Source organism: Sphingobium sp. TomMM7A (genome assembly GCF_055397305.1).
This window is the reverse complement of the sequence record NZ_AP027311.1, coordinates 110,313-163,771: the sequence shown is the minus strand read 5'-3', so window position 1 is coordinate 163,771 and position 53,459 is coordinate 110,313. Positions and strand designations below refer to the sequence as shown.

Sequence of the window (53,459 nt, the reverse complement as noted above, 5' to 3'; positions counted from 1 at the left end):
ATTGCCTCCTCGCCAGTGAAACAGCCCGCCGTATTGGGCAGATAAGTGATCTTCTTAGGATCGATGAAGTCGGTCAGCATCGGCGCCTTGGGGTCCGACACATTGACGCGCCGCACCGCCACGGTGACGATCTCCGCCCCCGAAGCCGCAACCGCCGCCGCATTCTGCTCAAAATTCTTGTATTTGCCGGTGCCGACAATCAGCCGCGACCGGAAAGTCTTGCCCGCGACGGTCCAGCTGTCGTCATCCACCGCCGACACATCGCCACCGCCCACAAAGTGCACAATCTCCAGATCGTCGCCATCCTCGACGCACACCTGCGCCAGCGTCGAGCGCGGCACGACCTCCAGGTTGCGCTCCACCGCGACCTTTTCCGGCACGAAGCCGAGTTCGCTCGCCAGTTCCGCCAGCGTCATGCCCGCGCGCACGCGGCGATGCTCGCCATTGATGGAGATCGATACTGTTCCGTCAACGTGCAATGCTCTGTCCTGTCTCTTACGAAAGAACGTGTCTCGACTTGGCGCGACACGAAAGGCTAAAGATCACCGCGCATATAGGGGCCGCGACGCCCCTGCCGCAACATGCTAAGGGGGAATGCCATGGCCGACGCGCGGAAAATCTTTGTGTTGAACGGCCCCAACCTCAACATGCTGGGCACGCGGGAGCCGGAAATCTACGGCTATGACACGCTGGATGACATTGCCGAGCGGATGGAGGATGCCGCCACCCGCGCCCATGTCGAAATCGATTTCCGCCAGTCCAATCATGAAGGCCATCTGATCGACTGGCTTCAGGAAGCGCATGAGGAAGGCGCGCATGCCGTCATCCTCAATCCCGGCGGCCTCACCCATACCTCCATCGCGCTGCACGACGCGATCAAGGGCATCAGCGTGCCCGTCATAGAGGTGCACCTATCCAACCCGCACAAGCGCGAGCCCTTCCGCCATAAAAGCTATGTGGGCATGGCGGCGAAGGGCACGATCGCCGGTTTCGGCCCGCTCTCCTATATGCTTGCACTGGAAGCCGCGCTCGAGCTGTAACTCGTCGCTCAAAAGTTGCGCTTTGCCCCAAATGCGCATAGGCGCGGGCATCGCATAAGAGATTTTACGGTCCAGGGACTTCAAATGAACGATAAGGCTGAAAAGGGCGCAATGCAGGTCGACGTGCAGCTGGTGCGGGATCTCGCCGCCCTGCTCGACGACACCAACCTGACGGAAATCGAGGTAGAGGACGGCGATCGGAAAATCCGCGTCGCCCGCAAGGCCGCCAATGCCGTCGCCTATGCGCCCGCTCCTGTGGCAGCCCCGGCCGCTGCCGCGCCGGTGGCCGCGCCCGTCGCAGCCCCTGCCGAAGCCGCAGCTGCTGTTGCCGCCAACGCCGTTCGCTCGCCGATCGTGGGCACCGCCTATCTGTCGGCTGAACCGGGTGCCGCGCCCTATGCCGCCGTCGGCTCGACCGTAAAGGCGGGCGACACCGTGCTGATCGTCGAAGCGATGAAAGTCATGAACGCCATCACCGCGCCCAATGCTGGCACGGTCAAGGCTGTCCTGGTCGATAACGGCCAGCCGGTCGAATATGACCAGCCGCTGATCGTCATCGAATAAGGCGCGCCCATGGCCATCGAAAAGCTGCTGATCGCGAACCGGGGCGAAATCGCGCTCCGCATCCACCGCGCCTGCCATGAAATGGGCATCCAGACGGTGGCGGTCCACTCCACCGCCGACGCTGACGCCATGCATGTGCGCCTTGCCGACGAAGCGATCTGCATCGGGCCGCCCGCCGCCAAGGACAGCTATCTGAACGTCGCAGCGATCATCTCGGCCGCTGAAATCTCCGGCGCGGACGCCATCCATCCGGGCTATGGCTTCCTGTCGGAAAACGCCCAGTTCGCGGAAATCGTGGAAGCGCATGGATTGGCCTTCGTCGGCCCCAAGCCCGAACATATCCGCATCATGGGCGACAAGGTCGAAGCGAAGCGCACCGCTGGCGCGCTCGGCCTGCCGCTGGTCCCCGGCTCCGACGGCGCGCTCTCCAGCGTTGAGGAAGCAAAAGCGGTCGCCGCGAAGATCGGCTACCCCGTCCTCATCAAGGCGGCATCAGGCGGCGGCGGTCGCGGCATGAAGGTCGTGCCATCCGAAGACCTGCTCGAAACCTCGATGAAGCAGGCGGGCAGCGAAGCCAAGGCGGCGTTCGGCGACGACACCGTCTATATGGAAAAATATCTGGGCAACCCCCGGCATATCGAATTTCAGGTGTTCGGCGACGGCAACGGCAACGCCATCCACTTGGGCGAGCGCGACTGCTCGCTCCAGCGCCGCCACCAGAAGGTACTGGAGGAAGCCCCCTCCCCCGTTCTCTCCGCCGCCGAGCGCGACCGGATGGGCGAAGTGGTGCGCAAGGCGATGGCCGACATGGGCTATCGCGGCGCGGGCACGATCGAATTCCTGTGGGAAGACGGCGAATTCTACTTCATCGAGATGAACACCCGGCTGCAGGTGGAACATCCGGTGACGGAGATGATCACCGGCCTGGACCTCGTCCGCGAACAGATCCGCGTCGCCGAAGGCAAGCCGCTTTCGGTCGAGCAGGCGGATATCGAGTTCAAAGGCCACGCCATCGAATGCCGCATCAATGCGGAGGACCCCAAGACCTTCGCGCCATCGCCAGGCACCGTCACCAGCTATCATGTTCCGGGCGGCATGCATGTCCGCGTCGATAGCGGCCTCTATCAAGGCTACCGCGTGCCGCCTTACTACGACAGCATGATAGGCAAGCTGATCGTCTACGGCCGCACCCGCGAAGGCTGCATCATGCGCCTGAAGCGCGCGCTGGAGGAATATGTAATCGAGGGCATGAAGACCACGATCCCGCTCCACCAGAAGCTGCTCAAGGACCCCGAATTCCTGAACGGCGACTACACGATCAAGTGGCTGGAAGAGTGGTTGGCCCGAGAGGAATGATATATGTGCGCGGAAGGGGGGGGCTTTCCGCGCCATCTACAGACGGTTCATAAAAAGGGGGAATGGACATGCAAAAGGGAAAGATCGTTTTTACCGGGCATTTCATGGAATATTTTATCATGTCGCTCGGGCTTCTTCTTCTCTGCGTGGTCACCTTCGGCCTTGCCCTCCCCTATTATGCTTATTGGAACTTCAAATACTTCTTTTCCAATATGGAAGTTGAACTCTACCAGTCGGGCAATCCGATCGAGCAAGGGCGATAAAGGAAGTCGAAGCGATGATAGCGACCATCTGGCACAACCCCCGCTGTTCCAAATCGCGCGCCGCGCTCGCGATCCTGGAGGGGACGTCGGGGGTTGAGGTCGAGATAGTAGAGTATCTAAAAACCCCGCCCAGCCGCTCCGAAATCGAAGCGGTTCTGGCCAAGGCGGGCGTCCGCCCTTCCGAGGCGCTCCGCAAGGGCGAGCGGATCGTCAAGGAAATCGGCCTCGACGTGACGGACGACAAGGCCGTCCTCGACGCCATGGCGCAACACCCGATCCTGATCGAACGCGCCATCGTCATCACGGAAAAAGACGCCGTCATCGCCCGCCCACCCGAACGCGCAACCGAAGTCCTCTAACCCCACCCAATCCTCATCGTCACCCCGGGCTTGACCCGGGGTCCCGCTTCTTCTTCAAGAGCGCACCGCATGGATCGCGAAAGAAAAGGCGGCTGGGTCTACATCATGTCCAACCGCTATCGCGGCACACTCTATGTCGGCGTGACTTCGGACCTCCCTTCCCGCATCCACCAGCGCCGCTCGGGCACCGGCTCCGACTTCTGCGCCCGCTATGGCCTCACCCGCCTCATCTGGGCCGAACGCAGCGATGACATCGCCGCCTGCATCGAACATGAAAAGCGCCTCAAACGCTGGCGGCGAGAATGGAAATACGACCTGATCGAGCGCGCCAATCCTGACTGGCGGGACCTATTCAACCTGCTGGCATGAAAAGGCAGCGGGACCCCGGGTCAAGCCCGGGGTGACGAGATGGGTGGATTGCGGACTGGCCGGTTTAGGTCATAAAGGTCACGTTACCGACCGCCGGAGAGAGCGTGGAATGATCGAATGGATTAAGCCAACGTTCGGCGCGCTCTGCTTCGGTATTCTAATGTATATTTCGATGCTGCCTTCGATGGGGAAGCAATCACCTTGGCTCGTTGGCGGATTTTTCGTGGCCTTAGCGTTAGCTACGGCTGTTGTGACTTTTCGAGCAATCAAGCCCTACGGCATGGCCGCATTCGCGGCTTACATATTCTGCGTAGCTTCTTTCGTTTACGGCGTGGCCTTCGCCATGAGGTGAAAATGTCGGCTTTTTTGCTGTCGGCGGCAATGTCACTGTCTGGATATGGTCGTTTGACGACGTTCGCTCCAGTCGTCACCCCGGACGTGACCCTGGGTCCCGCTTCCTCCTCCCGATCGGCACCAGAGAAAAAAAGAGACCTGGGTCAGGGCCGGGGTGACGAATAACGACGCGAAAATATCGACCGTTACCCAACGACCACAGTAATCTCAAAAACCATCCTATTTCTCCAACACCGCGCGATTTCACCCTGTCCTATCCCGCATCGGCGCGCTTATCCTCGATCCCTCTTTGAAACGTCCGGCACATGCGCCCTCGCGCACACGCGCGCTCAGGCTCGCGCGCGCATATGGTGTGAACTTCGACGGAAAACCGCCATTTTTTGCCGCTGCGTTCGCCAGTCCGCAAAAGCAGCTCCTATTTTCATCTGTCCCTCCGGACAGCGTGTCCAATCACGGGGACGGCCATCTCAACCAACCCCACTGGAGCCACCCAGCATTACCCGCTATCCCCTGCGCCCATGGCCCAGAATCATCTCTACCTCGTCGACGGCAGCGGCTACATCTTCCGCGCCTATCACCAGCTTCCGCCGCTCACCAACAAGCATGGTCAGCCCGTCGGCGCGGTCTATGGCTACACCACGATGCTCTGGAAGCTGGCCGAGGAACTGGGCAAGGCGGAAGGCCCTACCCATCTCGCGGTAGTGCTGGACAAGGGCAGCCACACCTTCCGCAACGACATGTACGATCAGTATAAGGCGAACCGCCCGCCCGCGCCGGAGGATCTGGTCCCGCAATTCCCGATGATCCGCGACGCGACCCGCGCTTTCACCCTCCCCTGCATCGAGGAAGCGGGCTTCGAGGCCGACGACATCATCGCCAGCTATACCAAAGCCGCCGTCGCGGCGGGCTGGCACGTCACCATCGTCAGCTCCGACAAGGACCTGATGCAGCTCATCCAGCCCGGCGTCGACATGTACGACACGATGAAGAATGAGCGGCGCGGCGCGGATTATGTGATGACGAAGTTCGGCGTCCAGCCGGAGCAGCTGGGCGATGTCCTCGCGTTGATGGGCGACAGCGTCGACAATGTCCCCGGCATCCCCGGCATCGGCCCCAAGACCGCCGCCAAGCTGATCAGCGAATATGGCGGGTTGGAAGCCGCGCTTGAGGCCGCGCCTTCGATGAAGAAGTCGAAGATGCAGGAAAACCTCATCGCCCATGCCGACATGGCGCGCCTGTCGCGCAGGCTGGTGGCGCTGCACGACGGCATGGACCTGCCCGAACCGCTGGAGGACCTGACGTTAAAGGGCATTCCGCCTGAACCGCTCCAGACCTTCCTGGAACATCACGGCTTCAAGTCGCTCCTGACCCGCCTCGGCGCGCCCGCCGCCGCCGTCGCGGTCGCGACCGCCGCGCTCGCCGTTACGGAAAGCACGCCCCCGTCCGCCCCGGTCCTCGAAGAAGAGCCGCCGATCGACCGCAGCCTCTATGAAACGGTGGTGACGGAAGACGCGCTCGATCGCTGGATCGCCGCCGCCCATGCCGAGGGTTTCGTCGCCGTCGATACCGAAACGGACATGCTCGACTGCGTATCCTGCGCGCTCGTCGGCGTGAGCCTGGCCGTGGGGCCAAACGCGGCCTGCTACATTCCGGTGGGTCATGGCGGGAAGGACATGTTCGCGGAGAAGCCCGAACAGCTTGCCAAGGACCTCGTCCTTGCGAAGCTCAAGCCGCTGCTCGAAGACGACAGCGTCCTCAAGATCGGTCAGAACCTCAAATATGACCTGACCGTCATGCGCCGCCACGGCATCGAAATCGCGCCCTATGACGACACCATCGTCATGAGCTTCGACCTCGACGCCGGACAAAGTCTCGCAGGCCACGGCATGGACGAGGCGGCCAAGGTCCACCTCAATCACACATGCATCAGCTTCAAGGACGTGTGCGGCACCGGCAAGAGCCAGATCAGCTTCGCCGAAGTCCCGCTCGACAAGGCGACCGAATATGCCGCCGAGGACGCCGACGTCACGCTGCGCCTGTGGAAAATCTACAAGAACCGCATCGCCAACGAAGGCGCGACCCGCGTCTATGAACTGGTGGACCGCCCGCTTGTCTCCGTCATCGCGAAGATGGAGCATGAAGGCATCAAGGTCGATCGCGAAGCCCTCTCCCGCCTCTCCGCCGAATTCACCGCCGAAATCGCCAAGCTGGAAGGCGAAATCCACGCCATTGCGGGCCAGCCTTTCGCCATCGGATCGACCCAGCAACTGGGCGCGATCCTGTTCGACAAGATGGGCTACAAGGGTGGCAAGAAGGGCAAGTCGGGCGCCTATTCCACCGACGTCACCATCCTTGAGCAATTGAAGGCCCAAGGCGCGGAAATCGCCGGAAAGATTTTGGACTGGCGCCAACTGTCCAAGCTCAAATCGACCTACACCGACGCGCTCCAGGCCCAGATCAACAGGGACAGCGCCCGCGTCCACACCAGCTATTCACTGTCCGGCGCGCAGACAGGCCGCCTGTCCTCGACCGATCCCAACCTGCAAAACATCCCGATCCGCACCGAAGTGGGCCGCCAGATCCGCCACGCCTTCGTCGCCGAACCGGGCAACGTCATCCTCGCGGCAGACTACAGCCAGATCGAACTGCGCCTCGCCGCCCATATCGCCGATGTCCCGGCGCTCCGAGAAGCCTTCCTTGCAGGCGAAGACATTCACGCCGCCACGGCCCAGCAGCTGTTCGGTGAAGTGAACCGCGACACGCGCGGTCGAGCCAAGACGATCAACTTCGCCATCCTCTACGGCATTTCCCGCTGGGGCCTCGCCGGACGGCTGGAGATCAGCGCCGACGAAGCGCAGGACATGATCAGCCGCTATTATGAGCGCTTCCCCGGGATCAGCCTCTACATTACCGAAACCCTCGAAAAGGCGCGCGCGCGCGGCTACACTGAAACGCTCTTTGGCCGAAAAACATGGTTCCCGCGCATCAAAGCGCCCATCCAGCACGAGCGCCAAGGCGCCGAGCGCGCCGCCATCAACGCGCCCATTCAGGGCACCAGCGCCGACATCATCAAACGCGCCATGGCCCGCATGGGACCGGCGCTAGCGGCCGAAGGGCTGCACAATGTGAAGATGCTGCTCCAGGTCCATGACGAACTGGTTTTCGAACTGCCCGAAGCGGATGTGGAGCCAGCCAGCGCCGTCATCCGCCAAGTCATGGAAACTGCCGCCGAACCGATCGTGAAGCTCAGCGTGCCGCTAGGCGTGGAAATCGGTCACGGCCCAAGCTGGGGAGCGGCGCACTGAAGTTTCACCTCAACCCAAAACCGTCATCCCAGCGGAGGCTGGGATCTCAGGCGATAGGGCACAACCGAGCCTCACGCGATCCCAGCTTCCGCTTGGGATGACGGCCTAGGTGTTTGGGCCTATCAATTCCGCGCGTATCGGTCCTCATACCGCACGATGTCATCTTCGCCCACATAGGACCCGGTCTGCACCTCGATAAACACCATCGGGATGCGGCCCGGATTTTCGATCCGGTGAACGGCGCCTACCGGCACATATACGGACTGGTTCTCCGACAGCAGCTGAACGTCTTCGCCCACCGTCACCTTGGCCGTCCCCTCGACGACGATCCAATGTTCCGATCGATGGAAATGGCTTTGCAGGCTGAGCGAGGCGCCAGGCAGAACTGTGATGCGCTTCACTTGGAAGCGCGAGCCGACGACCAGGCTCTCATACCAGCCCCACGGCCTATGATCCTTCGGGAAAGCCTCCGCCTGCGGCGCGCCCTTGCCCTGCAGCGCCTCCACGACCAGCTTCACATCCTGCGTGCGCGATTTGTCGGCGATCAGCACCGCATCGTTCATAGCCACCGCCACGATATTGTTGAGACCGAGCCCGACCAGTTCCAACCCCTCGCTCTCCGACCGCAGCAATGTGTCGCGGCAATCCAACGCCGTCGCAGCACCCGATAGCGCCACGCCATTCTCATCCGGCTGCGAATGGCTCCACACCGCATCCCAGCCGCCAAGGTCGGACCATTCCGCATCGAACGGCACGACCGAGAGATTGTCGGCCCGCTCCATGATCGCATAGTCGATGGCGACGCTTTCCGCCTGCCCCCAAGGCTCTGCAGCCAATCGAAGGAAGCCGAGATCGCTCTCCGCCTGCTCAACGGCAGCTCGCACAGCCGACAGGATCGCAGGCGCATGTTGCTCGAAAGCGGCGATCAGGTCCTTTGCAGCAAAAAGGAAAATACCCGCATTCCACAGATAATCGCCCGTCGCCAGCATCTCCTCCGCCCGCGCCGCATTGGGCTTTTCAACGAAGCTGGCGAGCTTGATCGGCGCACCCGAACCATCCGGCTTGTTCTGTGCCTGAAGATAGCCATAGCCCGTCTCGGGCCGCGTCGGGCTGATCCCGAAGGTGACAAGGTCGCCACCCTGCGCTGCGCCCAGCCCCTTGCCCACGGCTGCATGAAACGCCGCAACATCGGGCACGACATGGTCGGACGGCGCAACCAGCATGATCGCGTCCGGCTTGCGCGCCACCAGATGCAGCGCGGCAGCCAGGATAGCGGGCGCGGTGTTGCGCCCTTCCGGCTCGATCAGGATCGCCTGCGGGTCAATATTTTCCTTCGCCAGCTGCTCGGCGATGATGAAGCGGAACAGCGAATTGGTGAGGACCAGCGGCCGGTCAAAGGAAAATCCCTGAGCCTGCCCTGAAAGACGTCGCGCGACCGATTGGAACAATGTCGTATCGCTCAATAGCGGCACGAACTGCTTGGGATAGGATTTGCGCGACAGTGGCCAGAGCCGAGTACCCGATCCTCCCGCAAGAATGACGGGCGTAACCTCGACATGAGGTGCATTGCTTGTCGACATGAAATCCTGGCCGTTAAGGTGAAGTTGGGCCAAGCTCTAATGGATCAGCCGCCAGAGGCAAGCGCTTCAAAAAAAGGACGGCACGATGGCCGTCCTAATCGAATAGTTCTTCCAGGAAGCTCTTCTTGCGCTTCTTATGATTGCGGCCGTCGTCACGATAGTCGCGGTCGGGCCGGTAATGCGCCTGCTGCGGCGCCGGAGTTGCGGCAGAGCCTGACCGCTCGATGATCTTGTCGAGTTCGCCCCGGTCCAGCCACACGCCGCGGCATTGTGGGCAATAATCAATCTCTACCCCCTGCCGATCCGTCATCGAAAGTCCGACATGACAGACCGGGCAGAGCATGGCCGACACGGCTTCGGGAGTGCGCATCATTATTCCCGTTCGCCGGTCAGGCTGAGCAGCATCTGGAACAGGTTCACGAAGTTCAGGTACAGCGACAGCGCACCCATGACCTGCATCTTCTGCGCCACTTCATGGCCAGCATAGGCGAAATATTCGGACTTGATCCGCTGCACGTCCCACGCCGTCAGACCGGTGAAGACAACTACGCCGATGATCGAGATCACCATCTGCATGGCCGATGAGTCAATGAAGATGTTGATGAGGCTCGCGCCCAATATGCCGATCAGGCCCATGATCAGGAATGAGCCCATTTTCGACAAGTCACGCCCGGTGGTATAACCCCACAACGCCATGGCAAGGAACATCACCGCCGCCGAGAAGAAGGCCTGTGCGATGCTCGCCCCAGTGAAGACCAGGAAGATGCTGGCCAGCGACACGCCCATGACGGCGGAAAAGGCCCAGAAGGCCATCCGCGCGCCAGCCGTCGTCATCTTTTCAATGCGGAAGCTGAAAAAGAACACGAACGCCAGCGGCGCGAAGATAGCCACCCATTTGAGCGGCGTGTTGAAAATCGCGGCGGCCAGCGCGGGCGTATTGCCGATGAAGGCAGCGACCAGGCCAGTGATGACCAAGCCGATCCCCATGTTACGGAAAACGCCCAGCATGTGACTACGCAGCCCGGCGTCATGTTGCGCCGCCTGTGTCGTCCCATAATTGGGTGTACGAACGGGATTGTTCACGGCGTTAAAACTCCATCCTTCAACAACAAACATCATGTGGATCGAGTGGCCCGGCGCCGTCTTCGCGAGGCTAGAGGGGGGACAGCCCCACGAACCTGCACCGAGCGCACTCGATGCGGTCCGACATCACAGCTGGATCAACTCCAACCGCCAGAGGGGCCCGGCCCGCACAGGCAATATCGGAAGTAGAACGCAGGAACGCAACCCACCGGCCCGCCAGCAACAATTTGTTACAAGTCCACGCGAGAGTTGACGGGTCAGTTGAACCGCCGCATGGCTTCGCTCCATGAGCGACCAGTTCACCCCTGCCGAGCAGCATGCCGACGCGCCCTTGCGCCTCTTCAACAGCCTGACCCGTACGGTCGAACCTTTCGCTCCGATCGACGCGAACCACGCGCGCGTCTACAGCTGCGGCCCTACCGTCTATAACTATGCCCATCTCGGCAATCTGCGCGCCTATGTCTTCACGGACACGCTGCGCCGCACGCTGCTGTGGAAGGGCTTGGACGTCACTCACATCATCAACATCACCGACGTCGGCCACCTTACCAGCGACGCCGACGCGGGTGATGACAAGATGGAGGCCGCCGCCCGTGCCCAGGCGAAGAGCATCTGGGACATAGCTGCCCACTATACCGACGCCTTCAAGCGCAACATCGCCGACCTCAACATCATGGCCCCCAGCGAATGGACCGTCGCGACCGACTATGTCCCGCAGATGATCGAGTTCGCGCAGAAGATCGCGCCGGCGCACTGCTATGAGCTGGAAAGCGGCCTTTATTTCGACAGCAGCACCGTTCCCGACTATGGCGCACTGGCGGGCGGGCGGGACGATGCTGCCCACGCCCGCATCGATCCGGTAGCGGGCAAGCGCAACCCGTCGGACTTCGCCATCTGGCGTAAGTCCCCACCGGGCGACCAGCGCCAGATGGAATGGGATTCCCCTTGGGGCAAGGGCGCGCCAGGATGGCATCTCGAATGCTCGGTCATGAGCGAGGCGCGCCTTGGTCATCCGTTCGACATTCACACCGGCGGCATTGACCATCGGGAAATTCACCATCCCAACGAGATCGCGCAGAATCAGGCTTATTGCGGCTGCAGCGATGCGCAACCCGGCTTCACCGGTGCGCGCTGGTGGATGCACAACAATTTTCTCGTCGATCGCCAAGGCAAGATGAGCAAGTCGAAGGGCGGCTTCACCACCCTCTTCTCGCTGATCGACGCGGGCGTGCATCCGCTCGCCTACAGGCTGCTGTGCCTGGGCGCCCATTATCGCAGCGAACTGGAGTTCAGCGCGGAGAGCGTCGGCGCGGCCCTCACTCGCCTCAAGCGTCTGATCATGGCGGTTGAGGGGCTGAAAAGCCGCGCCGAAGGCGTAACCTGGCAGTCGCCCCGCCTGGATTACCTCCGCGCCAACCTTCATCCCAAGCTCGCGCCGCTGCTCGAACAGTTCGACGCCGCGATCAGCGACGATCTGATGACCCCGCGCGCTCTACCACTGCTGGAAGAGGCGATTGCCATCAAGAAGGTGCCGGTCGATGAGAAGCTGTGCCTGATCGCCGCGTTCGATCAGGCGTTGGGGCTCAACCTCCTCCAGCTGAGCCGCGCGGACCTTCGGATCACGCCCAAGGACGCGCAAACGACGCCCGCCGAGGTGGAGGCGGAACTCGATCGCCGCCAGAATGCTCGCGCGGAAAAGGATTTCGCCCTGTCGGACCAAATCAGGGATGCTCTCATCGAACGTGGCATCGACGTCATGGACGGTGACCCGCAGCGCTGGGAATGGCGGCCAAGGCTAGGGTAAATCCTTTATTTACCCTATGTTACGGTTTCGTAATAATGCGCCAGTCCGTGTCGCGCGCGCGCCTGCCCGGCTGGACAGACCAGTGCAGGAAGCGCACCATCCGCTCATGAAATGGCACATTCTGACAGCTCTGCTCCTGTTCGGGAGCCCGTTGGCCACTCCGCCGGCCGTCGCCCAGCATTTCATGTTCGAAACCGGCACCACGCTGCGCGCAAAGTGCCGCAACAAGGCGCCGGAATATGCGCTGGCCTGCACCGCGTACATCGTCGGCGCGGTGGACGGCATCAAGAAGGACGTGTTCATTGGTCGCGCCCAGCCTAATTGCTGGCCTGACCGGATGCTGGCGGAAGAAGTGCGACGCATCGTCGTCGCCTATCTTGAACGCTATCCCGACCAGCGCAACGCCCCTGCCTCGGTCATCGTCAGTATCGCGCTGAACGAGCATTATCCTTGCAAGAAATGAAGCGGCGGAACTTGGTTCGCGCAGCACGTGGACAATCCGCTGCACCTGAAACCCGCCTTCTCCGCGCCGCATCCTGGATGGGGATGGTATAAACTTGCTTTGATTCCCACATGGGCGTAGGGGCGGCCACTATTTTTAGCATGAGGAGACATGACGTGACGGCGAAGTGGACGCCGGGAAGCTGGCGGGAGCATAAGGGCATTCAGATGCCCTTCTATCGTGACGCACAGGCGCTGGCCGCCGTGGAAGGTCAGCTCAGCCAATTTCCCCCGCTCGTCTTTGCCGGCGAAGCGCGAAACCTGAAGGCTGAACTCGCCAAGGTCACGACCGGCGAGGCATTCCTGCTACAAGGCGGCGACTGCGCCGAAAGCTTCGCGGAGTTCCACCCGAACAACATCCGCGACACGTTCCGCGTGCTGTTGCAGATGGCGGTAGTGCTGACCTTCGCGTCCAAGCTGCCGATCGTGAAGGTCGGCCGCATGGCGGGCCAGTTCGCCAAGCCGCGCTCGGCGGATACGGAAACGATCGGTGGCGTCGAATTGCCCAGCTATCGCGGCGACAATGTCAACGACATCGCCTTCACGCCGGAATCGCGCGAGCCCGATGCCCAGCGCATGATCCGCGCCTACAACCAGTCGGCCGCGACGCTCAATCTGCTGCGCGCCTTCTCGACCGGCGGTTATGCCAGCCTGGATCGCGTGCATGGCTGGATGCTGGATTTCATGGGCCGCAGCCCGCTCGCGGCGAAGTTCGACGCTGTGGCCGACCAGATCGGCGCGGCGCTCGACTTCATGCGCGCCTGCGGCCTGTCGCCGGAGACTGTGCCGCAGCTTGGCGGAACCAGCTTCTACACCAGCCATGAGGCGCTGCTCCTTCCCTATGAGGAGGCGCTGACCCGTCAGGATTCGCTGACCGGCGACTGGTACGACACGTCCGCGCACATGCTCTGGATCGGCGATCGCACGCGGTTCGAAGGTTCAGCGCATGTCGAATATCTGCGCGGCATCGGCAATCCGATCGGCATGAAATGCGGCCCGAGCCTTGAGCCCGACGCGCTTATTCGCCTGCTCGACGTGCTGAACCCGACGCGGGAAGCCGGGCGCATCACGCTCATCACCCGCTACGGTCATGACAAGATCGAGGCGGGCTTGCCCAAGCTGGTCCGCGCCGTGATGCGCGAAGGCCATCCGGTGGTGTGGTCCTGCGACCCGATGCACGGCAACGTGATCAAGGCGGCCAATGGTTACAAGACGCGGCCGTTCGACCGCATCCTTGCCGAGGTGCGCGGCTTCTTCGCCGTGCACCGGGCCGAGGGCAGCTTCGGCGGCGGCATCCATGCCGAAATGACCGGGCAGAATGTGACGGAGTGCACCGGCGGCGCCATCGCCATCACGGACGAGGGCCTTGCCGATCGCTACCACACCCATTGCGACCCGCGCCTCAACGCAGCACAGAGCCTGGAACTAGCCTTCCTGCTCGCGGAGATGCTGAACGAGGAACTGAAGGAGCGCCGCGCGGCGGCTTGATCCTTCAGAACGATTGAAGAGAATCCCGCCGGATATTTCCGGCGGGGTTTTTTCATGGGCCTTCCCCGCCGAGGACACGGGAAAACCAATCCTGTCACGACAGCGTCATTAACTTATGATTGTCCGCTTGCTTTGGCGGGTCAAAGCCGTAGCTTTCACCCCATGGCAAAGGAACCGGCATTGGCGACCATCGCCGTCTACAGCCTCAAAGGTGGCGTTGGCAAAACCACTTTCGCGATCAATCTGGCTTGGGCATCTGCATCCATCTCGCGGCGACGGACGCTGCTGTGGGACCTTGATCCGCAGGCTGCGGCCAGCTGGCTCATCTCCACTGACAAGCAGAGCCGCGACGCGGCGCAGGCGATCTTCAGCAAGGATGTGGAGGTGCGTAAGCTCATCCAGCCTTCGACCGTGCCCGGCCTCGACCTGATCGCCGCCGACACCTCTCTGCGCAGCCTCGACCACCTCTTTCGCGAGATGGACAAGAAGAAGCGGCTCGCAAAGCTGATTGAAAATCTGGGCAAGGATTATGACCGCATCATCCTGGATTGCCCACCCGGCCTCACTGAAACCAGCGAACAGGTACTGCGTGCCGCCGACATGATCGTGATTCCCGTCATCCCCTCGCCCCTGTCGCAACGCGCAATGGGCGAAGTAGCGCGCTACCTCGTCCAGCGCGGCGGATCGCATCCACCGATCCTGCCCGTCTATTCCATGGTCGACCGCCGCCGCGCACTTCACCGCAAGGCGCTGGAGGAACAGCCCGGCTGGCCCGCTGTCCCGATGGCCAGCATGGTCGAACAGATGACGGTGAAGAGGAAGGCGCTGGGTGCCTTCGCGGCGTCTTCACCCCCGGCGCAGGCTTTCGCAGGCCTGTGGACGACGATCGAGCGGCAGGTGCTGAAGGCGAGCTAAAAACGCTACTGAACCGCCGTTTCCCCTGAGCTTGTCGAAGGGCTCTACTTCTCTGAAAAGAAGTGAAGGGCTTCGACAAGCTCAGCCCGAACGGAAGTTATAATATACCTCAATGCGTTCAGAAGCGTACGCCCCGCTCAAGCCGCGATATCGTAGGGCCTTATCTCACCCGTCAGATACAGGTTCCGCGCCTTCGACCGGCTCAATTTGCCCGAGCTTGTCCTCGGCAAGGTACGCGGCGGCACCAGCTCCACGACACAGTTCATGCCCGTGATCGCCCGCACCCGCTCGCGAATCTGGTCACGCAGCCGCGTACGCTCATCATTGTCCGACGTGCGGCAATGCACCAGCACCGCAGGCGCTTCCTCGCCGCCCGGCGTGGTGATCGCGAAGGCCGCGATGTCGCCCTGCTTGAAGCCCGGCAGTTGCTCAACGGCCCACTCAATATCCTGCGGCCAGTGATTCTTGCCATTGATGATGATCATGTCCTTGGCGCGGCCGACAATGTAGAGATAGCCGTCGCTCAGATATCCCATGTCGCCCGTGTCCAGCCAACCATCCGCCATGCAGGCGTCGGTAGCCTCCTGATCGCGGAAATATCCGACCATCAGCGACGGGCCAGTGGTCCAGACCTTGCCGATCTGCCGCTCGTTCAGCAGTCCGCCGTCCTCATCACGAATTTCCACAATCATGTCGCGCGCGGGCTTGCCGCAATTGACGATCGAACGAAAGCGTTGCGGGCGTCCCTCGGTCGCGTCGCCGCCCGACAGGTCGGTTTCCTCGACCAGCTCGACGATGATACCCTCACCTGGCGGCATGATGGTGACCGCCAACGTGGCTTCGGCCAGACCATAGCTCGGCAGGAAAGCCTTGGGCGAGAAACCCGCATCAGCGAAGGCGTCGACGAAGCTCTGCATCACGTCGGGCCGGATCATGTCCGCGCCATTGCCCGCGAGCCGCCAGCGCGACAGGTCGAACCGATCCTGAGCCTTCGTCTGGCTCGACATGCGCCGTGCGCAAATGTCGTAGCCGAATGTCGGCGAATAGCTGATCGAGGTGCCTTCATTGCGGCTGATGAGGTCCAGCCACGCGAGCGGACGACGGGCAAAATCCTCGGTCTTCATATAATCGGTCGACACCTGGTTAGCGACGACGGACAGGAAGCAGCCGACTAGACCCATGTCATGATACCAAGGCAGCCAGCTGATGCAGCGATCGCTATCCTGCACCTGCATGCCATGGCTGTGCGCGGCGAGGTTGCTGAGCAGCGCATGGTGCGTCACCGCGACGCCATGGGGGAAGCGGGTCGAACCGCTCGAATATTGCAGATAGGCGATTTCCTCGCCCTTCGCCTGCGGCAGATCGCAGGCCACGGCCTCCCGCGCGATGAAGTCCTCGAAAGCGATGCTCTCGACATCCTTCTGACGGCCTGACTCACCCGCCATCTCTTCCAGCTCCTTGGGGAAGAGGAACAGCATCGGATCACAGCTATCCAATTGGACATTCAGCTGGTCGATATAGCTTTCCTTGCCGCCAAAGCTGGTGGGCAGCGGCAGCGGCACCGGCCACGCACCGGCATAGATAATGCCGAAGAAAAGTTGCGCAAAGTCCGTACCCGTTTCGGCCACCAGAGCCACGCGATGCTCCGGCTTCACACCATGGGCGATCAGGCGGTGGGCGCATGCGATGGCATCGGCGCGCAGTTCGGCAAAGGGATAGGGTCGCGCCAGATTGCCCCGCGCATCATGAAAATTCAGCCCGCGCTGACCCTGCGCCGCATAGTCGAGCGCCTCGCCCAGCGTCTCGAAATCCGAGAAGCGCCGGGGAAGGGCGTCATTGGTCGGCGTCGGTGCCATCATGCTTTGCGAACCCGTCATATTGGTTTCACCCAATTTCAATCTTGTCATCCGGGCGCGCCGCTATCATCTTTGACGCGGCAATGCACCGGATAGTTGCATTCCAGCTTGGCCTTCTACAGCATGAGGCGCGGTAAAATTCCGGCCCCACTGTGGCATAATCAAGGCGCCCGTCGCATAAACCATTGCCATGAAGGCGCTCATATGACCGGCAAACGCCCCCGACCGCCGCTGGATGGCGATAGCCTGCGCGATCTGGCCCTGCGTTACGTCGGCCGTTTCGCGACGAGCCGGGCGAAGCTGCTCGCTTATCTCAACCGCAAGTTGCAGGAACGCGGATGGGCTGGCGAAGGTCCGCCCGCGCCGGAACGGCTCGTCGAGCGATTGGCCGAACTGCGCTATGTCGATGATCGCAGCTTTGCCGTCATGAAAAGCGCGGCGCTGACCCGTCGCGGCTATGGCGCACGCCGCGTTGCACAGACCCTGCGCGCCGATGGCATAGCGGACACTGATCGGGAAGAAGCGGACGCTCAGGTCGATAACGACAGCTGGGCTGCGGCCGATCGTTTCGCCCGCCGCAAACGCCTCGGCCCCTATGCCACGGCAGCAACCGATCCTAAGCAGCGTGAAAAGGCCATCGCCGCTTTCCTGCGCGCAGGCCACAGTTTCGACACTGCCCGTCGCTGGACGGACGCTGCTCCAGGCGAACCGCCAGACCCCGACCAGTGACGGCGCGCCATGGGGCTTCGCAAAATCTGTGGCGCCACTACTCCCGGATAGGCTAGCACAGCAGGATGCGGATCGCCTTTCCCTTGCTGGTCGCGGTTTTAGCCGCCTGTTCTCCCACTCAGCCCAAGGCGGAAAAGACCGCCAGCCCTACAAACCAGCAGACCAATCTGCTCCCCCTTGAAATCCGTACGGACTTGGGAAGGCATCGTTTTGCGGTGGAAACCGCCATCTCCGAAAAGGAGCAGGAAAAGGGCCTGATGTTCCGCAAGTCCCTGGATGCAAATAGCGGCATGCTCTTTCCCATGTCGCCGCCCCGCACCGCCAGCTTCTGGATGAAGGACACCCTGATCCCGCTCGACATGATCTTCATCCGCACCGACGGGGTGATCGCCTTCATCGCCGCCAATGCCGCACCCTATTCACGCGTGCCGGTGTCCGCTGGCGTTCCGGTGGCGGCCGTCCTTGAACTGCGAGGCGGGCGGGCCGCTGAACTCGGCATCGCCGAGGGCGACAGCGTATCTTGGGGCAGCTGCGTCGATCCTGCGGTCAAAAGCCCCGCCAACCTCGATTTCTGCCCGCCGCGCACCCGCTGACGCCATATCCGCCTTGCCAATCCCCCACAGCAGGCGCTAAGCGCTTGCCCCATGGGAATCCTGGCCAAGATCTTCACCTGGTGGAATGGCGCGACCATCGGCACCGCACTTTATACCTCCCGCAAGGGCAAGAAAGTGGGCGAGGACCATCAGGGCAATGTCTATTATGAAGGCGGCACGGACGTGCACGGCCACACCCGCCGCTGGGTAATCTACAACGGCAATAACGACGCTAGCCGCGTGCCTGCGGAATGGCATGGGTGGCTGCATCACACGATCGAAGGAACGCCGGAAAGCTTCCTCCCCCCGCCCCGTATCTGGGAACGGGATTTCACGCCCAACGCGACTGGCACTCCCAATGCTTACCGGCCCACGGGTGCGCTGGAAAAGGGTGCGCAGCGCCAGCGCGCGACCGGCGATTATGAAGCGTGGAGCCCCGGCGCATCATGACCCTGCGCCCGGCGGGGACGGTCCTGCCGATCCTGCCCCTCGCCCTGCTGTTGTCGCTTGCGGCCTGTGGCGGCGATGAACTTCCCACTGCGAACCAGACCGGCCCCGTGAAGATCGAGGGGCAGAAGATTCGCAATGGCGATTCTTCTGCCCTGCCTGGCACGCCCATGGCGAATCGCGTCGCGGTGATCGGCCTGCTCAACAAGCGCAACGGCATCACCACCGACCTCACGATGAAGCCCGGCGACGCCTTACGCGTAGGCGACGCAATCGTCCGCCTGCAGGCGTGTGAGATGACCGCCCCCTGGGAAAATGTTCACGAAACCGGGGCTTTCGTTCAACTCGATGTGCGCAGCACCGCCGACAATAAGTGGCGCCGCAACTTTTCGGGCTGGCTGTTCAAGGAACGGCCCGACCGCAACGTGGTGCAGCATCCGATCTACGATGTATGGGTAAGAAGCTGCACGATGTCCTGGCCGGAAAGCGGCCCCGACACGGTCAAGCTCGGCGGCAAAGGCGAACCCCCATCGGACGCGTCTCCGCCGAGCGGCGCAAATGCCAGTTCGGCCCAGCCCCCCGAACCCCCGGCCAATGCCGAGGAACGGCCCGCGCCTAGCGGCACATCGCCCAGAGCACCTGCCAACAGCCCCAGATAATCCTTCTGGCTGATTTCTATCGCGCCCAATGACCGAAGATGGTCGGTCATGAATTGGCAGTCGAGCAAGGTGAAGCCTGAAAAGAGCATGCGGGCGGTGAGCCAAGCTAGAGCGACCTTTGAAGCATCGGTTTTTCGAGACACCATGCTTTCGCCGAAAAAGGCTTGGCCCAAAGCGACGCCATAGAGGCCGCCCGCCAGCTCATCGCCATCCCAGACCTCGATCGAATGCGCAAAGCCGATCTCGTGCAGATGCCGGTATGTCTGCTCGATCTCCTTGTTGATCCAGGTCGACGGCCGATCCTCCGCCGCCTGCGCGCATAGCGAGACAATAGCGCCAAAATCGCGGTTGGCAGTCACGCGGAAACGCTCCTGCCGGATCGTCTTGGCCAGCGAATGGGACATGCGAAAGCCATGGAGCGGCATGATCGCTCGCCGCTTGGGCTCAATCCAATAAACCTCCTCCGCATCCCGGTCATCGGACATGGGAAACACGCCGATGGAATAGGCCTGCAGCAGGACCAGAGGATCTATCGTCATTGGATGAAGGCTTAGCGAGACGATGGCACGGGCGCCAGAGGGGCTTTGCCGCAATTCTAAAACGTAGCTCCGCAATGACATCGAGGGGTGGATTGCAGTCATAGCCCCTCCCTTGAAAGGGAGGGGAGATAAAAAGAGTCGGATTTTGGTCGTCAGCCGACAAGTCGGCCTGTCCCAACCCGTTCGGCGACCTACCTCTCACCCCTCACTTTCAGCGCGAATAAACCGCAGCACTCCTGCCATCCGCGCAAGCCCGCCATTGTCACTCGGATGGTTTTTGCCATCCAGCACGGGCACCTCATCGAAATCAAAGGGGCTCATTCCCTCAAGGCATGCCACATTCACCCCATATTCGTTTGCATTGGAGCGGCGCTGGTGGTGCGTGTAGATGCCACATCGCGAGCAGAAGAAGTGCTCCGCCGCTCCCGTATTGAAGCGATAGCTCGTCAGCATATCGGCGCCCCGAACGACATGAAGCCCGTCCAACTTCGCCGTGACAGCTACGGCGCCCCGCATCCGGCAAAATGAGCAGGTGCATCGGCGGGCGCTGTCGAGGCCATTGCTCAGCTCAACCTCGAACCGGACGGCCCCGCAATGACACTGGCCGCCATGTCTGCTTGCATCCGCCATCGCCTGACCTCCCTCGACTTGAACTGAACCCATAAACAAAAAGGGCGAGCTTTGCAGCCCGCCCTCTTACCTATCCCACTGGACGGCGCGCCTTAGTAAACGCGCGCCTTGGGCTTGATATATTCGGCCTCATCGGTGAGCGTGTAGTCATGCACGGGACGGTAATCGAGCGACACCTTGCCGCCCTTGCCGCCCCAGCCTTCGAACCAGCTAACGGTGTGCTTCATCCATTCGGCGTCGTCGCGGTTCGGGAAGTCCTCATGCGCATGGGCGCCGCGGCTTTCCTTGCGGTTTTCCGCGCTGACCATGGTGCAGACCGCCTGAGACATGAGGTTGTCCAGTTCCAGCGTCTCGATGAGGTCCGTGTTCCAGATCAGCGAGCGGTCGGACACGCCCACATCCTGCATGCTCGCATTGACCTGCGCCATCTTAGAGACGCCTTCACTCAGCAGAGCGCTGTCGCGGAAGACGGCGGCGTGCTTCTGCATGGTGTGCTGCATTTCCAGACGGATCTTCGCCGTCGGCGAACCACCCTTGGCGTTGCGGTAGTGATCGAGACGCGAGAGCGCCAGATCGGCCGCATCGGCGGGAAGCGGACGATGCGAGCCATTGGGCTTGATCGTTTCCTTGAGGTGCAGGCCGGTAGCGCGGCCGAACACGACAAGGTCGATCAACGAGTTGGAGCCCAGGCGGTTCGCGCCATGCACCGACACGCAGGCAGCTTCGCCGACCGCATAGAGGCCCGGCACCACGACTTCCGGATCGTCGCCGACCTTGGTCACCACCTGGCCATGATAGTTACAGGGGATACCGCCCATATTGTAATGGACGGTCGGAGTCACCGGAAGCGGCTGACGGGTCAGGTCAACGCCCGCAAAAATCTTGCCGCTTTCGGTGATACCCGGCAGACGCTCCGCCAGCACCTTGGGATCGATATGGTCGAGGTGCAGGAAGATGTGATCCTTGTTCGGACCCACGCCGCGCCCTTCGCGCATTTCCATCGCCATCGAGCGCGATACGACGTCGCGCGATGCCAAGTCCTTCGCGGAAGGCGCATAGCGCTCCATGAAGCGCTCGCCCTCGGAGTTGGTCAGATAACCGCCCTCGCCACGCGCGCCTTCGGTGATCAGCACGCCCGCGCCATAGATGCCGGTCGGGTGGAACTGCACGAATTCCAGGTCTTGCAAAGGCAGACCAGCGCGCAGCACCATGCCGCCGCCGTCGCCGGTGCAGCTGTGTGCCGAAGTGGCGGAGAAATAGGCACGTCCATAACCGCCGGTCGCCAGCACCACCGCCTTGCTGCGGAAGCGATGGATCGATCCATCCTCCATGCAGATGGCGATCACGCCACGGCATTCCTTGCCGTTCGGGCCGTCTTCCATGATCAGGTCAATAGCGAAATATTCGATGTAGAAGTCCGCGTCATACTTCAGGCTCTGCTGATAGAGCGCATGAAGCATGGCATGGCCGGTACGGTCGGCGGCGGCGCAGGTGCGCTGCACCGGCGGGCCGGCGCCCATATTCTGCATGTGACCGCCGAAGGGACGCTGATAGATCGTGCCATTCTCGTTGCGGCTGAACGGCACGCCGGCATGTTCCAATTCGATCACGGCGGCGGGCGCTTCACGCACCATATATTCGATCGCGTCCTGGTCGCCCAGCCAGTCCGACCCCTTGACGGTGTCGTACATGTGCCAGGTCCAGTGGTCGGGCGAGTTGTTACCCAGGCTCGCCGCGATGCCGCCCTGCGCCGCGACGGTGTGCGAGCGAGTCGGGAACAGCTTGGTGATGCAGGCGGTCTTCAGGCCCGCTTCGGCGCTGCCCATGGTCGCGCGAAGGCCCGAACCGCCAGCGCCCACCACGACCGTGTCGTAGGTGTGATCGATGATCTTGTAGGCTTCGCTCATTACTTGACGATCCCCGTGAAGGCGATCTTGGCGATCGCGAAGATGCCAGCGGCGGCGCCAGCGATGGTGTAGAAGTTCAGCAGCAGGATGCAGAAAAAGTTCAGCCCCTTGTCGTGAACATAATCCTCCAGCATCACCTGCATGCCGAGGCGCAGGTGATAGAAAATGCTGACCAGCATCAGCATCAGCGGCACTGCTACCAGCGGATTGGCGATCCAGTTGCGGACGCTCTCATAATCGAGCCCCGGCAGGCTCACGAGGCTGAAGATCAGCCACAGAACGAGCAGCAGGTTGCCGACAGCGGTGTAACGCTGTGCCAGCCAGTGATGCGCGCCATGCCGCGCCGAGCCCAGGCCACGGACGCGGCCAATTCCGGTTCCCGTACCCATCAGATTTTCCCCGAAAAGATGGTGGCCCACAGCGCCACGGTGGCCAGCGTAGACAGCACCGGGATCACCAGCGACCATGTCTTGTTGGTGTTGAGCTCATAGCCCGCACCCATATCCAGCACGAAGTGGCGCAGGCCCGACATCAGATGCTGGAAGAAGAACCAGCTGATGCCGATCATCACCAGATAACCAAGCGGCGAAGTGGCGCATTTGATGAAGGTGGCATAGGCTTCGGGACCGATCGCAGCGGCCATCAACCACCAAACCACGCCCAGAATCCCGACCGTGGCCAGACCGTTGCCGGTCACGCGGTGCAGGATGGAGATGGCCATAGCAGGCCCCCATTTCCAGATCGTCAAATGCGGCGAGAGCGGCCGGCTCGTGGTTCGCGCCATATCTACCTACGTCCCTGATGCTTGTCCCTGATTCCCGTCCCCTTAAGAGCGAACGGTCAAGAGGGCAAGCCGCGCTGGCAGAGGGACCGGGCGATCACGGCTAAGAACTGATTAACCAGATCGCGCTATGACCCGACGGACAAACAAGAGAATTGAGGTTTGCCGCATATGACGTCCGTCGCACCAGCGAAGAGCGCAATGATCGCCAGCATGGCGGAAATAGATCCCACCGGCGAATTGGCCGCGGGGCTTCGCGAGATTCGGGACATGATAGGCGACGGCGCGTCGATCGCGGCCCGTACCTTCTTCGACAGCTACATGGATCAATCTCATCTGCGCAGCGTCTTGGCCGCCTCCACGATCGCCAAGATCGAAACCGAAGCACATGAATATGTGCGGCAGAAGCTCAGCTTCTATGAGGCAGGCAGTTGGGCGGGCAGCTCCATCGCCTGTGTCCGATTGGCCCGCAAACGCGGCTTGCCCCTGGGCCTCGTCCTGACGGCGGTATCGGAAGCCAACAAGCAGTTGACCAACCTCGTCTGGCAAAAGGCGGCGGATGATGCCACCCGCCAGCGCCTTGTAAACATCATCACCATGGTCAGCATGGTCGATGCCAGCATGATGACCAACGCCTTCGCGGGCGACGAGGCAGAAGCGCAGCGCAACGAACGGCAACGCATCGGCACCCTATTCGAACAGCGGATCATGGGTGAGATCGACGGCGCTTCCCAGCTCGGCGAATCGCTGCGTGAACAGGCGAAGGATGCCTCTGCCGCCACACGCGGCATGTTGGGCAAGGCTTCGGAAGTCGCCGCCGCCGCCGAACAATCGGCAATCGCGATGCGTGAAGCAGCCCGCACCTCGGCAGGGCTGATCCGCGCAATCGAGGATGCTCGCACGGAAGTCGAAAGCGCCGCAGATGTTGCGCAGCGTGCCGCCCGACAGTCGGGCGATGCGGTGACGATGTCGGCAACTCTGACTGAGCATGCGAAATCGATCGAGTCGATCCTGGGCCTGATCCGCGACATTGCGGGCCAGACGAACCTGCTCGCTCTCAACGCAACCATCGAAGCGGCGCGCGCAGGCGATGCTGGACGCGGCTTTGCCGTCGTGGCGCAGGAAGTGAAGAGCCTAGCCAACCAGACGGCGCGTGCGACCGATGAAATCGCAGGCAAGATCGCGGATATTCAGGCTTCGACGCGGCAGTCGGTGGAAACCAATGAACGAATCCGCGATACGGTTGGGGAAGTGCAATCAAGCGCCGATCGCATCCGGCATGCCATGGACGCCCAAGCCCAGACCGTTACCATGATCACCGCCGCTGTCGATGAGACGGCGCTGGCGGCCGACTCCATGTCCAGCACCATTTCCGCCATCCGTCAGGATACGGAAGTCGTTGCTTCCGAGATCGACCAGCTGGAACGCGGCTTCATGAGCGTGGAGGGCAAGCTTGCCAGCCTGCGTGCCGCATCATCCGATTTTGGACGGCAGGTGGCCTGAGTTTCAGGGAAAAGACAGCCGGAGAGCGACTGAAGCCCTCTCGACTTCCCCTTCCCGCTTGAAGCTTCTAAAGGGCGCGGCATGACTGATGCCGCGCCCTCTTCCGTCCAAAGCTGGAAAGTCACCTTGCCCTGCACCCGTGCCGAGGCGGAGGCGTTGGACGGTGACATCGCGGGCTTCGCGCTCATGGACAAGCCGCCGGTGCTGATGACCAGCGAGGCCGCGCCGGATGATGAAAATGCGTGGCAGCTTGATGCCTATTTTGAAGGCAAGCCCAGCCCCGCCGCGATCAAGCTGCTCCGTACCCTGATCCCCAGCGCGGGCGGCACCAAGCCCCTGATCGAACAGTTGCCCGATGAGGATTGGGTAACCCTGAGCCAGCAAGGATTGGAGCCAGTCACGGCCGGACGCTTCCACATCCGCAATCTTGCCAGCAACGCGGAGCAGCCGGGCCACGTCAATTTCCTGATCGAAGCGAGCCGCGCCTTTGGCACCGGGCAACATGAGACCACCGCAGGCTGCCTTCTGATGCTGGACCGCATGCGGCAGGTTGGCATGCGCTTTGGCAATGTGGCGGACATTGGCACGGGCACCGGATTGCTCGCCTTCGCAGCGCTCCATTTGTGGCCCCATGCCTATGCCACCGCTTCCGACATCGACCCGATCGCCGTCGACATCAGCGCGGAAAATGCTGCGGCCAACAACATCGCGGTCGGCAAGGGTCAAGGCCAACTGGCGCTGTATGTCGCGGCGGGCGTTGATCACCCTGCAATCGCGACGCGCGCGCCCTATGATCTGCTGATCGCGAACATACTCGCTGGCCCGTTGATCGAACTCGCCCCCTCGCTTTGCGCGCTCGTGGAGGAAGGTGGCACCATCCTGCTCGCCGGATTGCTGAAGGAACAGGCGGAGGCCGTTCTGTCAGCCTACCGCGCTCAGGGCATGCGGCTGGCCGAACGGGTGGACAATGGCGACTGGCCGACGCTGCGGCTACGCAAGCGTCCCCGTATCGGCTGGAAACGTCCAACCCGGCTGGATAGGCAGGCGCGCGGTGAGGCGCCGGGGTTCGGCAGCCTCTAAAGCCGCACGAGCAACGGATGGCCCTTGCTCACTCATCCGGCTGACTAGGGCGCCGCGAACCCATTTCAAGACGTGATGCAACATTGCCACAGTTCGTTGTGCAATGCGGTATGTCGTTGTTTGTGATGCTTTACTCTTCCCGCTCAGGCTCCCTAAAGCGCGCTCAGACAACATCCGGTTACCCAGAAAAGGAGCCCCCCATGAAAAAACTGATCGCTTCGGCGTTGCTGCTTGCCAGCGTTTCCGCACCGGCCTTCGCTCAGGACGCCGTGCCCTTTTCCGGTCCCTATGTCGGCGCAGTCGTCGGCGTGGACCATGTCGATTTCGACTCTGTCAACCATGACAGCGGCCTGCTGTATGGCGGCGTGATCGGCTATGACGTCAACGTCAACGGCGCCGTGTTCGGCATCGAAGGCGAATATGCCGATTCCGACGTCAAGAAGTTCGGCGTTCGCACCGATCGTGACCTCTATGCCGGCGTCCGCATCGGCGGCGAAGTCGTGCCGAACGTCCTCGCCTATGCCAAGGGCGGCTACACCAATGCCCGCCTGGAAGACACTCTGGACAACAGCATCAAGCTGGACGGCTACCGTCTGGGCGCCGGTCTGGAAACGACGGTTCAGGGCTTCATCGTTCGCGCTGAATATCGCTATTCGCGTTACGAGCAGATCGGTGGCGTGAACCCCGAGCGTCACCAGGGCGCGCTGATCCTCGGCTACCGTTTCTAAGACACGGCCATAGCAGAAAAAGAAGGGCGTCCCTCTCATGAGGGCGCCCTTTTCTTATACGCTCGAAAGTGACCGGCACCGCGACGCTTGCCACGCACTACCAGCGGCCTAATGTCGCCTTGCCATTCTCATCAGCGAGGCTTGCCATGACTATCACTCGCCGCGTCACGGTTCATGAAGGACCCGGTGGAACCTTCGAGAGCATGGCCGTCTTCGACAAAGCCGCTGGCGCACCCCGGCCCGGCATCCTGCTTTTCCCTAATGCACTGGGCACCAAGGAAGCGGACTTCGTCTACGCCGAGAAGGTCGTGGAACTGGGATACACGCTATTGGTCGCGGACATATATGGTCAGGGCAAGCGAGCCAGCCGCGATGACCCCGATATGGGGCGCTACATGAACGAGGTTAATGCCGACCGCGCCCTGCTGCGTGACCGGCTCAACGCGGCCCATTCCGTTCTGAAGTCACTTCCCGAAGCGGACGCGAGCCGGACGGCCGCGATCGGCTTCTGCTTCGGCGGCAAATGCGTGCTCGATCTGGCGCGCAGCGGCGCCGACATTGCGGGCGGCGTCAGCTTCCATGGGATTTATGACGCGCCAGCTTTTCCCAACGCCGCCATCAGCGCGAAGCTGTTGGTGTGCCACGGTTGGGACGATCCCTTGGCTCCCCCAGCGGCTACGGTGGCATTGGCCGACGAACTGACGAAGGCGGGATGCGATTGGCAAATCCATGCCTATGGGAACACCGGACACGCATTCACCGATAAGGCGGTGAACATGCCGGAAAAGGGCCTCGCCTACAGCCCCGACGCGGACCACCGCAGCTTCCGATCGATGAGGGACTTTCTCGCCGACCTGTTTAACTAGGTTGGCTGCTGTCAGGGCGTATCATCCAGCTCAAAGCTCCCCGATCATCTCCGCCAAAACCGCAAGACAGTCCTTGGCAAGCTGCTTCGACCGTGACGGGGACCAGCCAAATTCCGGATCGGGCAAATCATCATTGTCCTTGAAGGGCATTTCCAGCGTCATCGCGACCGCGCCGAAACGTTCGGCGACCTGATTGGTGGACATGGTCAGGTTGCCCTTGCCCGGCGCCGATGAAGGATAGCCGCGCACCGTCTGAAAATCAGGCGTCCGGGCCGCGAGTGTATCCCGAAAGCGATTATAGAGGGCGAGTTGCCGCTCGCCGAGTGAAGGGATGCCTTCAAAGCCCGCCAGGAACACTGCGGCGATAGCTTCGTCGCCATGTACGTCCATGGCGAAATCGACCCCCGTCCGGTCCATCTCTTGCCGGACAAGGAACACCTCCGGACTGCGGTCCATCGACGGTTCGTGCCATTCGCGGTTGAGGTTCACGCCCGCCGCGTTGGTCCGCAGATGCCCCCGGCGGCTGCCATCAGGGTTCATGTTCGGCACGATATGGAATGTCGCCTTGGCGCGGAGCAGCCGGGCGACGGCATCCTCCTCGTCGCAGAGCCGTTCCAGCGCGCCTTCCATCCACCACTGCGCCATCGTCTCGCCGGGATGCTGGCGGGCGTAGAGCCAGACCTGCTTTGGCCCGTCGCCCAGCGTCAGAAGGTCGAGGGGCTGCTTGTCGAGCGTCAGGCCCAATTCCCGATGCTCGACCCCCGGTTGGCAACCCGCCCAGGCGATCAGGTCGTGGTGCCGCTCCATCGAATAAGGCGCAAAATAGGCAACCCACAGCGCGTTGCGGTCTGGCGAGAGGCTGATGGTGAGAACGCCGTCGGCATAGCTGGTGTCCGCCTGCGTCCAGACTTCCCGATCCTCGCTGATGCGCGCCTTATAGTCCGGCCAACCGTCGGGATAGGCGGATGTCCCGCCATTGACGATCGCCAATTCCACTTCACGCCCGGCAACGCCCGCGATGCGGAAGTGGAACCATTGGTAGAAGTCGCTTTGCCTGTCCTTGACGATCTCAAGCTCGGCCCGGACCCTGTCGCCAGTATCGATGATGGAAAGAACGCGAATATTGCCGCTGTCGAAGGCATTGCTGATCGAGATGGTCATTTCACGGTTATAGTGCGCCCCGATTCCCCCGGATAGCCCCCGATCAACGCACTGGCGAGCTTTTGCGCGGCGATACCGGGCTGAGCGGCGGGCGTACCCTCGCGCGCCTGGGTCAATGCCCGGCCTTCCCAGATCGTCGTCGAATCGGATCGCCTGCGGATCTGCACCTGCAACTCCGTCGTCACCATATCCTTCGGCCGCCCCGAGAGGTTAATGCCGATACCCAAGCCCAGCCCTGAATAGCCGCCGCTGCCGACTGCTCCGCCAACACCCACACTCACGGGCCTGCCATCATTGCCGTAGCCGGTTGGACGGAAAGATCGGCGGAAGCCGACTGATGCGACATAGTCGCTGCGCGCTCTGGCAGGTGCAGCGATGAAACCCACACGCTGCAACTCCTGTTCAACGGCAGCGGCATAGGTCCGGAACTCCAGCCCTGCATCGGGATTGGCAGCCATTTCTTCCACCGCCAACGTTCCGCTCTGCGCCGGATTTCCGACATGAAAGCGGGTTACCTCGACGGGCGGCACCGCCGTGGCACATCCGGCGAGTGACAGGGCAAGGAATGAGGGAAGGAGTATCTGCTTGATCATGCTAATCTCCGACAAAGATGCGGCAGTCCATAGACGATGCCGAACCGGATATCCCTTCAACAGTTGAAGCCATGTCTTTGCTGCATATGGCATGAACGGGGCAAAAGTGCGGCCAGCCGCCCTTGACTTTCAGCCGCCCCACCCATAGGGGCTGCGCTTCGATTTTCCGATCACGCAAGATTCTTAGAAGGCTGACTTCCATGAAGATCCGCAACTCGCTCAAGTCGCTCAAGGGCCGTCACCGGGACAACCGCGTGATCCGCCGTCGCGGCCGCACCTATGTTATCAACAAGACCAATCGCCGCTTCAAGGCCCGCCAGGGCTAATTGAGCGAGCCGATCTCCGCCGTCATATTCGACGTCGGACAGGTTCTGTACCATTGGGAGCCTCGGCTCCTCTACGAGCGCCTGATCGATGATGATCGGGCGCTCGACGCGTTTCTGCGCGATGTCGTGTCGATGGATTGGCATTGCCAGCATGACATGGGCCGTCCGTTCTCGGAAACCAGCGCCGAACTGATCGATCGCCATCCGGAACATGAAGCGCTGATTCGGATATGGGGCGAGCGTTTCATCGACAGCGTCCAGCCTGCCGTTGCAGGCATGGCGCAATTGGTCGGCGAATTACGGGGGCGGGGCGTAGCGCTCTACGGCCTCACCAATTTCAGCGCGGAATTCTGGGATTCCTTTCACGCGCGGGAGGCGGATTTCTTCGCTAACTTTCGCGACATTCTGGTGTCTGGCGCTGAAGGGTTGGTGAAGCCCGACCCTGCCATCTACCGCCTGGCGCTCAGTCGCTTTGGCCTGCGCACCGAGGAGGCTTTCTTCATCGATGATCGGGTAGAAAATGTCGCGGCGGCGGAAGCGCTAGGCATTCGCAGCCACCTCTTCCGGGACGCAGAGACCTTGCGCCGCGATCTTGCAGCGCAAGGCCTGCTACAGCTTAATCCCGCCCTGTAAGCTCATCACCGCGAATGGCGGTGACATGCAGCACGTTGGTCGACCCCGGAGTGCCGAAGGGGACGCCTGCCAGCACCACGATCTTGCTGCCCTTCTGCGTCATATTATGCCGCAGCGCCATGCGCCGGGCCTTGCCCACCATTTCCTCGAACGTGTCGATATCCTTGGTGCGCACCGCATGCACGCCCCAGGTCAGGCCCAGCTTGCGCGCCGTGTCGAGCCGGGGGGTGAGCGCCAGGATCGGCGTCAGCGGACGCTCACGCGCCACCCGGCGAACCGTGCTGCCTGACGAGGTGAAGCAGGTGATCGCGCTGGCCCCAACGACCGAGACGATGCCCGCCGCCCCTTCCGCCAGCGCGTCGGCGGTGGTCGCGTCGGGCTTGGTTTCGGTAAAATGCAGCCGGGCGAAATAGCCGGGGTCACGCTCTACGCTGTGGGCGATGCTGTCCATCATCGCGACTGCCTCTTCAGGCCAGTCGCCCGCCGCCGTTTCCGCAGACAGCATGATCGCGTCGGCGCCATCATAGACGGCGGTGGCGACGTCCGACACTTCGGCGCGGGTGGGCGTCGGCGCCTTGATCATCGATTCGAGCATCTGCGTGGCGACCACCACCGGCCGCCCCATGCGCCGGGCCGTCGCGACAATCTGCTTCTGAAGCGGCGGCACGGCCTGGGGCGGCAGTTCGACGCCCAGGTCGCCGCGCGCGACCATCACGCCGTCGGCCAGCTCCAATATCTCCTCCAGCCGCTGGACCGCGGCGGGCTTCTCGATCTTCGCCATCAGCGCTCCATGGCCGCCCATCAGCTTGCGCGCTTCAGCGAGATCCTCAGGACGCTGCACGAAACTCAAGGCAATCCAATCGCAGCCCTGCTCCACCGCGAAGCTCAGGTCGCGCCGGTCCTTTTCCGTCAAGGCGGGTACGGGAACGACCACATCGGGTACGTTAACGCCCTTGCGGTTCGACAGGGTGCCACCGACCTCGACCACCGTTTCGATCCGGTCATCGGACACATTCTTCACCCGCAGCACCAGCTTGCCGTCGTCCAGTAGCAGCCGGGTTTCAGGGACCAGCGCCGCGTAGATTTCCGGGTGTGGCAGGTTCACGCGCCGTGCGTCGCCCGGCGTTTCGTCGCGGTCGAGTATGAAGGATGCACCCACCTCCAGAACGGCAAGGCCGCTCTTGAACGTACCGACGCGCAGCTTGGGCCCTTGCAAGTCGCCCAATATGGTCGTCGGCCGCCCGAATTCCTTTTCCAGCGCCCGGATGGACGCGATACGCGACGCATGATCCTCATGCGCTCCATGGCTCATGTTGATGCGGAAAGCGTCTGCCCCGGCGATGAACAGCGCGCGGATCACTTCCGGCGTGTCGCTCGCGGGGCCAAGGGTCGCCAAAATCCGGACCTTGCGCGAACGGGGCGGCAGTTTCGTCATTCTCAAAAAGCTCCTGGCCGTCATGGTCGCGCCCTGGCTTGCCAGAGCGCCGTTTTCGATTATCCCTACTGCACGACAGGATGATGTAGATCAGCGAGAGGATCGCCTTGGCCGACAATATGCTCAACGATGCGGTTGCCGCAACCGCCTTCCGCCGCCTGATTGCGCATTTGCAGCACAGGACCGACGTCCAGAACATCGATCTGATGGGAACGGCGGGCTTCTGCCGCAATTGCCTCGCCGATTGGATCGCGGAAACCGACGGCAATTTGAGCAAGGACGAGGCGCGCGAAATCATCCACGGCATGCCCTTTTCGGAGTGGAAACAACGCCATCAGAGCGAGGCGACGCCGGAACAGATCGCAAAGATGCAGGAGAGTGTGGCGAAGAACGCCGACAATCATTAGGAGCGTGCGCCAACCCGATTCACATTCAATCCGGAGATACATTATATGAGCGAGGGCAACGTCGCCGCCGATCAGCTACGCCTTCTTATCGAACGCATCGAGCGTCTGGAGGAAGAGAAGAAGGGTATCGGCGACGATATCAAGGACGTGTATCTGGAGGCCAAGGCGACCGGCTATGATCCGAAGATCATGCGCCAGATCGTCCGCCTGCGCAAAATGCCGCAGCATGACCGGCAGGAAATGGAGGCCATCCTCCAGACCTATCTGTCCGCGCTCGGGATGGAATAATCCATCCCTCCCCGTGCGCCCTGAGCTTGTCGAAGGGCCTTTCTTCCTACAAGACAGGCCCCTCGACCGCATCAAGACGCAGGGAGACACGTCATGCCCGAGATAATCGTCAGCACCACCAGCCGCCTCGAAGGGCGTCCGGCAAAGGAATATCTCGGCATCGTCACCGGCGAGGTGATCGTGGGCGCCAACCTCTTCCGTGACCTGTTCGCTAGTGTGCGGGACATCGTCGGGGGCCGTTCGGGCGCTTATGAGGATGTCCTCCAGCGCGCCCGCGAACAGGCCATTGGCGAGATGAGGATGCGCGCGGCGACGCTGGGCGCCAATGCCGTGGTCGGGGTCGACCTCGATTATGAAGTGCTGGGTTCGAACGGGTCGATGCTGATGGTGTCGGCATCCGGCACCGCGATCCTCGTCTAGTTGCGCTTGGGCAGGACGCCCGCTAGAGAGCGCGCTTCGGATCAGACAAGATTAGGAGCAGGCCGTGGCCGGCCATAGCAAATTCAAGAACATCATGCATCGCAAGGGCGCGCAGGACAAAAAGCGTTCCTCGATGTTCTCCAAGCTCAGCCGCGAAATCACCGTGGCGGCGAAGATGGGCATGCCCGACCCGGACATGAACCCCCGCCTCCGCCTCGCGATCAACGCGGCCAAGGCGCAGTCCATGCCCAAGGACAATATCCAGCGCGCCATCGACAAGGCGATTGGCGGCGACACGGAGAACTACGAGGAAATCCGCTACGAGGGCTACGGCCCCGGCGGGGTGGCGATTATCGTCGAGGCGCTGACCGACAATCGCAACCGCACCGCGACCAACGTCCGCACCGCCTTTTCCAAGAATGGCGGCAATCTGGGCGCGTCTGGCGCGGTCAGCCATGGCTTCGACCGCATGGGCCTGATCACCTATCCGGCGAGCGCTGGCGATGCCGATGCGATCTTCGAGGCTGCTCTGGAAGCGGGCGCGGACGATGTGTCGTCGAACGAAGACGAACATGAAATCTGGACCGCCATGGACGCGCTGCACGAAGTCGCCAAGGCGCTGGAAGGCAAGCTTGGTCCAGCCGAAGGCGCGAAGCTCGCCTGGAAGCCGCAGACGACAGTCGAAGTCGATGAAGGCAGCGCCGCGACCCTGATGAAGCTGGTCGACACGCTGGAAGACGATGACGACGTCCAGACCGTGTGGGGCAATTATGAAGTGTCCGACGAGGTCATGGAGAAGCTGGGTTGATAAACACCCTCCCCTCTCCCCGGCGGGGAGAGGGTTGTTCGGCGTCGAGAATCCGGCTGCTACCTTCCCCTCTCCAAGTCCGGCTAACCGGCAGGCCGGTAAACCTCCCTATCCTCTCACCTGAAGGGGCGAGGATGCTCTCATGATCATCCTTGGACTCGACCCCGGCCTTGGCACCACTGGCTGGGGCTTGATCGCGGCTGACGGCAATCGCCTCACCCACATCGCCAACGGGCAGATCAAGACCGACGCCGAAATGGCGCTTGCCAGCCGCCTGCTCGTACTCGACCTGGCACTCACTGACCTGATCCTTGAACATCAGCCCAATGGCGCGGCGGTCGAGGAAGTGTTCGTCAATGTGAACCCGCAATCAACGCTGAAGCTGGGGCAGGCACGCGGCGTCGTGCTGCTTGCGGCATCCCGGTCGGGGATGGAGGTTGGCGAATATGCGGCGCGGCTTGTCAAAAAATCCGTCGTCGGCGTTGGCAACGCGTCGAAAGATCAGGTCCACGCCATGGTTTCGCGGCTGTTGCCGGGAGCCAAGGTGGCGGGGCCGGATGCGTCCGATGCGCTCGCCGTGGCGATAACACATGCCCATCACCTTGCGAGCGCTCGCCGCATTCCGCGCCGCTGAGGGAGCAGACAAGCCTGGAAGCGGGATCCCGGATCAAGTCCGGGATGACGGATGTGTTATAAGGCGGTCACTGCCAGTCGAAGGGCAGCGGCGCTTCCCGAAAGGCAAAGCGGTCGAGATGGTTGGCCACAACTTGCTTGAAACGATCCACATCAGCACCCTCCGCCGGGTCGATAGTCACCGTCGACGCCTCGTCACCGGCCATCATGCGAATCGGCCCCATCGGAAAGGGGATCACGCCCTGCTGCACGTCGAAGTCGGTTTCAAACTTGTGGCTCCAATGCTTGCAGAGCTGCTGGAGATAGCGGCTACCGTTTTTGGTCGGCAGATTAGCGGTCAGGGTCATGGGTCGAGCCTTTCGATCTGGCTGGCCGCTTCGTCGATCCGGGCGGCGACGTCGAACATGCTTTGGGAATCGGCGCCTTCCCTTTCAAGCCGCCCACGCACGGCCACGGAAAGATTGTGCATCACCCTTAGCACGGCCTTCTGCCGTCACGCGTATGAAAAACCCGCCAGATCAAGCCCGGCGGGTTTTTGGATTAGCTAGCGAATGGTCGTCAGTCGGGTTTCTTGGCAACACTCACCAAGGCCGGGCGCAGCAGGCGATCGCGGATCGTGTATCCCGCCTGCATCTCCACCAGCACTGTCCCCGGCTCAACATCATCCGACGGCACTTCCATCATCGCCTGATGCTTGTTGGGATCAAGCGGCTGGCCAACCGACACCAGCTTTTCGATGCCATTGCGGCCAAAGACGCCTTCCAGTTCGCGGCCCGTCGCTTCGAGGCCAGCGACCAGCCCCTTGAACTTTTCATCGTCACGCAGTTCTGCCGGGATAGCTTGCAGCGCGCGGCCCAGATTGTCCGCGACCGACAGCATATCGCGCGCAAACGAGGTTGCGGCATAGGCGCGCGTGTCGGCCAGTTCCTTTTCAAGCCGCCGACGGACATTCTGCGTTTCGGCATGGGCGTAGAGCGCGTCCTGCTTCGCCGCAGCCAGCTCACCCTCCAGCGCTGCAAGGCGTTCGGCAGCCGCATCGCCCACAGGCGCTGCGTCCTCGGGCAGTTCGTCAACGACTTCAGTATTTTCGATATTCAGCTTGTCTTCGCTCATCTCATCAATCTCGATAACGTCTGCGCAGTGAAATCCACCATGGGGATCACCCGCGCGTAGTTCAAGCGCGTTGGGCCAATGACGCCGACCACGCCGACAACACGGCCATCGCCGCCACGGTAAGGCGCGGCTATGACCGAAGAACCGGAGAGGGAAAAGAGCTTGTTTTCCGACCCGATGAAGATTTTCGTCGCGCTGCCCGCCAGCGCGCCTTCCAGCAGGCGCGAAATCTCCTGCTTGCCTTCCAGTTGTTCGAGCAACTGGCGCACCCGTTCCAGGTCGGCGGCGGTGCCATCATCCAGCAGATGCGCCTGACCGCGAACGATCAGTACCGGACGGTCATCCGCATCCTGCGACCAGACAGCGATGCCGCGCGCCACCAGTTCCCGCGCCGCGCCCTGAAGCGCGGTTCGCTCGCCCTCCATCTCGCGACGCAGGGCTTCGCCCGCCTCCCTGAGCGTCATTCCGGCAAAGCGCGCGGACATGAAGTTCGCCGCTTCGTTCAGCATGCTGGGCGTCACGCCTGCGGGCATGTCGAGCACGCGGTTTTCTACAGAGCCGTCCTGTCCCACCAACACGGCCAGCGCCTGACGATCATTGAGCGGCACAAAGCCGAACTGGCGCATCACCGGCTCGCGCTTGGGCACCATGACGATTCCCGCGCAGGCAGAGAGGCCCGATAGCGCGGCAGTCGCTGCGGACAATGCTTCCTCGATCGGGCCACCCTCGGCAATGCCTGCCTCGATCGCGCGGCGTTCCTCGACCGACGGCTCGGCAGCCTGCATCATGCCGTCGACAAAAAGGCGCAATCCGGTTTCGGTCGGCATGCGACCTGCCGAAGTGTGCGGGGCGGCCAACAGTCCCAGCTCCTCCAGATCCTGCATGACGTTGCGGATCGATGCAGGCGACAGGCTGAGCGAGGCGATTTTGCTGATGGTGCGCGAACCCACGGGCAGGCCGGTTCCGAGATAGTTTTCGACCACCACCCGGAAAACGTCGCGCGCCCGCTCATTGAGTTCGGTAACCGGTGTGACCGCCATGCGCCCCTATCTAGGCGAGCGAAGGGCCGTACTCAAGCCGGGGCTATCTTACGGCGGACGGCTTCACCATCGCGTCGATGTCCAGCATCCGGGGAACGGCCGCAATGGTGGCACGCAACTTGCCATAACCGGCGTCCATGCATCCCGACTGGAACTCCAGCCGGGTGGTCGGTTGCTGATCCCTGGTCCATTCGATGGTGTAGCCGGGCATGTCGGTCGCGAAGCGGGTACAGTTCTCCCCATGGGTGATGCGCCGGACCGTTCCTGCGGGAGGCCGAAACTGCGCCAGCGCAGCGCGGAAACGGCGATATTGCGCTGGCGTGACGGTGAAGCGCGTGGCTCCCGGAACGGCCGTGAACCGCTCAGGCTCCAACAGGCCCGAACCATCGGGCGTCACCTGCAGGCTGTAACTGGGGCAAACGCCGAAACAGGGACCCGCCGAAAAGCGGATCGTGTCGCCGACGGCAGCGGGCTTTTCAAGTTCGGCCCGCTCCGTCGCACAACCGGCTGTCAGGGCGGCGCCCGCCAAGATTATCATCCAACGCAATTGCATGTAGGCTTCCTACCATCTTTCGCACGTATCGCCACTGGCAAGACGACGCTCCCAGCGCAGTTATTTGATGGCCGCATCGCTTTTTGCGAAAAACCGGTTCCCACTTTTTCGCGCGATGCTCTAAGCCGCACCGACTGAACCCTTCGGAGAAAATTTTATGCGTCCTTCCGGCCGCGCGCCCGACCAGATGCGCGACATCACCATGGAGCCCGGCTTCACCATCCATGCCGAGGGCAGCTGCCTGGTCAGCTTCGGCGATACGCGCGTGCTGTGCACCGCTTCGGTCGAGGAGAAGGTGCCGCCTTTCCTTCGCGGCAAGGGTTCGGGCTGGGTAACGGCGGAATATGGCATGCTGCCCCGCGCCACCCATACGCGCGGCAGCCGTGAAGCGGCCAAGGGCAAGCAGTCGGGCCGCACGCAGGAAATTCAGCGTTTGATCGGCCGGTCGCTGCGCACCGTCGTGGATATGAAAAAGCTGGGCGAGCGGCAGATTGTTATCGATTGCGACGTGATCCAGGCCGATGGCGGCACTCGGACGGCGGCCATTTCCGGCAGCTGGGTTGCGCTGCGTATTGCCATCGACAAGCTGATCGCTTCGGGCGCGCTGGCCGAAGACCCGATCATCCAGAAGGTCGCCGCGATCAGCTGCGGCATCTATAATGGCACGCCCGTGCTGGACCTCGACTATGCCGAGGACAGCAATGCCGAAACCGACGCCAACCTGATCCTGACCGGCGATGGCAAGTTCGCCGAAGTGCAGGCGACGGCCGAGGGCGCCGCTTATGATGAGGAAGAGCTGCTGCGCCTGCTGCGTCTGGCGCGCATCGGTTGCTCGCAGATCTTTGCTGCTCAGGACAAGGCGACAGGCCGCTAAGCGCATTCGTCCGTTCGTTTCGAGCGTTTCGAGAAATGCTATCTATGCACTGCGCGCTTCTCGACTATGCTCGAAGCGAACGGGGAGAATGACATAATCATGAGCGACGATTTCGGACAGGAACAGGCGATCCGTAAGCTGGGGCCGGGCAAGCTGGTGATCGCCAGCCATAATCCCGGCAAGGTACGCGAAATTGGCGAACTGCTGGCCCCCTATGGGATCGAGACTGTATCCGCAGCGGCGCTAGACCTGCCCGAACCGGAAGAAACCGGCACGACCTTCATCGCCAATGCAGAGCTGAAGGCGATGCAGGCGGCCGATCTGTCGGGGCTTCCCGCGCTGGCGGATGATAGCGGGCTGTGCGTCGAGGCGCTGAATGGCGATCCGGGTATCTTCTCCGCTCGCTGGGCGGGTGAAACGAAGGATTTCAGCATCGCGATGCAACGCGTCTGGGATGCGATCGAAGCCAAGGGGCCTGATGCAGGGCATGGCGCGCATTTCATCTGCGCGTTGGCGGTGGCTTGGCCCGACGGTCATGTCGAAGCGTTTGAGGGGCGGGTTGACGGCATCCTCATCTGGCCGCCGCGCGGAGACAAGGGCTTTGGCTATGACCCGATGTTCCAGCCCTTGGGCCACACGATCAGCTTTGGCGAGATGGAGCCGGAAAAGAAGCATGCGATGAGCCATCGTGCGGATGCCTTCGCGCAGCTGGTCGCGGCTGTCTTCTAAAGAAGCGAGGCGGGCTTATTCGCCCATGCTAGCCAGACGGGAGCCGAAAGGGCTGTCGTCTGCGTCTAGCGGGCCTTTGCCAAAGGCGTTGCCCGCTGGAAAATAGCGGCAGACGAGATAATCGAAATTCTGTCCTTCGGCGAGGGCGCAGCCGACCTTTTGAGTGCCGCGCCAGATCATCTGCGTGTAATGGCCGACATCTTCCCAGCGGCCTGACATGCTGATGTCCGGCAGCTTGCCTCCGCGCCGGAACAGGTGCTTCTCGTCGAGGAAAGCACCGATCATCGTCTCATATCCGTAGAGACGCCGCGGACCCATCCAGAGATTTTCACCGCTGGGAACGGCGCGGGATGCGCGCGGGGAATGTTGGAAGCGGTTGGTCACGGCCATCTGCCGGGCATATTGGGCAGCATCCTGAGCGAGGGCGCTATCCCATGCCAACGGCGTGAGGCCCAGAGATTGGCGCTCGTCATTGTGCATGCCCAATACGACGTCGCGCAGCAATAGGTTGCCGCGTTCCGCCTCCTCCATGCCGTAATAGGCGGCGGGCATGACCGTCTGGGTGGGCGCCGCCTGGATCGGCGGCGAGGCTTTTGATGGTTGAGCAGCAGTGATTCCCGTTGTCGCAAGCGCTGCCATTGCTAGCCGTGCGGCCCAAAGCCGTCTAAGGACGCCCCCACTCATGCCCCTGCCCCTGATCGATTCCCCGGCCTCCGCGCCTGAACCTATGGCCTTATATGTGCACTGGCCATTTTGCGTTTCCAAATGTCCTTATTGCGATTTTAACAGCCATGTTCGCGCGGACATCGATACCGACGCCTGGCGGGCGGCGCTGCTGGACGACCTTGCCCATGAAGCGGGGCTGACTGGCGGGCGGCCGCTCTCATCCATCTTTTTCGGCGGCGGAACGCCGTCGCTGATGCCGCCGGAAATCGTCTCGAACATCATCGACGCTGCCGCCAGCTACTGGCGGCCCACGGCGGACATGGAAATCACGTTGGAGGCTAATCCAAGTTCGGTGGAAGCAGCGCGCTTCGCCGATCTGGCGCGTGCGGGGGTGAACCGCGTGTCACTGGGGGTGCAGGCGCTGAATAATCAGGCGCTGCATTTTCTCGGCCGGGCGCATGATGTGGGCGAGGCCCTGGCCGCCCTGGATGTTGCCCAATCGGTCTTCGGGCGGGTGAACCTGGACCTCATCTATGCGCGGCCCGACCAGAGCGAGGCGGACTGGGAGGCGGAGCTGGCGCGCGGCCTGTCTTTTGGCACCGATCACCTGTCGCTTTATCAGCTGACGATCGAACCGGGCACACGGTTCGCCACGCTCGTTGCTCAGGGGAAGCTGACGCCCGCCGATCCGGACTATGCGGCGACCCTCTATGAGCAGACGCAGGCCATGACCGAGGCGGCCGGACTGCCCGCCTATGAAATCAGCAATCATGCGAAGCCCGGTCAGGAGAGCCGCCACAACCTTACCTATTGGCGCTATGGCACCTATGCCGGGATCGGTCCCGGCGCGCATGGACGGCGCGAGGGGATGGCGACGCTTCGCCACAAGAAGCCGGAAAACTGGATGGGCGCGGTGGGCCGGAATGGCCACGGGCTGCAAAGCGAGGAAGTGCTGACGCCAGAAGATCGCGGGCGTGAAGCGCTGCTGATGGGGTTGCGGCTTGCGGAGGGCGTCGATCTTGATCGCATCTCGGCGCTATCCGGTATCCCCGTCAGACAGTTGATCAATGAAGCTGCCATTGCGCGGCTCGCCCAGCTGGACCTGATCGAGTGCAAAGGGCAGCATCTGAAGATTACGCCAGCAGCCATGCTGCTGCTGGACGCCATCCTGCCAGAGATTGTTAAAGTCTGATTGCGGCGATTCAGTTGGCCGCTGCGACGCCTTCGTCGGTCATCAACTGCTGAAGCTCACCGGCCTCGTACATTTCCATCATGATATCGCTGCCGCCGACAAATTCGCCCTTCACATAGAGCTGGGGGATGGTCGGCCAATCCGAAAACGCCTTGATGCCCTGCCGCACCAACTGGTCCTGCAGCACATCGACGGACTCATAAGCCACGCCCAGATGATCGAGGATGGCAATTGCACGACTGGAAAAACCACATTGCGGGAACAGGGGGGTGCCCTTCATGAAGAGCACGACGTCATTGCTGTTCACAATATCTGCGATCCGCTGATGCACGGCGTCGGTCATGGGTCGGTCCAGTCCTGTCGGGCGCCGCAAATGACACGCGGCGCGCATGAAAAATGATAGCGGTTAGTTGGGAACGGCAGTCGTCAGTTGCAAGGCGTGGAGCACGCCGCCCATCCGACCGCCAAGCGCGGCATAGACGGCGCGCTGTTGCGCGACCCGGCTCATGCCCCGGAAGCTTTCCGCCACGACGCGCGCCGCATAATGATCGCCATCACCGGCGAGGTCGGTAATTTCGACGTCCGCGTCCGGAATGGCCGCCCGGATCATGTCCGCAATATCGTCGGCAGCCATTGGCATGGGGCGTGTCCGTCCTGCTTACTGGGCTTCGATGAACTGGCGGCGCGCGATCACCTGCCGCTCTTCCAGAGCCGCTCGCACGCCCGGCTCGTCAATGTCTACGCCCGCCTGGGTCATATCACCCACGAGCTTGCGAATGACGTCTTCGTCGCCCGCTTCCTCAAAATCGGCCTGCACTACGGATTTGGCGTAGGCGTCGGTCTCTTCCGGCGTCAGGCCCATACGCACTGCGGCCCATTCGCCGAGCAGCCGGTTCCGCCGCGCCTGGATGCGAAACTGCATCTCCTGGTCATGGGCGAACATATTTTCAAAGGCCTTTTCGCGGTCGTCGAAAGTCGTCATGCCTGTGCCTTGTCAAAAAGAAGCTGAAGTCTGGGATGAGATAGGAAGATCGGGACGGTTACGCAACGGCAGGAACAAGCCAGGGCCGCAGCCCGGCGTCCTTCGCCTCGAACTGGCTGATCGTGTCAGCCTGCCCCAGCGTCAACCCGATCTCGTCCAGCCCGCCAAGCAGGCAATGCTTGCGGAAGGGATCGATTTCAAACTGGAATCGATCCTGAAACTGCGTCGTGACCGTCTGATGTTCCAGATCGACATGGATCGGATCACTCTTCGCGACCTCCATCAGCCGGTCGATCGCTTCCTGCGGCAGAACCACGGTAAGGATGCCGTTCTTAAACGCGTTGCCGGAGAAAATGTCGGAGAAGCTAGGCGCAATCACCACCTTGATGCCAAGGTCGGCTAGCGCCCAGGCGGCATGTTCACGACTGGACCCGCAACCGAAATTGTCGCCCGCGATCAGGATCGGGCTGCCAGCATATTCCGGATCGTCAAAGACGTTGCCCGGTTCCTTGCGCAGCACTTCGAACGCGCCCTTGCCAAGGCCCGAACGCGAAATGGTCTTCAGCCAATGCGCAGGAATGACGATGTCGGTATCGACATTCTTCATCCCGAACGGATAGGCCTTGCCCTCAACGATATTCAGCTTGTCCATCAATGCGCCCGCTTGGTCTCCAGGCGGCGGCTGTCTTCCGCGCGCCCGAGGGTCGCCGCCATGGCGGCACTGGCCAGCGCGCCGAGCGCCAGCACCCAGAATACCTTCTTCATGCGACCACCTCTCCCTGTTTTTCGTTCAGCAATTCTCGCACGTCGGTCAGATGCCCGGTGATGGCGGCAGCGGCTGCCATGGCGGGAGATACGAGATGAGTGCGCGAACCGGGGCCTTGGCGGCCCATGAAGTTGCGGTTGCTGGTGGAAGCGCAGCGCTCTCCGGCAGGCACCTTGTCGGGATTCATGCCCAGACACGCAGAGCAGCCCGGTTCGCGCCATTCGAACCCGGCATCGGTGAAGATGCGGTCGAGCCCTTCGGCTTCGGCCTGCTGCTTCACCAGACCCGATCCGGGAACGACCAGCGCCTGCTTGATGCCGCTGGCGATATGTTTGTCCTTCAGCAGGGCGGCGGCGGCGCGCAAATCTTCTATGCGGCTGTTGGTGCAGCTGCCGATGAAGATATGTTCGACCGTCACGTCCTCCATCCGCTGTCCGGCGGTGAGGCCCATATAGTCGAGGGACTTCTGCGCGGCGGCGCGCTTGGACGCGTCGGCGAAGCTTTCCGGATCGGGAACGACGCCAGTCACCGGCACGACGTCCTCGGGGCTGGTGCCCCAGGTCACGTTGGGCACGATGTCGGCGGCATCGATGACGATCGTTTTGTCGAACTGCGCGCCTTCATCGGTCGCCAGCGTCTTCCAATAGGCGACGGCGGCATCCCAATCGGCGCCCTTGGGCGCCATGGGACGGCCCTTCAGATAGGCAACGGTCTTCTCATCCGGGGCGAACAGGCCCGAACGCGCGCCTGCCTCGATCGACATGTTGGCGACGGTCAGGCGGCCTTCGATCGACATGTCGCGGAAGACAGAGCCGCGATATTCCATGACGTAGCCGGTGCCGCCCGCCGTGCCGATACGGCCGCAGATGGCCAGCGCCACATCCTTGGGCGTAACGCCGAAGCCCAGTTCGCCTTCGACGACGACTTCCATGGTCTTCGATTGCTTGAGCAGCAGGGTCTGCGTGGCGAGCACATGCTCAACCTCGGAGGTGCCGATGCCGAAGGCCAGCGCGCCTAGCGCCCCGTGCGAGCTGGTGTGGCTGTCGCCACAGACCAGCGTCGTGCCCGGCAGGGTGAAGCCCTGCTCCGGCCCCACTACGTGAACAATCCCCTGTTCAAGATCCGCATCGCCGATCAGGCGAACGCCGAACTCCGGCGCATTTCTTTCCAGCGCGGCAAGCTGCTGCGCGCTTTCTGGATCGGCGATGGGGATGCGGTTGCCCTGCGCATCGCGGCGGGGCGTCGTGGGCAGATTGTGATCCGGAACAGCGAGCGTCAGATCGGGGCGGCGCACCGGGCGGCCCGCTATCCTTAGACCCTCGAAGGCCTGGGGACTCGTCACCTCATGAACGAGGTGGCGGTCGATATAGATGAGGCAGGTTCCATCGGGACGGCGTTCAACGACATGCGCGTCCCAAATCTTCTCGTACAGCGTGCGGGGCTTGACCATAACCCTTTCCCCCTAGACCCAGAGCGGGCGCGGCGAAAGGGGGCATGGGACCAATATTTGCTGTCTACGCCGATAGCAGGCTTGCAAGGGGCAGGTCAGGACGCGCGGTAATCTTCTATGATGCGGCCAGCGGCGCCCACATCCGCCTCATGGCTTTCCTCGCGCCAGGTTTCGGCGAGGGCAGCGGCCTCCCATTCCCGCATTGCGGGGTGGGCCAGCATGTGATCGACCCATGCGTGCGCCACTGGCCCGACATTCAGGTCATAGGTCCGCACCCGGAAGGCGACGGGCGCGTAGAAGGCGTCGATCGCGGTGAAGGCTGGCCCGGCGAGGAAGGGACCGCCGAAGCGCTTCAGCCCTTCCCCCCATATTTCCGAAAGCCGCGCTATATCGCGGTTCAGCTGTGGCGAGGGCAGGTCGCGCTCGACTCGCACGCCGACATTCATGGGGCATTCGTTGCGCAGGGTCGCAAAGCCGCTGTGCATTTCGGCAACGGCGCTTTGGGCGAAGGCGCGCGCGGATTCCTCCTGTGGCCATACGGCAGGGTGGCGATCGGCAAGATAGAGGGTAATGCCGAGGGAATCCCACACCGTCCGATCGCCATCGATCAAGGCCGGCACCTGCCCGGTTGGTGAAAAGTTGCGGAAGGCAGAGTAATTTATGCTCTGCACAAAGGGCTCAAGCCGATCCGCGAAGGGAATGCCGAGCGCCTTCATCAGCACCCAGGGACGCAGTGACCAGCTGGAATAATTCCGGTTCGCGCTAATGAGCGTGTAGGGCATGGAGGCTCTCCCGTCGGGTCTGACACCTTCAGGATAAGCGTCCGGCCGTTCGGGCGAAAGCGCAAAGCGGGCTTGACGGTGATTAGAAAAGCCTGCCGCCGGGATCACCGGAGGCAGGCTTTCTCTCATCGACAGCGGGCGATTATCGTAGGCGACCGAGCCGGTGATAAAGGTTAGCGAACTTCACCGAATCCGGCGTGTCTTTCACCTTCTGCAGATAATCAGCCACCGCCGTCCTGAGCAGCGAGAAATCCTCGGTCGAGAAAACCGCGCGGGACCTCGTGGGTTCAGTCATTTCGTCCTCCTTTCCTTGGTTCTTCAAGCTGCGAACTGGTTCATCGTATTGTGGCTGCCGCCAGCCTTCAGTGCTGCCTCACCGGCGAAATATTCCTTGTGATCATCACCGATGTCGCTGCCCGCCATATTCTGGTGCTTCACGCAGGCGATGCCCTCGCGGATTTCGCGGCGCTGGACGCCCTCAACATAGCCGAGCATCCCGGCGTCCCCGAAATATTCCCGCGCCAGATTGTCGGTCGACAGCGCAGCCGTGTGATAGGTCGGCAGGGTGATGAGGTGATGGAAGATGCCCGCCCGCGCTGCGGCGTCCTTCTGGAAGGTGCGGATCTTCTCGTCAGCCTCGCGGCCAAGGTCGGTGGCGTCATAGTCCGCACTCATCAGGCGAGCGCGGTCATAGGCGGAAACGTCCCTGCCCTCTGCCTGCCAGCTGTCGAACACCTGTTGGCGGAAGTTCAGCGTCCAGTTGAAGCTCGGCGAGTTATTGTAAACCAGCTTGGCGTTCGGGATGACCTCGCGGACGCGGTCCACCATGCCCGCAATCTGTTCGACATGGGGCTTTTCGGTTTCGATCCACAGCAGGTCTGCGCCGTTCTGAAGCGAGGTGATGCAATCCAGGACGACCCGGTCCTCGCCGGTTCCGGAGCGGAACTGGAAAAGGTTTGATGCCAGACGCTTGGGCCGCAGCAGCTTGCCGTCGCGGGCGATGACGACATCGCCGCGCAGGGTCGATGGATCGGCGACCTCTTCGACATCGAGGAAGCTGTTATACTGGTCGCCAAGGTCGCCCGGCTCGCGGCTGAAGGCGATCTGCTTGGTGAGACCAGCGCCGAGCGAATCGGTACGCGCGACGATGATGCCGTCATCGATGCCCAGTTCGAGGAAGGCGTAGCGGCAGGCGCGGATCTTCGCGAGGAAGTCCTCATGCGGAACGGTGACCTTGCCGTCCTGATGGCCGCACTGCTTTTCGTCCGAAACCTGATTCTCGATCTGGAGCGCGCAGGCACCAGCCTCGATCATCTTCTTGGCGAGCAGGTAGGTCGCTTCGGCATTGCCAAAGCCTGCGTCGATGTCGGCGATGATCGGGACGATGTGGGTTTCGTGATTGTCGATCGCATTGGTGAGGCGATGGACCTCAACCTCATTCCCAGCTTCGCGCGCCTTGTCGAGGTCGCGGAACAGCATGCCGAGTTCCCGGGCGTCGGCCTGGCGCAGGAAGGTGTAGAGTTCCTCGATCAGCGCTGGGACGCTGGTCTTTTCATGCATCGACTGATCCGGAAGCGGGCCGAATTCGGAACGCAGGGCCGCGATCATCCAGCCGGAGAGGTAGAGATATTTGCCCTTGGTCGTGCCGAAATGCTTTTTGATGCTGATCATCTTCTGCTGGCCAATGAAGCCGTGCCAGCAACCCAGCGACTGGGTGTAGTTCGCGGGGTCGGCATCATAGGCGGTCATGTCGCGGCGCATGATCGCGGCGGTGTAGCGGGCGATGTCGAGGCCGGTGGGGAAACGGTTCTGGAGACGCATTCTGGCGACCGAATCGGCGGCGATGCCATTCCAGTTGGGCTCTTCGCCCAGCAGGGAGGAGGCGCGGGTGATTTGTTGGGCGTAGGTCATGGGAATCCCCTGAATGAATTGGCGAATTAAACGCGTTTTGGGGGAGGATGACCTGTGGCGGGAGGGGGTGTGAAGTTCAGTTGTCGATCTTTACAAACTTTCTCTGTATAGTTGTAATGTCTGCACAGGAGCGCAAGCGAACATGGCCAAGGATCGTCCCGTCTATATGGGCCCGCGCTTGCGGCGGTTGCGGCGGGAGTTGGGGCTGACGCAGTCCGATATGGCGGCGGACCTCGAAATCTCCGCTTCTTATGTCGCGCTGCTGGAGCGCAATCAGCGGCCGTTGACGGCGGACATGCTGCTGCGGCTGGCGCGCACATACCGGATGGACATGAGCGAGCTGGCGGGCGACGGCGGCGCGGAGCAGACGGCGCGGTTGCAGGCCGCGCTGAAGGACCCGATGTTTGCCGACATCGACCTTCCCACGCTGGCAATGCAGGATGTCGCGGTCAACTATCCGGGGTTCAGCGAAGCGTTATTGCGGCTGCATACCGCCTATCGCGAGGAGCAGATGGCGCTGGCGGATCGGAGCGGCGATCGCGCCGACGCACCCGATGAAGCGCCCGACCCGGCGGCCGAGGCGCGCCGGTTCCTGGGCGCGCGGCGCAACAGTTTTCCGCCGCTGGACGATGCGGGGGAAAGGGTCGCCGCGCAGATCGAACAAGCAGGCGGCACGGCAGCATGGCTGAAAAGCAAGCATGGCCTGCGCGTCCGGCGCCTGCCGCCCGATGTCATGGCGGGGTCGATGCGGCGGCTGGACCGGCATCGCGACGCGGTGCTGATCGACGATGCGCTGGACGGCGCGAGCACCGCCTTTCAGCTGGCGATACAGATCGCCTATCTGGAGATGCGCGCGGACATGGAGTCCCTGCTGAAGGACGGGCAGTTTTCCAGCGCAAGTGGACGGCAGCTGGCCCGCCAGGGCCTCGCCAATTATGGCGCCGCCGCCATATTGATGCCCTATGCGGCCTTTGCCAAGGCGGTGGAGGCGCGGCGCTACGATGTCGAGGCACTGGCCCGGCAATTCGGGACGAGCTTTGAACAGACGGCGCACCGACTGACCACGCTGCAAAAGCCGGGGCACGAACGCGTGCCCTTCTTCTTCCTGCGCGTCGATAGGGCGGGCAATGTCAGCAAGCGGCTGGACGGCGCAGGCTTTCCCTTTGCGCGGCATGGCGGATCATGCCCGCTCTGGTCGATCCATCATGTGTTCGAGCGGCCCGGCGACGTGGTGACGCAATGGCTGGAACTGCCCGACGGACAACGGTTTTTCTCGATCGCGCGGAGGGTGACGGCGGGCGGCGGCGGCTGGGGGGCGCCGCGTGTGGAGCGGGCGATCGCGCTCGCCTGCGCGGCCGAACATGCCCATCGGCTGATCTATACGCAGGGACTTGGGGCGTCCGAGCCGACGCCGATCGGACTGACATGCCGCCTGTGCCACCGGAGCCAGTGCATGGCGCGATCCGCGCCGCCCATCGGGCGTGAAATGCTGCCGGAGGACTATCGGCGGGGCTACGCGCCTTTCGGCTTTGCCGACGGTTGAGCAGCGCCGCGACCGCCGCACGAGCGATCCCGGTCGCTTCAGCCAGCGGCGCGCGTCTGCGGCGCCGACGAATCAGCAGGAGTCGCGAGCCAGTCGAGAGCCTCCTGCTCGGTTTCGAAATAGCCGTAGGTTGTGTTCATATTTTGCAGCCGTCTCGTCTGCATGCGCAGGAGCACCGAAGGCGAGACTACGGCGATGCGGCCGGTATCCGAATCCTTGTGCGTGTAGGAGAGGCGACCGAGCGCTTCGCTGACTTCGGGGGTATGGATTTCCGTGCGGCAGGTATTGACCAGAACGTCGCACGACGGATCCGCCGCGCGGACTTCTTCCTCGAGCGCGCGGCCGAACTGATCGACCGCATCCAGATTCCAGAAGCCGTAAGTGGTGATATGTAGCAGCTTGCGATCGCGGTCATAATCGACCTCGAAAAAGCCTTCCAACTTCTGCACAAGCCCTCCTAATCCAGAAGGACTGCGTTCAGTCCTCCTGCAAATCCAGCCAGGCAACCACATCATTGTCGGTCGCGATGAACAGCCCGTCCTGGATTTCCTGAGGCTGTTGCTGCGCTATATGCACGGCTTCGCTTAACGGGCCGTAAAAGAGGGTGGTCGCAGCGCCGCCTTCTTCGCTGTCGCTCAGATGATAAAGGCGGACGGTGGCGGAATCATAGGTGCTGCGCATGACGCCATTATCGGGCGGCGCAACCGAGGGCGCAAGCCGGGCCTTCAACGGCGATCGGTGACCTTGATGCCGGCGCCCAGACGATTCGCGCCGATCTTCACCGCGTCGCTTGTGAAGTTGGCGACGAAGCTGCTGCTGCGTTGCAGGCCGGGCACGAAAGACGCGCTGTTGCCAGCGATCGACAGGCCGCCGCTGTCATGTTCGCGCCCTTCCGGAGCGACGGTGATGAAGGCGCTGTAATTATCCTTGTCCCGGCCCTGCACCATTTCGTTGCCGCTGATCTCACCACTCGCCCCGTTGGACAGGTCGATCATATAGTTGGTGAGGTGGCCGTGGCTGTCGTCGAAGCTGTTGCCGGCGATGGTGACGCGGGGCGTGCGGGTTTTCAGATAATGGCCGCCATCGCCCTGATCGAATCGCGACCGCGTGACGGTAAGTTTGCCATATCGACCGATATAGATGCCATGGGCGCAATCCAGATCGCGGTCGCACCGGCCAAGATGGCGGAAGGTGGATTTGTCGATCGTGACGCTGTTGCCCGGCGAGTCGCCGCTCAATATCCCTTCCTCGCTGTTGCGGAACAGGCTGTTGGTGACGGTGAGATTGCCGCCTTCCAGCCGGATGCCCGCGCCATTGCCGTCGGGCACGCGCAGATTTTGGAACACGATGCCATCCACGCTGCTTGACCGGCCGCGCAAGACCAGCGCCGCCTTGCCTTCACATGGCATGCCGTCGAGGATGACGCTGCCCGCCGTCTGGGCGCGGAAGGCGACGTCCCCGCCCTGCTGCACCGCGCATTGCGCATAGGTGCCGGGCGCGATCAGGACCGTGCCCTTGCCATTGCCGATCGCCGCCACCGCATCCTTTAGCGAGGTGTAACCGCGCCCGCTTTCGACCACGGTGAAAGGCGTCGGCATCCCCTGTGCTAGGGCAGCCGCGCCAGCGGCGGCGGAAACGAGCAGGATCGTCGAAAGGATACGCATAACTAAAGACATAGACGGTTGGAAAAGGGCGGCCAATGTGGAGTCGTGGTTAATGAAATCCTGTTCCGGGACAGGTGCGATCGCCCTGCCCCTCCCTCGCCCTGCTAGGGCCGATCGACATTCAGTTCTGGCGGCCTGCAAATGGCGGTTCTCCGCGCTTCCGGTGCTCACGTACTTTGAGTACGCTGCGTTGAAGCGAGGCGCGTGACTCGCTTCAAGGGTCACGGAAAACCACCATTTTCGGCTCGCCATCTCCTGAATGTCGATCGGCCCTAAAACGATCTGGCGGAGGCCCGATTTTAGAGCATGGCCATGTTTGAGTAATCGTCACCCCGGACTTGATCCGGGGTCCCGCTTCTTTTCCGACGCTGCTGAGGCAGCGGGACCCCGGGTCGAGCCCGGGGTGACGGAAAATCAACCTTAGTACCGATGCTTCCATGTAAGACGATCACGCTCTAAAAGCTTCAACTTGAGCCTGATAAACCCTAAGCCTGTCATACACATGACCGTGGCTGCTCCCCTGCTTCGATCGATGGCTGTCCTTCTGGGCGCGGCCGCGATGATCGCGGGCTGTTCGCAGGAGGCAAGCGGGCCGGTGGTGGTGAGCGTGATCGGATCACCCGCTGACTTCGCCAAACCGATCGAGAACCTGCCCAATCCGGGTGCCAAGCTGATCCTGGAGGCGACGGCGCAGGGGCTGGTCGCCTTTGACGCCAGCGGCGAGATATTGCCCGCGCTGGCCCAGCGCTGGATCGTCGAGGAGGATGGGCGCAGCTATATCTTTCGCCTGCGGCGCGCGCAATGGGCCGATGGGACGAAGGTGACGGCGAAGGACGTCGCGGCGCTGTTGATGGCGCGGATCGAGACGTTGCGGCGGCTGGACCCGGACGGGCCGCTGGACGCGGTGGAGGCGGTCGTGCCGATGACCGGCGAGGTGATCGAGATCCGCCTGTCCCAGCCCCGCCCCTATTTGTTGCAGATGCTGGCGCAACCGCAAATGGCGCTGTTGTCGCGACAGGGCGGCACCGGGCCTTACCGGCGCGAACCATGGGGCAAGGCGTTGACGCTGACGCCGGTCGACAAGGCACCCAGGGACGAGGATGGGGAGGAGGCGAAGGCGGCGGCGTGGGAAACACGCATATTGCGCGCGGACAGAGCCGCGCTGGCGATCATTCGTTTTCGTGAGGGCAAGGCGGCGGCGGTGCTGGGCGGGCGGTTCGCCGACCTGCCGCTGCTGGTGCCAGCCGGGGTTGATCGCGATGCGGTGCGGATCGACCCGGTGCAGGGGCTGTTGGGATTTGCCGTGACCGGCAAGGGCAAGCTGCTGGACGATGACGGCGTGCGGCGGGCGATCAACATGGCGATCGATCGCAGCCAGTTGCCCATCCTGTTTCCGCTGGGTGGGTGGGCCATTACCGACAAGATCGTGCCTGCGCAGCTTGATCTGCCTCGGCCGCCGACTGCGCCGGATTGGACAACGATGCCGTTGGAGGACCGGCGAGCGGCGGCCAGTGCGGTCATCACGCGATGGCGCCGCGACAATGGCGACGCTCCGGTGCTGCGGGTGGCTTTGCCGCGAGGGCCGGGGGCGACGAGCCTGTTCGCCCTCGTCCGCCATGACCTGGCGATGATCGGGTTGGGCGTCGAGCGGGTGGGCATGAAGGATGATGCCGACCTGCGGCTGATCGATGAAGTCGCCGCTTATGACAGCGTGCTCTGGTATCTCGGCCGCGCCGGATGCGCGCGCAAGGTGCATTGCTCGGTGGAGGCCGATGCACAGTTGCGGGCGGCAAGCATGGCGGGCACCGCGGCCGAGCGCATGGCGCGGGTGGCGCAGGCCGAGGCGCTGATGCAGGCGCATAACGGCTATATTGCCTTGGGCGCGCCGGTGCGCTGGTCGCTGGTGTCGCGGCGGCTGACCGGATTCATGCCTTCGCCCCGCGCGCGGCATCCATTGAACCATTTGTTCCGCGCCACCAATTAAGGGGGCAGGAGGAACATGATGGCGTTATCGCAAGACCAGTTTGACCGCGTGGTGCGTGACCTGCCGGGCTTTGGCCGCGACCCCGCTTCGGTGCGGCGGCGGATCGAGGCGATGGAGGCGGTGCTGGAAGGACTGTTCGTCATTCCCGGCACCAACCGGCGTGTGGGGCTGGACAGTCTGGTCGGGCTAATCCCGGTGGTGGGTGACCTGGCGACTGCGGCCATGGGCGCTTGGATCGTGTGGGAGGCGCGGAACCTGGGCATGTCGAAATGGCAGCTGACACGCATGGCGGCCAATGTGGGGTTCGACACGGTCGTCGGCGCGATTCCGTTCGCGGGCGATGTGTTTGACTTTCTGTTCAAGTCCAACACGAAGAATTTGCGGATTATCCGCAAGCATTTGGACAAGCATCATCCCTCGACGGTGACGATCGAGGGTTAAGAGGCTTTACGCGAAGGCGAAGTCCAGACCGATGTCGGCGGCGGGGGCGGACTGGGTCAGGCGGCCGACGCTGATGTAGGTTACGCCGGTTTCAGCCTTGGCCCGGATGGTCTGGAGCGTGACGCCGCCTGAGGCTTCGGTCGGCACGCGGCCGCCGACCAATGTCACCGCGCCGCGCAGGGTGGGCGCGTCCATATTGTCGAGCAGCAGGTGGGTGGCTCCTGCGGCTAACGCGGGTTCGATCTGGTCGATGCGGTCCACCTCGACGATGATGCTTGCGATCCCGGCAGCGGCGGCGCGGCGGACGGCTTCCTCTACCGAGCCTGCGACCGCGACATGATTGTCCTTGATCATCGCGGCGTCCCACAGGCCCATGCGGTGATTGGTCGCCCCGCCCTGCCGCGTCGCATATTTTTCCAGGATGCGGAGGCCGGGGATGGTCTTGCGCGTGTCGAGCAGGGTCGCGCCGGTGCCCATGATCGCATCGACATAGGCGCGGGTCATGGTGGCGATGCCGGTCAGATGCTGGACGGTGTTGAGGGCGGAGCGCTCGGCGGTCAGCATCGCGCGCGCCTTGCCGCGGATGCGCATGATGTCAGTGCCGGGCGCGACGCGGTCGCCGTCCTGGCGGAGTAGCTCGATCTCGACGTCAGGGTCGAGGGCGCGGAAGAAGGCGGCGGCGATGGGGAGGCCAGCGAGCGTCACCGCGTCGCGGCTGTCCATCACGCCTTCGAAGATCGCGTCGGCGGGGATGACCGCTTCGCTGGTGACGTCACGGCCGTCGGGACCTAGGTCTTCGGCGAGGGTGGAGGCGATGAAGGCGTCGAGGTCGAAGCCGGGCAAGGTGAAGGTCATCTGGCCTCTCTGTGCATTGATCGGAGTGGGATAGCAAACGCAGGCGGCGCTCACCGCCTCGTCATCCCGGCCTTGAGCCGGGATCCCGCTTTCACACGATGGAACGTAAAGCGGGACCCCGGGTCAAGCCCGGGGTGACGGAAAACAAGGAGCATGCCTTAGCGATTGCCCACATCACCCTTCCCCACCGTGCCACTGGCGAGTTCCAGCATGCGGTCGAGGCTCTTCTTCGCGGCGAGGCGGAGGCCTTCTTCCATTTCGATGCGGGGCTGGAGGTCGCGGAGCGCGAGGTACAGCTTTTCCATCGTGTTGAGCGCCATATAGGGGCAGACGTTGCAGTTGCAGTTGCCGTCCGCGCCGGGGGCGCCGATGAAATTCTTGTCGGGCACCGCCTTGCGCATCTGGTGGATGATGTGCGGTTCGGTGGCGACGATCAGCGTGTCTCCGGTCATCGTCTTGGCATATTGCAGGATGCCGCTGGTGGAGCCGACATAATCGGCATGATCGACGATATAGGGCGGGCATTCGGGATGCGCGGCGATGGGGGCGTCGGGGTGCTGGGCCTTGAGCTTTAGCAGTTCGGTCTCGCTGAATGCTTCGTGGACGATGCAGACGCCGGGCCACAGTAGCATGTCGCGGTTGAACTTGCGCTTCAGATAACCGCCCAGATGCTTGTCCGGGCCGAAGATGATCTTCTGGTCGCGGGGGATCTGGGAGAGGATCGTTTCGGCGGACGAGCTGGTGACGATGATGTCGGAGAGCGCCTTCACCTCGGCCGAGCAGTTGATGTAGCTCAAGGCGATATGATCGGGATGCGCTTCGCGGAACGCCTTGAACTGGGCGGGCGGGCAGCTGTCCTCCAGGCTGCAACCGGCGTCCATGTCAGGCAGGACGACGATCTTTTCAGGGCT

The 53,459-nt window shown here is 62.5% G+C and carries 64 protein-coding genes and 1 pseudogene (2 of these 65 cut by a window edge); 33 read left to right on the top strand and 32 right to left on the bottom strand.

All coding sequences use genetic code 11. The features are described 5' to 3' along the window. Positions 1-479, bottom strand: the beginning of a protein-coding gene (gene thiS / locus ACZ5ZH_RS00880; RefSeq protein WP_460987494.1) for a sulfur carrier protein ThiS. 523 nt of this gene lie to the left of the window's left edge; 479 of the gene's 1,002 nt are visible here — the first part of the coding sequence; it begins with the start codon at positions 477-479; its stop codon lies off the left edge, out of view. 120 nt (positions 480-599) lie between these two features. On the opposite strand from thiS, the gene aroQ reads away from it, so the two are divergent. From aroQ to polA, 8 genes are all read left to right on the top strand, one after another. After that, complete coding sequence (gene aroQ, locus ACZ5ZH_RS00875) at positions 600-1,040, top strand: type II 3-dehydroquinate dehydratase (RefSeq protein WP_460987493.1); 441 nt, start codon at positions 600-602, stop codon at positions 1,038-1,040. 84 nt (positions 1,041-1,124) lie between these two features. Further along, positions 1,125-1,604, top strand: coding sequence for an acetyl-CoA carboxylase biotin carboxyl carrier protein (gene accB / locus ACZ5ZH_RS00870; RefSeq protein ID WP_464771873.1), 480 nt, complete (start codon positions 1,125-1,127; stop codon positions 1,602-1,604). 9 nt (positions 1,605-1,613) lie between these two features. After that, positions 1,614-2,960, top strand: a complete 1,347-nt coding sequence (gene accC, locus ACZ5ZH_RS00865) for an acetyl-CoA carboxylase biotin carboxylase subunit (protein WP_464771872.1) — start codon at positions 1,614-1,616, stop codon at positions 2,958-2,960. Between the two features lie 68 nt (positions 2,961-3,028). Beyond that, entirely contained in the window at positions 3,029-3,223 is a 195-nt protein-coding gene (locus ACZ5ZH_RS00860; protein WP_464771871.1) for a hypothetical protein, read from the top strand. Positions 3,224-3,237: 14 nt separating this feature from the next. Further along, positions 3,238-3,582, top strand: coding sequence for an arsenate reductase (glutaredoxin) (arsC, locus tag ACZ5ZH_RS00855; RefSeq protein ID WP_464771870.1), 345 nt, complete (start codon positions 3,238-3,240; stop codon positions 3,580-3,582). Between the two features lie 69 nt (positions 3,583-3,651). Then, positions 3,652-3,951 (top strand): GIY-YIG nuclease family protein, encoded by a 300-nt coding sequence (locus ACZ5ZH_RS00850; RefSeq protein WP_464771869.1) that lies wholly within the window; start codon positions 3,652-3,654, stop codon positions 3,949-3,951. A 109-nt stretch (positions 3,952-4,060) separates the two neighbouring features. After that, positions 4,061-4,303 (top strand): hypothetical protein, encoded by a 243-nt coding sequence (locus ACZ5ZH_RS00845; RefSeq protein ID WP_449471279.1) that lies wholly within the window; start codon positions 4,061-4,063, stop codon positions 4,301-4,303. Positions 4,304-4,823: 520 nt separating this feature from the next. Continuing rightward, positions 4,824-7,610: a DNA polymerase I gene (gene polA, locus ACZ5ZH_RS00840; RefSeq protein ID WP_464771868.1), complete on the top strand. Its 2,787-nt coding sequence runs from the start codon at positions 4,824-4,826 to the stop codon at positions 7,608-7,610. Positions 7,611-7,732: 122 nt separating this feature from the next. Here polA and ACZ5ZH_RS00835 read toward each other — a convergent pair whose 3' ends face one another. The 3 genes from ACZ5ZH_RS00835 to ACZ5ZH_RS00825 form a co-directional block, all read right to left on the bottom strand. Next, entirely contained in the window at positions 7,733-9,190 is a 1,458-nt protein-coding gene (locus ACZ5ZH_RS00835; RefSeq protein WP_464771867.1) for a mannose-1-phosphate guanylyltransferase/mannose-6-phosphate isomerase, read from the bottom strand. Positions 9,191-9,284: 94 nt separating this feature from the next. Further along, positions 9,285-9,560 carry a TFIIB-type zinc ribbon-containing protein gene (locus ACZ5ZH_RS00830; protein ID WP_464772564.1) on the bottom strand — a complete coding sequence of 92 codons (276 nt, stop codon included), beginning with the start codon at positions 9,558-9,560 and terminating at the stop codon, positions 9,285-9,287. A gap of 2 nt (positions 9,561-9,562) precedes the next feature. Continuing rightward, positions 9,563-10,273, bottom strand: a complete 711-nt coding sequence (locus ACZ5ZH_RS00825; protein ID WP_464771866.1) for a Bax inhibitor-1/YccA family protein — start codon at positions 10,271-10,273, stop codon at positions 9,563-9,565. A 286-nt stretch (positions 10,274-10,559) separates the two neighbouring features. On the opposite strand from ACZ5ZH_RS00825, the gene cysS reads away from it, so the two are divergent. The 4 genes from cysS to ACZ5ZH_RS00805 all read left to right on the top strand — a co-directional run bounded on the left by cysS (position 10,560) and on the right by ACZ5ZH_RS00805 (position 14,981). Further along, the gene (cysS, locus tag ACZ5ZH_RS00820; RefSeq protein ID WP_464771865.1) at positions 10,560-12,077 is read left to right on the top strand and encodes a cysteine--tRNA ligase; all 1,518 of its coding nucleotides are present in this window, start codon (positions 10,560-10,562) and stop codon (positions 12,075-12,077) included. Between the two features lie 184 nt (positions 12,078-12,261). Next, the gene (locus ACZ5ZH_RS00815) at positions 12,262-12,540 is read left to right on the top strand and encodes a Rap1a/Tai family immunity protein (RefSeq protein WP_460988162.1); all 279 of its coding nucleotides are present in this window, start codon (positions 12,262-12,264) and stop codon (positions 12,538-12,540) included. A 155-nt stretch (positions 12,541-12,695) separates the two neighbouring features. After that, complete coding sequence (locus tag ACZ5ZH_RS00810; protein ID WP_449471192.1) at positions 12,696-14,066, top strand: class II 3-deoxy-7-phosphoheptulonate synthase; 1,371 nt, start codon at positions 12,696-12,698, stop codon at positions 14,064-14,066. 162 nt (positions 14,067-14,228) lie between these two features. Then, entirely contained in the window at positions 14,229-14,981 is a 753-nt protein-coding gene (locus ACZ5ZH_RS00805; RefSeq protein ID WP_464771864.1) for a ParA family protein, read from the top strand. A gap of 137 nt (positions 14,982-15,118) precedes the next feature. Here ACZ5ZH_RS00805 and ACZ5ZH_RS00800 read toward each other — a convergent pair whose 3' ends face one another. Then, positions 15,119-16,840 (bottom strand): fatty acyl-AMP ligase, encoded by a 1,722-nt coding sequence (locus ACZ5ZH_RS00800; protein WP_464772563.1) that lies wholly within the window; start codon positions 16,838-16,840, stop codon positions 15,119-15,121. A gap of 201 nt (positions 16,841-17,041) precedes the next feature. Here ACZ5ZH_RS00800 and ACZ5ZH_RS00795 point away from each other — a divergent pair, with 201 nt between their 5' ends. From ACZ5ZH_RS00795 to ACZ5ZH_RS00780, 4 genes and pseudogenes are all read left to right on the top strand, one after another. Further along, entirely contained in the window at positions 17,042-17,566 is a 525-nt protein-coding gene (locus tag ACZ5ZH_RS00795) for a regulatory protein RecX (RefSeq protein WP_464771863.1), read from the top strand. Positions 17,567-17,631: 65 nt separating this feature from the next. Further along, positions 17,632-18,159 (top strand): DUF192 domain-containing protein, encoded by a 528-nt coding sequence (locus tag ACZ5ZH_RS00790; RefSeq protein WP_464771862.1) that lies wholly within the window; start codon positions 17,632-17,634, stop codon positions 18,157-18,159. Between the two features lie 51 nt (positions 18,160-18,210). After that, positions 18,211-18,609: an NADH:ubiquinone oxidoreductase subunit NDUFA12 gene (locus tag ACZ5ZH_RS00785; RefSeq protein ID WP_464771861.1), complete on the top strand. Its 399-nt coding sequence runs from the start codon at positions 18,211-18,213 to the stop codon at positions 18,607-18,609. Further along, positions 18,606-19,013: pseudogene (locus tag ACZ5ZH_RS00780) on the top strand (DUF2155 domain-containing protein); the annotation flags it as partial. The gene ACZ5ZH_RS00785 and the pseudogene ACZ5ZH_RS00780, both read left to right, overlap by 4 nt. 35 nt (positions 19,014-19,048) lie before the next feature. On the opposite strand, the gene aat reads toward ACZ5ZH_RS00780, so the two are convergent. The 5 genes from aat to sdhC form a co-directional block, all read right to left on the bottom strand. Beyond that, positions 19,049-19,804, bottom strand: a complete 756-nt coding sequence (aat, locus tag ACZ5ZH_RS00775) for a leucyl/phenylalanyl-tRNA--protein transferase (RefSeq protein WP_464771860.1) — start codon at positions 19,802-19,804, stop codon at positions 19,049-19,051. Between the two features lie 198 nt (positions 19,805-20,002). Next, positions 20,003-20,434 (bottom strand): GFA family protein, encoded by a 432-nt coding sequence (locus ACZ5ZH_RS00770; RefSeq protein WP_460987478.1) that lies wholly within the window; start codon positions 20,432-20,434, stop codon positions 20,003-20,005. 92 nt (positions 20,435-20,526) lie between these two features. Continuing rightward, a complete protein-coding gene (gene sdhA, locus ACZ5ZH_RS00765) occupies positions 20,527-22,341 on the bottom strand; it encodes a succinate dehydrogenase flavoprotein subunit (RefSeq protein WP_464771859.1) in 1,815 nt (604 codons plus the stop codon). Further along, positions 22,341-22,730, bottom strand: coding sequence for a succinate dehydrogenase, hydrophobic membrane anchor protein (gene sdhD / locus ACZ5ZH_RS00760; RefSeq protein WP_196225341.1), 390 nt, complete (start codon positions 22,728-22,730; stop codon positions 22,341-22,343). Before sdhD ends, sdhA begins: the two co-directional genes overlap by 1 nt. After that, positions 22,730-23,125, bottom strand: coding sequence for a succinate dehydrogenase, cytochrome b556 subunit (gene sdhC / locus ACZ5ZH_RS00755; RefSeq protein ID WP_460987475.1), 396 nt, complete (start codon positions 23,123-23,125; stop codon positions 22,730-22,732). Before sdhC ends, sdhD begins: the two co-directional genes overlap by 1 nt. 168 nt (positions 23,126-23,293) lie before the next feature. Here sdhC and ACZ5ZH_RS00750 point away from each other — a divergent pair, with 168 nt between their 5' ends. From ACZ5ZH_RS00750 to ACZ5ZH_RS00735, 4 genes are all read left to right on the top strand, one after another. Further along, entirely contained in the window at positions 23,294-24,625 is a 1,332-nt protein-coding gene (locus ACZ5ZH_RS00750; RefSeq protein ID WP_196225339.1) for a methyl-accepting chemotaxis protein, read from the top strand. 81 nt (positions 24,626-24,706) lie between these two features. After that, on the top strand, positions 24,707-25,705 hold the full coding sequence (locus ACZ5ZH_RS00745; RefSeq protein WP_464771858.1) for a 50S ribosomal protein L11 methyltransferase: 999 nt from the start codon (positions 24,707-24,709) through the stop codon (positions 25,703-25,705). 200 nt (positions 25,706-25,905) lie between these two features. Continuing rightward, the gene (locus ACZ5ZH_RS00740; RefSeq protein ID WP_464771857.1) at positions 25,906-26,433 is read left to right on the top strand and encodes a porin family protein; all 528 of its coding nucleotides are present in this window, start codon (positions 25,906-25,908) and stop codon (positions 26,431-26,433) included. A gap of 146 nt (positions 26,434-26,579) precedes the next feature. Further along, positions 26,580-27,299, top strand: a complete 720-nt coding sequence (locus ACZ5ZH_RS00735) for a dienelactone hydrolase family protein (RefSeq protein ID WP_464771856.1) — start codon at positions 26,580-26,582, stop codon at positions 27,297-27,299. 30 nt (positions 27,300-27,329) lie between these two features. Here ACZ5ZH_RS00735 and ACZ5ZH_RS00730 read toward each other — a convergent pair whose 3' ends face one another. Together ACZ5ZH_RS00730 and ACZ5ZH_RS00725 are read right to left on the bottom strand one after the other, a co-directional pair. Further along, positions 27,330-28,460, bottom strand: a complete 1,131-nt coding sequence (locus ACZ5ZH_RS00730) for a M14 family metallopeptidase (protein ID WP_464771855.1) — start codon at positions 28,458-28,460, stop codon at positions 27,330-27,332. Next, the gene (locus tag ACZ5ZH_RS00725; RefSeq protein WP_460987470.1) at positions 28,457-29,053 is read right to left on the bottom strand and encodes a hypothetical protein; all 597 of its coding nucleotides are present in this window, start codon (positions 29,051-29,053) and stop codon (positions 28,457-28,459) included. Before ACZ5ZH_RS00725 ends, ACZ5ZH_RS00730 begins: the two co-directional genes overlap by 4 nt. Positions 29,054-29,253: 200 nt before the next feature. On the opposite strand from ACZ5ZH_RS00725, the gene ykgO reads away from it, so the two are divergent. Together ykgO and ACZ5ZH_RS00715 are read left to right on the top strand one after the other, a co-directional pair. Continuing rightward, the gene (gene ykgO, locus ACZ5ZH_RS00720) at positions 29,254-29,379 is read left to right on the top strand and encodes a type B 50S ribosomal protein L36 (RefSeq protein WP_004210176.1); all 126 of its coding nucleotides are present in this window, start codon (positions 29,254-29,256) and stop codon (positions 29,377-29,379) included. Further along, entirely contained in the window at positions 29,380-30,012 is a 633-nt protein-coding gene (locus tag ACZ5ZH_RS00715) for an HAD family hydrolase (protein WP_460987469.1), read from the top strand. Here ACZ5ZH_RS00715 and pyk read toward each other — a convergent pair. Next, the gene (gene pyk / locus ACZ5ZH_RS00710; RefSeq protein ID WP_449471167.1) at positions 29,996-31,447 is read right to left on the bottom strand and encodes a pyruvate kinase; all 1,452 of its coding nucleotides are present in this window, start codon (positions 31,445-31,447) and stop codon (positions 29,996-29,998) included. The two genes, ACZ5ZH_RS00715 and pyk, sit on opposite strands and share 17 nt — an antisense overlap. Positions 31,448-31,566: 119 nt before the next feature. Between pyk and ACZ5ZH_RS00705 the strand changes: the two genes are divergently transcribed. From ACZ5ZH_RS00705 to ruvC, 5 genes are all read left to right on the top strand, one after another. Then, positions 31,567-31,854, top strand: coding sequence for a DUF1244 domain-containing protein (locus ACZ5ZH_RS00705; RefSeq protein WP_464772562.1), 288 nt, complete (start codon positions 31,567-31,569; stop codon positions 31,852-31,854). Between the two features lie 45 nt (positions 31,855-31,899). Then, entirely contained in the window at positions 31,900-32,142 is a 243-nt protein-coding gene (locus ACZ5ZH_RS00700) for a DUF2312 domain-containing protein (protein WP_449471166.1), read from the top strand. Positions 32,143-32,235: 93 nt separating this feature from the next. After that, a complete protein-coding gene (locus ACZ5ZH_RS00695; RefSeq protein ID WP_464771854.1) occupies positions 32,236-32,562 on the top strand; it encodes a heavy metal-binding domain-containing protein in 327 nt (108 codons plus the stop codon). 64 nt (positions 32,563-32,626) lie between these two features. Further along, positions 32,627-33,370 (top strand): YebC/PmpR family DNA-binding transcriptional regulator, encoded by a 744-nt coding sequence (locus ACZ5ZH_RS00690; RefSeq protein WP_449471164.1) that lies wholly within the window; start codon positions 32,627-32,629, stop codon positions 33,368-33,370. A 142-nt stretch (positions 33,371-33,512) separates the two neighbouring features. After that, entirely contained in the window at positions 33,513-34,004 is a 492-nt protein-coding gene (ruvC, locus tag ACZ5ZH_RS00685; RefSeq protein ID WP_460987468.1) for a crossover junction endodeoxyribonuclease RuvC, read from the top strand. Between the two features lie 67 nt (positions 34,005-34,071). Here ruvC and ACZ5ZH_RS00680 read toward each other — a convergent pair whose 3' ends face one another. The 5 genes from ACZ5ZH_RS00680 to ACZ5ZH_RS00660 all read right to left on the bottom strand — a co-directional run bounded on the left by ACZ5ZH_RS00680 (position 34,072) and on the right by ACZ5ZH_RS00660 (position 36,694). Next, a complete protein-coding gene (locus tag ACZ5ZH_RS00680; protein ID WP_464771853.1) occupies positions 34,072-34,350 on the bottom strand; it encodes a DUF2218 domain-containing protein in 279 nt (92 codons plus the stop codon). Then, positions 34,347-34,472, bottom strand: coding sequence for a hypothetical protein (locus ACZ5ZH_RS00675; RefSeq protein WP_464771852.1), 126 nt, complete (start codon positions 34,470-34,472; stop codon positions 34,347-34,349). The genes ACZ5ZH_RS00680 and ACZ5ZH_RS00675 overlap by 4 nt, the downstream gene beginning before the upstream one ends. 89 nt (positions 34,473-34,561) lie before the next feature. Beyond that, positions 34,562-35,116 (bottom strand): nucleotide exchange factor GrpE, encoded by a 555-nt coding sequence (gene grpE, locus ACZ5ZH_RS00670; RefSeq protein WP_464771851.1) that lies wholly within the window; start codon positions 35,114-35,116, stop codon positions 34,562-34,564. Beyond that, positions 35,113-36,156 (bottom strand): heat-inducible transcriptional repressor HrcA, encoded by a 1,044-nt coding sequence (gene hrcA, locus ACZ5ZH_RS00665; RefSeq protein WP_464771850.1) that lies wholly within the window; start codon positions 36,154-36,156, stop codon positions 35,113-35,115. Before hrcA ends, grpE begins: the two co-directional genes overlap by 4 nt. Positions 36,157-36,199: 43 nt before the next feature. Beyond that, positions 36,200-36,694, bottom strand: coding sequence for a DUF6438 domain-containing protein (locus ACZ5ZH_RS00660; RefSeq protein ID WP_464775216.1), 495 nt, complete (start codon positions 36,692-36,694; stop codon positions 36,200-36,202). 172 nt (positions 36,695-36,866) lie between these two features. Between ACZ5ZH_RS00660 and rph the strand changes: the two genes are divergently transcribed. Beyond that, positions 36,867-37,583, top strand: a complete 717-nt coding sequence (rph, locus tag ACZ5ZH_RS00655) for a ribonuclease PH (RefSeq protein WP_464771848.1) — start codon at positions 36,867-36,869, stop codon at positions 37,581-37,583. A 99-nt stretch (positions 37,584-37,682) separates the two neighbouring features. Continuing rightward, the gene (gene rdgB / locus ACZ5ZH_RS00650; protein ID WP_464771847.1) at positions 37,683-38,312 is read left to right on the top strand and encodes an RdgB/HAM1 family non-canonical purine NTP pyrophosphatase; all 630 of its coding nucleotides are present in this window, start codon (positions 37,683-37,685) and stop codon (positions 38,310-38,312) included. 15 nt (positions 38,313-38,327) lie between these two features. On the opposite strand, the gene ACZ5ZH_RS00645 is transcribed toward rdgB, so the two are convergent. Next, a complete protein-coding gene (locus tag ACZ5ZH_RS00645; RefSeq protein ID WP_464771846.1) occupies positions 38,328-38,996 on the bottom strand; it encodes a CAP domain-containing protein in 669 nt (222 codons plus the stop codon). Between ACZ5ZH_RS00645 and hemW the strand changes: the two genes are divergently transcribed. Then, entirely contained in the window at positions 38,995-40,170 is a 1,176-nt protein-coding gene (gene hemW, locus ACZ5ZH_RS00640) for a radical SAM family heme chaperone HemW (protein ID WP_464771845.1), read from the top strand. The genes ACZ5ZH_RS00645 and hemW overlap by 2 nt on opposite strands. 10 nt (positions 40,171-40,180) lie before the next feature. On the opposite strand, the gene grxD is transcribed toward hemW, so the two are convergent. The 8 genes from grxD to ACZ5ZH_RS00600 form a co-directional block, all read right to left on the bottom strand. Further along, positions 40,181-40,513 (bottom strand): Grx4 family monothiol glutaredoxin, encoded by a 333-nt coding sequence (gene grxD / locus ACZ5ZH_RS00635; protein ID WP_449471149.1) that lies wholly within the window; start codon positions 40,511-40,513, stop codon positions 40,181-40,183. A gap of 63 nt (positions 40,514-40,576) precedes the next feature. Next, positions 40,577-40,810, bottom strand: a complete 234-nt coding sequence (locus ACZ5ZH_RS00630) for a BolA/IbaG family iron-sulfur metabolism protein (RefSeq protein ID WP_006965900.1) — start codon at positions 40,808-40,810, stop codon at positions 40,577-40,579. A gap of 18 nt (positions 40,811-40,828) precedes the next feature. Then, positions 40,829-41,152: a DUF1476 domain-containing protein gene (locus ACZ5ZH_RS00625; protein ID WP_464771844.1), complete on the bottom strand. Its 324-nt coding sequence runs from the start codon at positions 41,150-41,152 to the stop codon at positions 40,829-40,831. A gap of 58 nt (positions 41,153-41,210) precedes the next feature. Then, on the bottom strand, positions 41,211-41,804 hold the full coding sequence (leuD, locus tag ACZ5ZH_RS00620) for a 3-isopropylmalate dehydratase small subunit (RefSeq protein ID WP_460987457.1): 594 nt from the start codon (positions 41,802-41,804) through the stop codon (positions 41,211-41,213). Between the two features lie 109 nt (positions 41,805-41,913). After that, entirely contained in the window at positions 41,914-43,368 is a 1,455-nt protein-coding gene (gene leuC / locus ACZ5ZH_RS00615; protein WP_464771843.1) for a 3-isopropylmalate dehydratase large subunit, read from the bottom strand. A gap of 95 nt (positions 43,369-43,463) precedes the next feature. Further along, positions 43,464-44,150, bottom strand: coding sequence for a glutathione S-transferase family protein (locus tag ACZ5ZH_RS00610; protein ID WP_464771842.1), 687 nt, complete (start codon positions 44,148-44,150; stop codon positions 43,464-43,466). Positions 44,151-44,292: 142 nt separating this feature from the next. Further along, positions 44,293-44,445: a hypothetical protein gene (locus tag ACZ5ZH_RS00605; protein WP_464771841.1), complete on the bottom strand. Its 153-nt coding sequence runs from the start codon at positions 44,443-44,445 to the stop codon at positions 44,293-44,295. A gap of 23 nt (positions 44,446-44,468) precedes the next feature. Next, positions 44,469-46,061, bottom strand: coding sequence for an isocitrate lyase (locus tag ACZ5ZH_RS00600; protein WP_464771840.1), 1,593 nt, complete (start codon positions 46,059-46,061; stop codon positions 44,469-44,471). 142 nt (positions 46,062-46,203) lie between these two features. Here ACZ5ZH_RS00600 and ACZ5ZH_RS00595 point away from each other — a divergent pair, with 142 nt between their 5' ends. Beyond that, positions 46,204-47,604, top strand: a complete 1,401-nt coding sequence (locus ACZ5ZH_RS00595; RefSeq protein WP_464771839.1) for a helix-turn-helix domain-containing protein — start codon at positions 46,204-46,206, stop codon at positions 47,602-47,604. 38 nt (positions 47,605-47,642) lie between these two features. Here the strand turns inward: ACZ5ZH_RS00595 and ACZ5ZH_RS00590 are convergent, their stop codons facing one another. From ACZ5ZH_RS00590 to ACZ5ZH_RS00580, 3 genes are read right to left on the bottom strand one after another with little or no spacing between them, the layout of a single operon-like run. Next, positions 47,643-48,053, bottom strand: coding sequence for an STAS/SEC14 domain-containing protein (locus ACZ5ZH_RS00590; protein ID WP_449471140.1), 411 nt, complete (start codon positions 48,051-48,053; stop codon positions 47,643-47,645). 28 nt (positions 48,054-48,081) lie between these two features. Continuing rightward, on the bottom strand, positions 48,082-48,285 hold the full coding sequence (locus ACZ5ZH_RS00585) for a hypothetical protein (RefSeq protein ID WP_196225314.1): 204 nt from the start codon (positions 48,283-48,285) through the stop codon (positions 48,082-48,084). A gap of 44 nt (positions 48,286-48,329) precedes the next feature. After that, positions 48,330-49,268 carry a right-handed parallel beta-helix repeat-containing protein gene (locus ACZ5ZH_RS00580; protein ID WP_464771838.1) on the bottom strand — a complete coding sequence of 313 codons (939 nt, stop codon included), beginning with the start codon at positions 49,266-49,268 and terminating at the stop codon, positions 48,330-48,332. 502 nt (positions 49,269-49,770) lie between these two features. On the opposite strand from ACZ5ZH_RS00580, the gene ACZ5ZH_RS00575 reads away from it, so the two are divergent. Together ACZ5ZH_RS00575 and ACZ5ZH_RS00570 are read left to right on the top strand one after the other, a co-directional pair. Continuing rightward, positions 49,771-51,252 (top strand): ABC transporter substrate-binding protein, encoded by a 1,482-nt coding sequence (locus ACZ5ZH_RS00575; RefSeq protein WP_464775198.1) that lies wholly within the window; start codon positions 49,771-49,773, stop codon positions 51,250-51,252. Positions 51,253-51,270: 18 nt separating this feature from the next. Beyond that, on the top strand, positions 51,271-51,693 hold the full coding sequence (locus ACZ5ZH_RS00570) for a DUF4112 domain-containing protein (protein ID WP_464771836.1): 423 nt from the start codon (positions 51,271-51,273) through the stop codon (positions 51,691-51,693). A gap of 6 nt (positions 51,694-51,699) precedes the next feature. Here the strand turns inward: ACZ5ZH_RS00570 and nadC are convergent, their stop codons facing one another. Both nadC and nadA read right to left on the bottom strand, forming a co-directional pair. Continuing rightward, positions 51,700-52,548: a carboxylating nicotinate-nucleotide diphosphorylase gene (gene nadC, locus ACZ5ZH_RS00565; RefSeq protein WP_464771835.1), complete on the bottom strand. Its 849-nt coding sequence runs from the start codon at positions 52,546-52,548 to the stop codon at positions 51,700-51,702. A gap of 158 nt (positions 52,549-52,706) precedes the next feature. After that, a protein-coding gene (gene nadA, locus ACZ5ZH_RS00560) for a quinolinate synthase NadA (protein WP_460987449.1) crosses the window boundary here: on the bottom strand, positions 52,707-53,459 show its 3' portion. Its footprint extends 234 nt past the window's final position; only the last 753 of its 987 coding nucleotides appear in the window; the start codon falls outside the window, past its right edge; it ends in the stop codon at positions 52,707-52,709.

Coding starts and splice junctions, on each gene's coding strand:
- grpE (WP_464771851.1), bottom strand. CDS start 35,116: ATGAGCGAAGACAAGCTGAATATCGAAAATACTGAAGTCGTTGACGAA.
- ACZ5ZH_RS00750 (WP_196225339.1), top strand. CDS start 23,294: ATGACGTCCGTCGCACCAGCGAAGAGCGCAATGATCGCCAGCATGGCG.
- ACZ5ZH_RS00790 (WP_464771862.1), top strand. CDS start 17,632: ATGCGGATCGCCTTTCCCTTGCTGGTCGCGGTTTTAGCCGCCTGTTCT.
- ACZ5ZH_RS00625 (WP_464771844.1), bottom strand. CDS start 41,152: ATGACGACTTTCGACGACCGCGAAAAGGCCTTTGAAAATATGTTCGCC.
- ACZ5ZH_RS00695 (WP_464771854.1), top strand. CDS start 32,236: ATGCCCGAGATAATCGTCAGCACCACCAGCCGCCTCGAAGGGCGTCCG.
- cysS (WP_464771865.1), top strand. CDS start 10,560: ATGAGCGACCAGTTCACCCCTGCCGAGCAGCATGCCGACGCGCCCTTG.
- leuC (WP_464771843.1), bottom strand. CDS start 43,368: ATGGTCAAGCCCCGCACGCTGTACGAGAAGATTTGGGACGCGCATGTC.
- ACZ5ZH_RS00575 (WP_464775198.1), top strand. CDS start 49,771: ATGACCGTGGCTGCTCCCCTGCTTCGATCGATGGCTGTCCTTCTGGGC.
- accB (WP_464771873.1), top strand. CDS start 1,125: ATGAACGATAAGGCTGAAAAGGGCGCAATGCAGGTCGACGTGCAGCTG.
- hemW (WP_464771845.1), top strand. CDS start 38,995: ATGCCCCTGCCCCTGATCGATTCCCCGGCCTCCGCGCCTGAACCTATG.
- rph (WP_464771848.1), top strand. CDS start 36,867: ATGCGTCCTTCCGGCCGCGCGCCCGACCAGATGCGCGACATCACCATG.
- ACZ5ZH_RS00830 (WP_464772564.1), bottom strand. CDS start 9,560: ATGCGCACTCCCGAAGCCGTGTCGGCCATGCTCTGCCCGGTCTGTCAT.
- hrcA (WP_464771850.1), bottom strand. CDS start 36,156: ATGGCGGTCACACCGGTTACCGAACTCAATGAGCGGGCGCGCGACGTT.
- ykgO (WP_004210176.1), top strand. CDS start 29,254: ATGAAGATCCGCAACTCGCTCAAGTCGCTCAAGGGCCGTCACCGGGAC.
- ACZ5ZH_RS00850 (WP_464771869.1), top strand. CDS start 3,652: ATGGATCGCGAAAGAAAAGGCGGCTGGGTCTACATCATGTCCAACCGC.
- accC (WP_464771872.1), top strand. CDS start 1,614: ATGGCCATCGAAAAGCTGCTGATCGCGAACCGGGGCGAAATCGCGCTC.
- sdhD (WP_196225341.1), bottom strand. CDS start 22,730: ATGGGTACGGGAACCGGAATTGGCCGCGTCCGTGGCCTGGGCTCGGCG.
- ACZ5ZH_RS00605 (WP_464771841.1), bottom strand. CDS start 44,445: ATGACTGAACCCACGAGGTCCCGCGCGGTTTTCTCGACCGAGGATTTC.
- arsC (WP_464771870.1), top strand. CDS start 3,238: ATGATAGCGACCATCTGGCACAACCCCCGCTGTTCCAAATCGCGCGCC.
- ACZ5ZH_RS00800 (WP_464772563.1), bottom strand. CDS start 16,840: ATGATGGCACCGACGCCGACCAATGACGCCCTTCCCCGGCGCTTCTCG.
- rdgB (WP_464771847.1), top strand. CDS start 37,683: ATGAGCGACGATTTCGGACAGGAACAGGCGATCCGTAAGCTGGGGCCG.
- polA (WP_464771868.1), top strand. CDS start 4,824: ATGGCCCAGAATCATCTCTACCTCGTCGACGGCAGCGGCTACATCTTC.
- ACZ5ZH_RS00600 (WP_464771840.1), bottom strand. CDS start 46,061: ATGACCTACGCCCAACAAATCACCCGCGCCTCCTCCCTGCTGGGCGAA.
- ACZ5ZH_RS00795 (WP_464771863.1), top strand. CDS start 17,042: ATGACCGGCAAACGCCCCCGACCGCCGCTGGATGGCGATAGCCTGCGC.
- ACZ5ZH_RS00815 (WP_460988162.1), top strand. CDS start 12,262: ATGTTCGAAACCGGCACCACGCTGCGCGCAAAGTGCCGCAACAAGGCG.
- ACZ5ZH_RS00660 (WP_464775216.1), bottom strand. CDS start 36,694: ATGATAATCTTGGCGGGCGCCGCCCTGACAGCCGGTTGTGCGACGGAG.
- ACZ5ZH_RS00585 (WP_196225314.1), bottom strand. CDS start 48,285: ATGCGCAGCACCTATGATTCCGCCACCGTCCGCCTTTATCATCTGAGC.
- nadC (WP_464771835.1), bottom strand. CDS start 52,548: ATGACCTTCACCTTGCCCGGCTTCGACCTCGACGCCTTCATCGCCTCC.
- ACZ5ZH_RS00845 (WP_449471279.1), top strand. CDS start 4,061: ATGATCGAATGGATTAAGCCAACGTTCGGCGCGCTCTGCTTCGGTATT.
- ACZ5ZH_RS00805 (WP_464771864.1), top strand. CDS start 14,229: ATGGCAAAGGAACCGGCATTGGCGACCATCGCCGTCTACAGCCTCAAA.
- ACZ5ZH_RS00645 (WP_464771846.1), bottom strand. CDS start 38,996: ATGAGTGGGGGCGTCCTTAGACGGCTTTGGGCCGCACGGCTAGCAATG.
- grxD (WP_449471149.1), bottom strand. CDS start 40,513: ATGACCGACGCCGTGCATCAGCGGATCGCAGATATTGTGAACAGCAAT.
- sdhA (WP_464771859.1), bottom strand. CDS start 22,341: ATGAGCGAAGCCTACAAGATCATCGATCACACCTACGACACGGTCGTG.
- ACZ5ZH_RS00835 (WP_464771867.1), bottom strand. CDS start 9,190: ATGTCGACAAGCAATGCACCTCATGTCGAGGTTACGCCCGTCATTCTT.
- ACZ5ZH_RS00725 (WP_460987470.1), bottom strand. CDS start 29,053: ATGATCAAGCAGATACTCCTTCCCTCATTCCTTGCCCTGTCACTCGCC.
- ACZ5ZH_RS00680 (WP_464771853.1), bottom strand. CDS start 34,350: ATGACCCTGACCGCTAATCTGCCGACCAAAAACGGTAGCCGCTATCTC.
- ACZ5ZH_RS00570 (WP_464771836.1), top strand. CDS start 51,271: ATGGCGTTATCGCAAGACCAGTTTGACCGCGTGGTGCGTGACCTGCCG.
- ACZ5ZH_RS00580 (WP_464771838.1), bottom strand. CDS start 49,268: ATGCGTATCCTTTCGACGATCCTGCTCGTTTCCGCCGCCGCTGGCGCG.
- ACZ5ZH_RS00595 (WP_464771839.1), top strand. CDS start 46,204: ATGGCCAAGGATCGTCCCGTCTATATGGGCCCGCGCTTGCGGCGGTTG.
- ACZ5ZH_RS00730 (WP_464771855.1), bottom strand. CDS start 28,460: ATGACCATCTCGATCAGCAATGCCTTCGACAGCGGCAATATTCGCGTT.
- ACZ5ZH_RS00735 (WP_464771856.1), top strand. CDS start 26,580: ATGACTATCACTCGCCGCGTCACGGTTCATGAAGGACCCGGTGGAACC.
- aroQ (WP_460987493.1), top strand. CDS start 600: ATGGCCGACGCGCGGAAAATCTTTGTGTTGAACGGCCCCAACCTCAAC.
- sdhC (WP_460987475.1), bottom strand. CDS start 23,125: ATGGCGCGAACCACGAGCCGGCCGCTCTCGCCGCATTTGACGATCTGG.
- leuD (WP_460987457.1), bottom strand. CDS start 41,804: ATGGACAAGCTGAATATCGTTGAGGGCAAGGCCTATCCGTTCGGGATG.
- ACZ5ZH_RS00740 (WP_464771857.1), top strand. CDS start 25,906: ATGAAAAAACTGATCGCTTCGGCGTTGCTGCTTGCCAGCGTTTCCGCA.
- ACZ5ZH_RS00705 (WP_464772562.1), top strand. CDS start 31,567: ATGCTCAACGATGCGGTTGCCGCAACCGCCTTCCGCCGCCTGATTGCG.
- ACZ5ZH_RS00785 (WP_464771861.1), top strand. CDS start 18,211: ATGGGAATCCTGGCCAAGATCTTCACCTGGTGGAATGGCGCGACCATC.
- pyk (WP_449471167.1), bottom strand. CDS start 31,447: ATGACGAAACTGCCGCCCCGTTCGCGCAAGGTCCGGATTTTGGCGACC.
- ACZ5ZH_RS00700 (WP_449471166.1), top strand. CDS start 31,900: ATGAGCGAGGGCAACGTCGCCGCCGATCAGCTACGCCTTCTTATCGAA.
- ruvC (WP_460987468.1), top strand. CDS start 33,513: ATGATCATCCTTGGACTCGACCCCGGCCTTGGCACCACTGGCTGGGGC.
- ACZ5ZH_RS00610 (WP_464771842.1), bottom strand. CDS start 44,150: ATGCCCTACACGCTCATTAGCGCGAACCGGAATTATTCCAGCTGGTCA.
- ACZ5ZH_RS00745 (WP_464771858.1), top strand. CDS start 24,707: ATGACTGATGCCGCGCCCTCTTCCGTCCAAAGCTGGAAAGTCACCTTG.
- ACZ5ZH_RS00630 (WP_006965900.1), bottom strand. CDS start 40,810: ATGCCAATGGCTGCCGACGATATTGCGGACATGATCCGGGCGGCCATT.
- aat (WP_464771860.1), bottom strand. CDS start 19,804: ATGACGATAGATCCTCTGGTCCTGCTGCAGGCCTATTCCATCGGCGTG.
- ACZ5ZH_RS00675 (WP_464771852.1), bottom strand. CDS start 34,472: ATGCACAATCTTTCCGTGGCCGTGCGTGGGCGGCTTGAAAGGGAAGGC.
- ACZ5ZH_RS00860 (WP_464771871.1), top strand. CDS start 3,029: ATGCAAAAGGGAAAGATCGTTTTTACCGGGCATTTCATGGAATATTTT.
- ACZ5ZH_RS00770 (WP_460987478.1), bottom strand. CDS start 20,434: ATGGCGGATGCAAGCAGACATGGCGGCCAGTGTCATTGCGGGGCCGTC.